Annotated in this window: 51 protein-coding genes and 1 tRNA gene (1 of these 52 running past the window's edge); 22 read left to right on the plus strand and 30 right to left on the minus strand. The window is 67.7% G+C overall.

What is annotated here, in order from left to right; translation table 11 throughout:
• On the plus strand, positions 1 to 52 hold the 3' portion of the coding sequence (locus ACO1BU_RS17170; RefSeq protein ID WP_424137188.1) for a MetQ/NlpA family ABC transporter substrate-binding protein. Its footprint begins 758 nt before the window's first position; 52 of the gene's 810 nt are visible here — the last part of the coding sequence; its start codon lies beyond the left edge, outside the window; it ends in the stop codon at positions 50 to 52.
• 20 nt (positions 53 to 72) lie between these two features.
• Complete coding sequence (locus tag ACO1BU_RS17175) at positions 73 to 891, plus strand: MetQ/NlpA family ABC transporter substrate-binding protein (RefSeq protein WP_424137189.1); 819 nt, start codon at positions 73 to 75, stop codon at positions 889 to 891.
• A gap of 121 nt (positions 892 to 1,012) precedes the next feature.
• Here ACO1BU_RS17175 and ACO1BU_RS17180 read toward each other — a convergent pair whose 3' ends face one another.
• Entirely contained in the window at positions 1,013 to 2,335 is a 1,323-nt protein-coding gene (locus tag ACO1BU_RS17180; RefSeq protein WP_424137190.1) for a transglycosylase SLT domain-containing protein, read from the minus strand.
• Between the two features lie 412 nt (positions 2,336 to 2,747).
• On the opposite strand from ACO1BU_RS17180, the gene ACO1BU_RS17185 reads away from it, so the two are divergent.
• The 3 genes from ACO1BU_RS17185 (at position 2,748) to ACO1BU_RS17195 (ending at position 4,955) form a co-directional block, all read left to right on the plus strand.
• Positions 2,748 to 3,227 carry a hypothetical protein gene (locus tag ACO1BU_RS17185; protein WP_424137191.1) on the plus strand — a complete coding sequence of 160 codons (480 nt, stop codon included), beginning with the start codon at positions 2,748 to 2,750 and terminating at the stop codon, positions 3,225 to 3,227.
• 119 nt (positions 3,228 to 3,346) lie between these two features.
• Positions 3,347 to 4,189 (plus strand): ABC transporter permease, encoded by an 843-nt coding sequence (locus tag ACO1BU_RS17190; protein ID WP_424137192.1) that lies wholly within the window; start codon positions 3,347 to 3,349, stop codon positions 4,187 to 4,189.
• 4 nt (positions 4,190 to 4,193) lie between these two features.
• Complete coding sequence (locus ACO1BU_RS17195) at positions 4,194 to 4,955, plus strand: ABC transporter ATP-binding protein (protein ID WP_424137193.1); 762 nt, start codon at positions 4,194 to 4,196, stop codon at positions 4,953 to 4,955.
• A gap of 30 nt (positions 4,956 to 4,985) precedes the next feature.
• Here ACO1BU_RS17195 and ACO1BU_RS17200 read toward each other — a convergent pair whose 3' ends face one another.
• Together ACO1BU_RS17200 and ACO1BU_RS17205 are read right to left on the minus strand one after the other, a co-directional pair.
• Positions 4,986 to 6,140, minus strand: a complete 1,155-nt coding sequence (locus tag ACO1BU_RS17200; protein WP_424137194.1) for a DegT/DnrJ/EryC1/StrS family aminotransferase — start codon at positions 6,138 to 6,140, stop codon at positions 4,986 to 4,988.
• Between the two features lie 98 nt (positions 6,141 to 6,238).
• Positions 6,239 to 6,880: an acetyltransferase gene (locus ACO1BU_RS17205; protein WP_424137195.1), complete on the minus strand. Its 642-nt coding sequence runs from the start codon at positions 6,878 to 6,880 to the stop codon at positions 6,239 to 6,241.
• Positions 6,881 to 7,022: 142 nt separating this feature from the next.
• Between ACO1BU_RS17205 and ACO1BU_RS17210 the strand changes: the two genes are divergently transcribed.
• Positions 7,023 to 8,459, plus strand: a complete 1,437-nt coding sequence (locus ACO1BU_RS17210) for a glycosyltransferase family 4 protein (protein ID WP_424137196.1) — start codon at positions 7,023 to 7,025, stop codon at positions 8,457 to 8,459.
• Between the two features lie 36 nt (positions 8,460 to 8,495).
• Here the strand turns inward: ACO1BU_RS17210 and ACO1BU_RS17215 are convergent, their stop codons facing one another.
• The 4 genes from ACO1BU_RS17215 to ACO1BU_RS17230 all read right to left on the minus strand — a co-directional run bounded on the left by ACO1BU_RS17215 (position 8,496) and on the right by ACO1BU_RS17230 (position 12,837).
• Complete coding sequence (locus ACO1BU_RS17215; RefSeq protein WP_424137197.1) at positions 8,496 to 9,467, minus strand: NAD-dependent epimerase/dehydratase family protein; 972 nt, start codon at positions 9,465 to 9,467, stop codon at positions 8,496 to 8,498.
• 9 nt (positions 9,468 to 9,476) lie between these two features.
• Positions 9,477 to 10,457 (minus strand): GDP-mannose 4,6-dehydratase, encoded by a 981-nt coding sequence (gene gmd, locus ACO1BU_RS17220; protein ID WP_424137198.1) that lies wholly within the window; start codon positions 10,455 to 10,457, stop codon positions 9,477 to 9,479.
• Between the two features lie 113 nt (positions 10,458 to 10,570).
• Complete coding sequence (locus tag ACO1BU_RS17225; RefSeq protein WP_424137199.1) at positions 10,571 to 11,731, minus strand: glycosyltransferase; 1,161 nt, start codon at positions 11,729 to 11,731, stop codon at positions 10,571 to 10,573.
• On the minus strand, positions 11,728 to 12,837 hold the full coding sequence (locus tag ACO1BU_RS17230; RefSeq protein ID WP_424137200.1) for a glycosyltransferase family 4 protein: 1,110 nt from the start codon (positions 12,835 to 12,837) through the stop codon (positions 11,728 to 11,730). The genes ACO1BU_RS17225 and ACO1BU_RS17230 overlap by 4 nt, the downstream gene beginning before the upstream one ends.
• 223 nt (positions 12,838 to 13,060) lie before the next feature.
• On the opposite strand from ACO1BU_RS17230, the gene ACO1BU_RS17235 reads away from it, so the two are divergent.
• Positions 13,061 to 14,452, plus strand: a complete 1,392-nt coding sequence (locus ACO1BU_RS17235) for a leucyl aminopeptidase family protein (RefSeq protein WP_424137201.1) — start codon at positions 13,061 to 13,063, stop codon at positions 14,450 to 14,452.
• A 113-nt stretch (positions 14,453 to 14,565) separates the two neighbouring features.
• Entirely contained in the window at positions 14,566 to 14,982 is a 417-nt protein-coding gene (locus ACO1BU_RS17240) for a MarR family transcriptional regulator (protein ID WP_424137202.1), read from the plus strand.
• Between the two features lie 39 nt (positions 14,983 to 15,021).
• On the opposite strand, the gene ACO1BU_RS17245 is transcribed toward ACO1BU_RS17240, so the two are convergent.
• The 7 genes from ACO1BU_RS17245 to ACO1BU_RS17275 are packed head-to-tail and all read right to left on the minus strand — an operon-like array spanning position 15,022 to position 22,400.
• Positions 15,022 to 15,438: a hypothetical protein gene (locus tag ACO1BU_RS17245; protein WP_424137203.1), complete on the minus strand. Its 417-nt coding sequence runs from the start codon at positions 15,436 to 15,438 to the stop codon at positions 15,022 to 15,024.
• Positions 15,435 to 17,054, minus strand: a complete 1,620-nt coding sequence (locus tag ACO1BU_RS17250; RefSeq protein WP_424137204.1) for an ABC transporter ATP-binding protein — start codon at positions 17,052 to 17,054, stop codon at positions 15,435 to 15,437. Before ACO1BU_RS17250 ends, ACO1BU_RS17245 begins: the two co-directional genes overlap by 4 nt.
• Entirely contained in the window at positions 17,051 to 18,088 is a 1,038-nt protein-coding gene (locus ACO1BU_RS17255) for an ABC transporter permease (protein WP_424137205.1), read from the minus strand. Before ACO1BU_RS17255 ends, ACO1BU_RS17250 begins: the two co-directional genes overlap by 4 nt.
• The gene (locus tag ACO1BU_RS17260; RefSeq protein WP_424137206.1) at positions 18,085 to 19,194 is read right to left on the minus strand and encodes a microcin C ABC transporter permease YejB; all 1,110 of its coding nucleotides are present in this window, start codon (positions 19,192 to 19,194) and stop codon (positions 18,085 to 18,087) included. The genes ACO1BU_RS17255 and ACO1BU_RS17260 overlap by 4 nt, the downstream gene beginning before the upstream one ends.
• A 3-nt stretch (positions 19,195 to 19,197) precedes the next feature.
• The gene (locus ACO1BU_RS17265) at positions 19,198 to 21,048 is read right to left on the minus strand and encodes an extracellular solute-binding protein (protein ID WP_424137207.1); all 1,851 of its coding nucleotides are present in this window, start codon (positions 21,046 to 21,048) and stop codon (positions 19,198 to 19,200) included.
• Positions 21,049 to 21,093: 45 nt separating this feature from the next.
• Positions 21,094 to 21,867 carry an inositol monophosphatase family protein gene (locus ACO1BU_RS17270; protein ID WP_424137208.1) on the minus strand — a complete coding sequence of 258 codons (774 nt, stop codon included), beginning with the start codon at positions 21,865 to 21,867 and terminating at the stop codon, positions 21,094 to 21,096.
• Entirely contained in the window at positions 21,867 to 22,400 is a 534-nt protein-coding gene (locus ACO1BU_RS17275; RefSeq protein ID WP_424137209.1) for a c-type cytochrome, read from the minus strand. The genes ACO1BU_RS17270 and ACO1BU_RS17275 overlap by 1 nt, the downstream gene beginning before the upstream one ends.
• A 168-nt stretch (positions 22,401 to 22,568) precedes the next feature.
• Here ACO1BU_RS17275 and ACO1BU_RS17280 point away from each other — a divergent pair, with 168 nt between their 5' ends.
• The 5 genes from ACO1BU_RS17280 (at position 22,569) to ACO1BU_RS17300 (ending at position 26,743) form a co-directional block, all read left to right on the plus strand.
• On the plus strand, positions 22,569 to 23,327 hold the full coding sequence (locus ACO1BU_RS17280) for a 3-deoxy-manno-octulosonate cytidylyltransferase (RefSeq protein ID WP_424137210.1): 759 nt from the start codon (positions 22,569 to 22,571) through the stop codon (positions 23,325 to 23,327).
• Entirely contained in the window at positions 23,324 to 24,178 is an 855-nt protein-coding gene (locus tag ACO1BU_RS17285) for a prephenate dehydratase (RefSeq protein WP_424137211.1), read from the plus strand. The genes ACO1BU_RS17280 and ACO1BU_RS17285 overlap by 4 nt, the downstream gene beginning before the upstream one ends.
• A gap of 74 nt (positions 24,179 to 24,252) precedes the next feature.
• On the plus strand, positions 24,253 to 25,356 hold the full coding sequence (locus ACO1BU_RS17290) for a TRAP transporter substrate-binding protein (RefSeq protein ID WP_424137212.1): 1,104 nt from the start codon (positions 24,253 to 24,255) through the stop codon (positions 25,354 to 25,356).
• 88 nt (positions 25,357 to 25,444) lie between these two features.
• Positions 25,445 to 26,251 (plus strand): undecaprenyl-diphosphate phosphatase, encoded by an 807-nt coding sequence (locus ACO1BU_RS17295; protein WP_424137213.1) that lies wholly within the window; start codon positions 25,445 to 25,447, stop codon positions 26,249 to 26,251.
• Between the two features lie 63 nt (positions 26,252 to 26,314).
• Positions 26,315 to 26,743, plus strand: a complete 429-nt coding sequence (locus ACO1BU_RS17300; protein WP_424137214.1) for a hypothetical protein — start codon at positions 26,315 to 26,317, stop codon at positions 26,741 to 26,743.
• 117 nt (positions 26,744 to 26,860) lie between these two features.
• Here the strand turns inward: ACO1BU_RS17300 and ACO1BU_RS17305 are convergent, their stop codons facing one another.
• Together ACO1BU_RS17305 and ACO1BU_RS17310 are read right to left on the minus strand one after the other, a co-directional pair.
• Positions 26,861 to 27,508, minus strand: coding sequence for a CoA transferase subunit B (locus ACO1BU_RS17305; RefSeq protein WP_424137215.1), 648 nt, complete (start codon positions 27,506 to 27,508; stop codon positions 26,861 to 26,863).
• Between the two features lie 19 nt (positions 27,509 to 27,527).
• Complete coding sequence (locus tag ACO1BU_RS17310) at positions 27,528 to 28,283, minus strand: CoA transferase subunit A (RefSeq protein WP_424137216.1); 756 nt, start codon at positions 28,281 to 28,283, stop codon at positions 27,528 to 27,530.
• 136 nt (positions 28,284 to 28,419) lie between these two features.
• Between ACO1BU_RS17310 and ACO1BU_RS17315 the strand changes: the two genes are divergently transcribed.
• A tRNA-Ala gene (locus tag ACO1BU_RS17315) sits at positions 28,420 to 28,495 on the plus strand.
• A 72-nt stretch (positions 28,496 to 28,567) separates the two neighbouring features.
• Here ACO1BU_RS17315 and ACO1BU_RS17320 read toward each other — a convergent pair.
• The 6 genes from ACO1BU_RS17320 to ACO1BU_RS17345 form a co-directional block, all read right to left on the minus strand.
• Complete coding sequence (locus tag ACO1BU_RS17320) at positions 28,568 to 28,933, minus strand: hypothetical protein (protein ID WP_424137217.1); 366 nt, start codon at positions 28,931 to 28,933, stop codon at positions 28,568 to 28,570.
• A 39-nt stretch (positions 28,934 to 28,972) separates the two neighbouring features.
• Positions 28,973 to 30,853, minus strand: coding sequence for a potassium transporter Kup (locus ACO1BU_RS17325; RefSeq protein WP_424137218.1), 1,881 nt, complete (start codon positions 30,851 to 30,853; stop codon positions 28,973 to 28,975).
• Between the two features lie 154 nt (positions 30,854 to 31,007).
• Positions 31,008 to 31,802 carry an amino acid ABC transporter ATP-binding protein gene (locus ACO1BU_RS17330; protein WP_424137219.1) on the minus strand — a complete coding sequence of 265 codons (795 nt, stop codon included), beginning with the start codon at positions 31,800 to 31,802 and terminating at the stop codon, positions 31,008 to 31,010.
• A 20-nt stretch (positions 31,803 to 31,822) separates the two neighbouring features.
• Positions 31,823 to 32,965 carry an amino acid ABC transporter permease gene (locus tag ACO1BU_RS17335; protein ID WP_424137220.1) on the minus strand — a complete coding sequence of 381 codons (1,143 nt, stop codon included), beginning with the start codon at positions 32,963 to 32,965 and terminating at the stop codon, positions 31,823 to 31,825.
• Positions 32,966 to 32,979: 14 nt separating this feature from the next.
• Positions 32,980 to 34,182, minus strand: coding sequence for an amino acid ABC transporter permease (locus ACO1BU_RS17340; RefSeq protein WP_424137221.1), 1,203 nt, complete (start codon positions 34,180 to 34,182; stop codon positions 32,980 to 32,982).
• Between the two features lie 73 nt (positions 34,183 to 34,255).
• On the minus strand, positions 34,256 to 35,326 hold the full coding sequence (locus ACO1BU_RS17345; protein WP_424137222.1) for an amino acid ABC transporter substrate-binding protein: 1,071 nt from the start codon (positions 35,324 to 35,326) through the stop codon (positions 34,256 to 34,258).
• 247 nt (positions 35,327 to 35,573) lie between these two features.
• Here ACO1BU_RS17345 and lhpI point away from each other — a divergent pair, with 247 nt between their 5' ends.
• Positions 35,574 to 36,515: a bifunctional Delta(1)-pyrroline-2-carboxylate/Delta(1)-piperideine-2-carboxylate reductase gene (lhpI, locus tag ACO1BU_RS17350; protein WP_424137241.1), complete on the plus strand. Its 942-nt coding sequence runs from the start codon at positions 35,574 to 35,576 to the stop codon at positions 36,513 to 36,515.
• 174 nt (positions 36,516 to 36,689) lie between these two features.
• Here lhpI and ACO1BU_RS17355 read toward each other — a convergent pair whose 3' ends face one another.
• A complete protein-coding gene (locus tag ACO1BU_RS17355; RefSeq protein ID WP_424137223.1) occupies positions 36,690 to 37,250 on the minus strand; it encodes a hypothetical protein in 561 nt (186 codons plus the stop codon).
• 37 nt (positions 37,251 to 37,287) lie between these two features.
• Complete coding sequence (locus ACO1BU_RS17360) at positions 37,288 to 39,180, minus strand: transglycosylase domain-containing protein (RefSeq protein ID WP_424137224.1); 1,893 nt, start codon at positions 39,178 to 39,180, stop codon at positions 37,288 to 37,290.
• 520 nt (positions 39,181 to 39,700) lie between these two features.
• Here ACO1BU_RS17360 and ACO1BU_RS17365 point away from each other — a divergent pair.
• On the plus strand, positions 39,701 to 41,299 hold the full coding sequence (locus ACO1BU_RS17365; RefSeq protein WP_424137225.1) for a M20/M25/M40 family metallo-hydrolase: 1,599 nt from the start codon (positions 39,701 to 39,703) through the stop codon (positions 41,297 to 41,299).
• Between the two features lie 100 nt (positions 41,300 to 41,399).
• Here ACO1BU_RS17365 and ACO1BU_RS17370 read toward each other — a convergent pair whose 3' ends face one another.
• The 5 genes from ACO1BU_RS17370 to ACO1BU_RS17390 form a co-directional block, all read right to left on the minus strand.
• Positions 41,400 to 43,010 carry an ABC transporter substrate-binding protein gene (locus ACO1BU_RS17370; RefSeq protein WP_424137226.1) on the minus strand — a complete coding sequence of 537 codons (1,611 nt, stop codon included), beginning with the start codon at positions 43,008 to 43,010 and terminating at the stop codon, positions 41,400 to 41,402.
• 85 nt (positions 43,011 to 43,095) lie between these two features.
• Positions 43,096 to 44,001: an ABC transporter permease gene (locus tag ACO1BU_RS17375; protein WP_424137227.1), complete on the minus strand. Its 906-nt coding sequence runs from the start codon at positions 43,999 to 44,001 to the stop codon at positions 43,096 to 43,098.
• Positions 43,998 to 44,951 carry an ABC transporter permease gene (locus tag ACO1BU_RS17380; RefSeq protein WP_424137228.1) on the minus strand — a complete coding sequence of 318 codons (954 nt, stop codon included), beginning with the start codon at positions 44,949 to 44,951 and terminating at the stop codon, positions 43,998 to 44,000. The genes ACO1BU_RS17375 and ACO1BU_RS17380 overlap by 4 nt, the downstream gene beginning before the upstream one ends.
• Before the next feature lie 13 nt (positions 44,952 to 44,964).
• Positions 44,965 to 45,951, minus strand: coding sequence for an ABC transporter ATP-binding protein (locus tag ACO1BU_RS17385; RefSeq protein ID WP_424137229.1), 987 nt, complete (start codon positions 45,949 to 45,951; stop codon positions 44,965 to 44,967).
• Positions 45,948 to 47,000 carry an ABC transporter ATP-binding protein gene (locus ACO1BU_RS17390; protein ID WP_424137242.1) on the minus strand — a complete coding sequence of 351 codons (1,053 nt, stop codon included), beginning with the start codon at positions 46,998 to 47,000 and terminating at the stop codon, positions 45,948 to 45,950. Before ACO1BU_RS17390 ends, ACO1BU_RS17385 begins: the two co-directional genes overlap by 4 nt.
• 133 nt (positions 47,001 to 47,133) lie before the next feature.
• Here ACO1BU_RS17390 and ACO1BU_RS17395 point away from each other — a divergent pair, with 133 nt between their 5' ends.
• From ACO1BU_RS17395 to ACO1BU_RS17420, 6 genes are all read left to right on the plus strand, one after another.
• Positions 47,134 to 48,795: an ABC transporter substrate-binding protein gene (locus ACO1BU_RS17395; RefSeq protein ID WP_424137230.1), complete on the plus strand. Its 1,662-nt coding sequence runs from the start codon at positions 47,134 to 47,136 to the stop codon at positions 48,793 to 48,795.
• Between the two features lie 179 nt (positions 48,796 to 48,974).
• Entirely contained in the window at positions 48,975 to 50,243 is a 1,269-nt protein-coding gene (glgC, locus tag ACO1BU_RS17400; protein WP_424137231.1) for a glucose-1-phosphate adenylyltransferase, read from the plus strand.
• 437 nt (positions 50,244 to 50,680) lie between these two features.
• Entirely contained in the window at positions 50,681 to 50,953 is a 273-nt protein-coding gene (locus ACO1BU_RS17405) for a hypothetical protein (RefSeq protein WP_424137232.1), read from the plus strand.
• Positions 50,954 to 51,236: 283 nt separating this feature from the next.
• Positions 51,237 to 51,404: a hypothetical protein gene (locus ACO1BU_RS17410; RefSeq protein WP_424137233.1), complete on the plus strand. Its 168-nt coding sequence runs from the start codon at positions 51,237 to 51,239 to the stop codon at positions 51,402 to 51,404.
• Positions 51,401 to 52,852, plus strand: a complete 1,452-nt coding sequence (gene glgA, locus ACO1BU_RS17415; RefSeq protein ID WP_424137234.1) for a glycogen synthase GlgA — start codon at positions 51,401 to 51,403, stop codon at positions 52,850 to 52,852. The genes ACO1BU_RS17410 and glgA overlap by 4 nt, the downstream gene beginning before the upstream one ends.
• Positions 52,853 to 52,947: 95 nt before the next feature.
• Positions 52,948 to 55,416, plus strand: a complete 2,469-nt coding sequence (locus tag ACO1BU_RS17420) for a glycogen/starch/alpha-glucan phosphorylase (RefSeq protein WP_424137235.1) — start codon at positions 52,948 to 52,950, stop codon at positions 55,414 to 55,416.
• Between the two features lie 90 nt (positions 55,417 to 55,506).
• Here ACO1BU_RS17420 and ACO1BU_RS17425 read toward each other — a convergent pair whose 3' ends face one another.
• A complete protein-coding gene (locus tag ACO1BU_RS17425) occupies positions 55,507 to 55,638 on the minus strand; it encodes a hypothetical protein (RefSeq protein ID WP_424137236.1) in 132 nt (43 codons plus the stop codon).
• Positions 55,639 to 55,767: the final 129 nt, after the last annotated feature.

Here is a 55,767-nt window from a genome sequence, read left to right on the forward strand (position 1 = left end):
GAAGAAGTTCGTCGAGACCACCTTCCAGGGCTCCGTCGTCCCCGCCTTCTGATCGCAGGAGATCACCCCGCCATGCTTCGCCGTTCCCTTCTCCTCGCCAGCCCCGCGCTGATCCTCGCGCGCGGTGCCTTTGCCCAGGGCGCGACTTTCGGCACCGCCGCCCGCCCGCTGCGCGTCGGCGTCACCTCCGGCGTTCATGCCCAGGTGCTTGAGCGCGTGCGCGACGCCCTGGCCCGCGACAACTTCGTGATCCGCATCACCGAGTTCAGCGATTTCATCCAGCCTAATGTCGCCCTGCAGGCCGGCGAAATTGACGCGAACGTCTACCAGCACACCCCGTTCCTGGAGGCACAGAAGCAGCAGCGCGGCTATGACTTCGTGGTCGTGGGCAAGACCGTGCTGACGGCCATGGCCGTGTTCAGCCGCAAGTACAAGAAGGTCGAAGAGCTGCCCAACGGCGCCCGCGTGGCCATTCCGAACGACCCGACCAATGGGGGCCGCGCCCTGGTGCTGCTGGCCCAGGCCGGGCTGTTCAAGCTCCGCTCAGGCGCCGATTTCCGCGCCACCGTCGCCGATATCACCGAGAATCCGAAGCGCATCCGCATCGTGGAGCTGGAAGCGGCGACGATCGCCCGCGCCCTGGAGGATGTGGACGCGGCCGCCATCACCGGCAACTACGCCGTGCCCGCCGGCCTCCAGCCGGGGCGCGACAGCCTGGTCGCGGAATCGGCCGAGGGCGCGAAGACCAACCCCTATACCTGCCTGGTGGTGGTGCGCCGCGCCGATGCGAACGCAGCCTGGGCCGCCAGGCTGGCCGCCGGCTACACGGATCCTTCGGTGCGGGAATTCGTGGAGAAGGAGTTCGGCGGCGCCGTCGTCCTGGGCGTCTGAAAAAAAAGCCGGGGAAAGTCCCCGGCTCTCTTTACCCAGCGCACCGGCAGAACCGGCGCACTCGAAACTCGAAGAAAAAGATGAGGGGTCCGGGGAGAATTCCTTCTCCCCGGGCCTTTTCTCAGCTCTGGGCGTCGGGCGAGATCACCATGCAGGCGCCGCGCGCCTTCAGGCGATCACAGGCGCTGTGCGCGGCATCGCGCGACAGGCCGGTGACGCGGGCGCGGTAGAGGGTGCTGCGGCCCTGGGACACGGCGGTCACCACCGGCCGTCCATTGCCGGCGCCGCTGCGCGCATGGCCGGCGGCGTCGCGCGCCAGGTTCTCGCTCGCGAAAGCACCGACCTGGATGGCCCAGCCCCCGGAGGCCGAGGCGGCGGCGGCCGAGGGAACGCCAGCCCGCAGCACGCCAGGCGGCAGGCCGTTCTGGCGCGTCATCGGCGCCGGCAGCGTCCCGGCCTGCGCCGGAGCAACCAGGAAGAAGCCACGACGCGGAGACGGCTCGGGCGCCGAGAGCGTCGGGCGGGCCTCGGCCGAGGCTACGGCGTAGGAGCGCGGCTGCGGCGGGGTCGAGGGCGGGTCGGGAATCGGATCCATCCGCGCGACCACGGTGGAGGCCGGCTCGCGTGAGTAGGTGGAACCGTCCGGAATCGGGTCCATCCGTGCAACCACGGTGGAGGCCGGCTCCTGCGAATAGGTGGAGCCGTCCGGGATCGGCTCCATGCTGATCACATTCGGGCCGAGCGAGGCGAGCTGGGTTTGCGCCGGGGCAGCCGCCGGCGGGCTGGACGCGTAGGTCGAGCCATCCGGAATCGGCTCCATCCGGATGACGGTGCCCGAGAGCCGTGCGACCTGCACGCCCGGATCGACCGCGCGCCGCTGCTCGCGCAGCGCCAGCATGGTGCCCGGGTCGCCGGTGCGGCGGGGCGGCGGGTTGAGGCCGATATCGGCCGCTGCATAAACCTCTTCCGGCGCACGCCGCCGCGGCTCCGCCCCGGTGATGCGCGGCCCGATGCGGGCGACGTAGTTCCGGGTCTCCTCCGGCATGCGGCCGCCTGCCCAGAGATAGTTTTCCAGTCGCTTCGGCCCGCCGTTATAGGCGGCCAGGAAGCCCGGCGAGCCATAGAGGTCGTACATCTCGCGGATATACGCCGTGCCGGCCATGATGTTGTCCCAGGGATGGTAAGGATCGTCCCCGAGCCCGTACTTGGCATTCATCTCGGCATAGGTGCCGGGCATGAGCTGCAGCAGCCCCATGGCGCCGACGCGGGAAGTCGCGGTAACGCGCCCGCCGCTCTCCTGGCGCATCACCTCGCGGATCCAGCGCTCCGGCACGTCAAAACGCGCAGAGGCCTCGCGGATATAGGGGCCCCAGGGGTCAGAGGATGGACCGGGCGGGTCATAGCTCGCAGGCCGGTTAGCTGGAGAGACTCGCGCGCTGGTCACCGGGCCACCCGTTTGGGGCTGGCTTCCGCAGGCGGCCAGCGCGGCCATCACAGACATAGCAGCCAAGGCCCGCGCACCACGTCGCAGGCCAGGTGCGCATGCGCCCCGAGCGATCAGGATCATCCCCCTTTAACCCCCTGTCCTGTGCCCGGCCGGTTGCCCGGCCGGTGCATCAAGCCCGCGATGTGCGTCCCCACGCAGCATCGCCGGCCCGTGCCGGCTGCGATCAATTGTCGCACCGCCAGGGCTAACGGAAGCTTGCGGCCGCGGCAAGGAGACTTTACGGCGCTGTGGCGGCAGGGCCGCAAGAAAGCGGCGCCGCTGCCCTATCTCAAATTGTTGAGTGGTCTGACTGGCGGCCGAACCTAGACCGGTCCGTCCGCCCCAGAATGCGCCGCCCGGAGTTCCAGCGATGCTTGCCCGCCACCCCGCCATCTCGATCCTGCGCGCCGGCCTGATCGCGGCCCTACTGGCGGTCGGCCCGGCAGGTTGTGGGCCGCAGAATAGCGACACGGCCCACAGCCCCGCTGATCCCGGCCGGACATCGGCAGCGACCTACGGCACCATCATCGGGACGCCGCGCCCGCTGGTCGTGCGTGGCCAGGGCGGCAAGCTGGGCGGAACAGCCTTGGCCGGGCTGGCGGGGAATGCGACCGGCCAGGCAGCCAGCACGGGCCAGGCCGTTGAGTTCACCGTCCGCGAGGACGCCGGTACCGAGGTTCAGGTGGTCCAGACCAATGAGGAGGGGCTGCGGGCCGGCGACCGCGTCGTCATATCCCGTGGGGACCGCACCCGGCTCAGCCGCGCGGCTGGCGGGCCGCCCCCAGCGGCCCCGCAGTCCGCCCTTTCCCGGCCAGGCGTTCCGGCACAGGCCAGCCCGCCCCCGGCCTAAGGTGGATCGCTGACGCGCTCCAATTTCCGGCCCGGCCACGACGCTCCACGCTTCGCTCCCGGGCGATTCCTCGCCCGCCGCTGGCAGGCGGGGCGTCGTCCGGTGTATAGGGCCGCCCGATGCTCGTTGGCCCGATCACTTTCTCCGACACCTACAGCTTCGACGCGGAGGCCCCGCGGCGCATGCAGCGAGCATGCGAGGATCTGCGGCAGGGCTTCGCCTCCTGGCGGCTGGCCTGGGCCCTGGCGCGGCTTGATCTGCGGAACCGCTATCGGGGCTCGGTGATCGGTCCCTTCTGGATGACGCTCTCCACCCTGCTCATGCTGATCGGGCTGGGCCTCCTCTATTCGCGGCTGCTCAACCTCAGCCTGGCCGATTACCTGCCGCACCTGACTGTGAGCCTGGTGATCTGGACGACCCTCGCCGGCATGATCACCGATGCCTGCAACACGATGACGAGTGCCGAGGGCGTGATCCGCCAGATCCGCCTGCCCTTCACCGTCTACGCGCTGCGCACCCTCTTCCGGAACGCTCTCACCGCCGCGCACAGCCTGCCGCTTATTCCACTGGTCTTCGTCATCTTCGGCCACGTCCCGGGGCCGGAGGGATTGCTTTCCCTGCTCGGCCTCGCCCTTCTCCTGACCAACGCCTTCTCCGCCGCCATGCTGCTGGGCATGATCTGCGCGCGGTTCCGGGATATCGCGCCCATCGTGGCCAATGTCATCCAGCTCGCCTTCTTCCTCACGCCGATCCTGTGGAAGCCGGAGCTGCTGAAGGGCCTCGCGGCGTGGCTGCCGCTGAATCCCTTCTACGCCGTGCTGGAGACGATCCGGGGTCCCCTGGTCGAGGGCGGTGGCGATCCGCTCGTCTGGCTGGCCGCGATCCTCTACACGCTCGCGCTCAGCACCGCCGCCTTCGCCTTCTTCGTCCGCTTCCGCGGGCGGCTGGCCTTCTGGGTCTGATCCGATGGCCTATATCGAAGCCAAGGGTATGCGGGTCGAGTTCCCGCTCTACCATCTCGCCGCCCGCAGCCTGAAAAAGCGGCTGCTGGCACGCGCCACCATGCGCGTGACGACCGATGCGGCGAACCGCGTTGTCGTCAGCGCCCTGCGGGACCTCAATTTCCGCATCGACTCCGGGGAGCGGGTGGCGCTGATCGGCCAGAACGGCGCCGGCAAGACGACGCTGCTCCGCTCCCTCGCCGGCATCTACGAGCCGGTGGGCGGGCGCCTGACCATCGACGGCTCCATCGGCTCTCTCATCGACCCAGCCGCCGGCATGGACCAGGACAGCACCGGGCGAGAGAATATCCGTCTGCGTGGGTTGTACCGGAACCTCGATGCCGCCGGGCAGGCAGCACTCGAGGAGGAGGTCGTCAGCTTCGCCGGTCTCGGCGAGTTCATCGATGTGCCGATTAAGGGCTACTCCGCCGGCATGTCCGTCCGCCTGGCCTTCGCCCTCGCCACCGCCATGCAGCCGCAGATCCTGCTGATGGACGAGTGGTTCCTGGCCGGCGACGCTGCCTTCATGCAGAAGGCCGAAGCCCGGCTGGCGAACCTCGTCTCCGGCGCGGACATCCTGGTGATCGCCACGCATGACATGGCGATCGTGCGGCGCTGGTGTAATCGCGCCATCCGCCTGGAGGCCGGCCGCATCATGGCGGACGGGCCAGTCGAGGAGGTGATCGGAACGATGCAGCCGCAGCCAGGACTGGCCCCGGCGGGCTAATTCCCCAGCCAGGGCAGCAGGAGCTTGCCCTCAGGCCTTGCCCTGGGCCCGCAGGGCCGCCTGCAGCGCTTCACACACCCGGCCGATCTCGTCCTCGGTCAGCGCCGGAAAGCTCGGCAAGGACACGCCGCGGGCGGCGATGTCCTCGGCAATCGGAACATGCAGGTCCTGGCGGTACATCGGCATGTGGTGGGCGGGGTAGAAAACCGGCCGCGTCTCGATGCCCGCGGCCTGCATTTCCGCCATGACCCGGTCGCGGTCGGTGCCCTGCGGCAGTAGCAGGCTGACCAGCCAGTCGGCGCTCTCCACGCCCTCAATGGGCTTCTGGAAGGTCACGGGCACCGAGGCCAGGAGGTCCTTGTACAGGCGGGCGACGCGGCGCTTGGCCGTCAGGATCTGCGGAAGCCGCTCCGTCTGCGCCAAGCCGATCGCCGCGCAAATGTTGGTCATACGGTAGTTGAAGCCCAGCACCTCGTGCCAGTAGCGCCGGGTCAGGGACTGGCCTTGTCCCTTCACCTGCCGGAGTTGGGCGGCGAAGTCGTCGTCATCGGTCACGACCATCCCGCCTTCGCCGGTCGTCACGGTCTTGTTGCCGAAGAAGGAAAAGCTGCCGGCATCACCGAAGGTGCCGACATGCTTGCCATGCAGCGTGGTGCCGAGCGCCTCGGCCGCATCCTCCAGCACGCGCAGGCCACGGCGCCGGGCAATCTCCATGATCGCCGGCATGTCGCAGGCGGCACCGTAGAGATGCACGGGCATGATGGCCCGGGTCTGCGGCGTGATCCGGCGCTCCACATCCTCGGGGTCCAGCAGCCAGTCGCTCGCACGGCTCTCCACGAAGACCGGCTTGGCCCCGGTCTGGGCGATGGTGTTGACCGAAGCAATGTAGGTGAAGGCCGGAACGATCACCTCGTCCCCGGGACCCAGCCCCATGCAGTGCAGCGGCAGATGCAGGGCGATGGTGCCGTTGGTCACCGCCGCCGCGTGCTTCGCCCCGGTGATGCCGGCGATCGCCGCCTCAAACTTGCCGATATAGGCGCCGATGGAGGAGATCCAGCTGCTGTCCAGGCAGTTCAGGACATAGGCACGCTCATTGCCGGAAAGGTCCGGGCGGTAGACCGGGATGAAGGGCTGCGCCGCGCGGGCCGGCCGCTCGGGCTGCGCCGGATTCATCGCACCGCTCATCCTGTCCACGCCTCCGCACCGGCTCCTCGCCGGCAAATCTGAAGACCTCATACACGGCATTCCCTGACAACGCGCCAGCCAATTCCGCGCGGAGAAGCTCAGGCCGCCCCTCGCAATAGCGCGGCCGGCGCGCCTCCCACACGGGCACCAGCCGGCACATCCCGTACCACCGCGGAACCCGCGCCGATCACCGCATCCGGCCCGATAACGACGCCGGGCCGCACCGCCGATCCCACGCCCACCAGAGCTCGGTCCCCCACGATCACATTGCCCGCCAGTGCACATCCCGGGGCGACATGGGCCGCCTGCCCCAACAGGTTGTCATGCTCGACCACCGCATTGGTGTTGACGATGGCCAGCCGGCCGATCCGGGCATCCGGGCCCAGGCAGGCACGCGCCATGATGACGGCCCCCTCCGCCACCTCGGCGCTTGGGGAGAGTTGCGCGGCCGGATGCAGCACCGCCGGAAGAGCAAAGCCCATGGCCGCCAGGCGGTCGCCGATCCGAAGCCGCAGCGCATTGCCCCCGAGCGCTACCACGGCGGCGGATGCACCCTCAGTCCGCAACCGGCCCAGCATCGCGTCCCCACCCAGAACGGGCACGCCGAGCACCGCCGGACCGGGCGGATCCGGATCAATGCAGCCCAAGGGAACAGGAAATCCGGCCGCCCGCAGGGCCTCGATCACCACCTTGGCATGGCCGCCTGCTCCGATGATCAGTACCTCAGGCAGGTCAGACAAAGGCTGGCTCCGTAACACCCCCGCATGTCCGGTGGTCTGATGCGGGTAAAACTTGCTTCAACCCTCTTCTCGCACGCGCCGTCGGTGCTTGTCGCCCTGCTCCAACTGGCCTACCGCTGAGCAGAATGGAACGACCGGTCCGATGACCCTCTGGCTCGATGTGGAGGATCTCTTCCACTACGCACTCCGCAACCCGCGCCCCAGCGGCATCCAGCGCCTATCCTTCGAGCTCTATGCTGCACTGCAAGATCTCCTTGGCGACGATGTGCGGTTCTGCCGCCATGATCCGGTCGGGGACCGGCTCCGCAGCGTGCCCTGGGAGGCTGTTCAGCAGCTCTTTGCCGGCATGCTGGAGCCAGTCCAGGAACCACCCCGGCCCAGCGGGGCAGGAGCAGCCGCGACGAATGGCGGCGGCCGGAGGGCCGGCCTTCTCAGATCCATGGTCGGCCGCCTGCCACTGGAAATGCGCGATTCGCTGATGCAGGCGGTCGCGGCCCAGCGCGCGGCGATTTCCGCCCAGCGCTCCGCGTTGCGCCATGGCAGCCAAGTTCTGCGCGCTACCCCGAGCCTTGTGCGCAGCCCGTCCTCGCACAAGGCGGAGCATCCCCTGGGCCCGGACATCCGGGATCTCGCCGGACCCGGCGACGTGCTCGGCGTACTCGGCTCGCCCTGGTTCCATACAGACTATTCCGGCTTCATTGGTCGGGCGATTGCAGGCCGCTCCATGCAAACGGCGCTGCTGGTCTACGACCTGATCCCGCTGCTGCGGCCAGAATGGTGCGATGCCGGTCTGGTTCGGGTGTTCACCCGCTGGTTCAGCGGCTTTGCCCCGCAGGCCGACCACCTTCTCGCCATCTCCGAGGCCACAGCTCGGGACGTGGAGCGCTGGGCCGGGCGGGAGGAAGTTCATCTCAACCTGCCCGTGCGCACGCTGCCCATCGGCACGGGCTTTTCCGGGCCTCCTGTCGATGCCGCGGCAGCCCTTCCGGCCGGGCTGCAGCCAGGCTCCTACGCGCTGATCGTCTCCACCATCGAGGCCCGGAAGAACCATCTTCTCGCCTTCCGTGCCTGGCGCCGGATGCTGGAGGAGATGCCGCCCGAAACCGTCCCGCCCCTCGTCTTCGCCGGGCGGGTCGGATGGCTCGTGCAGGATCTCATGCAGCAGCTCGAGAATTGCGCCTATCTCGGGGGCAAGGTGATGGTGGTTCCGGACCCCACGGATTCGGAGTTGGTCGCGCTCTACAGGTCGTGCCGTTTCACCTTGTTTCCCTCCCTTTATGAGGGCTGGGGCCTGCCGGTGACGGAGAGCCTTTCCTTCGGAAAGCTCTGCATCGCATCGAACCGCACCTCGGTTCCCGAGGCAGGCGGTCCCTTCTGCCTGTATATTGACCCCGAGGACATCACAGGGGCTACCGAGACAATCCGGCGCGCCTGTATCGACGACATGCTGATTGCGGAGCGCGAAGCGGCAATCCGGGACGGCTTCCAGCCGGTATCATGGAAACGCTCTGCGGAGGCGTTGGCTGATCACCTGGGAATCGCGCGGAGCACGAAAGGGCGGCACCGCCTGAACATGTAGATCGGCACCCCGGTCCGGCGGGAAACCGAGCCCGGCCTATGCCCCGGCCGCCACCCGCGCACGCCAGTCGGCCAGTACATCCGACAGCGTCTCCTCCCAGGGAACCACCGGCGCCCAACCGAGCAGTTCGCGGGCCCGGCTGGGATCGCCCTGGACGCGAACAACATCCGTCGGGCGCAGTCGCGCGGCTTCCTGCTCGACCTCCGCCGTGACGCCGGACAGGCGGAGCAAGGTGGCCAACATGTCGCCGATGCGGCGCGGAGTGCCCGAGCAAATGTTCAGGGCGATGCCAGCCGGCAGGGAGTCTGCTCGGGCCAGAGCAGCCACATAGGCCGCGCAGACATCCTTCACATCCAGAAAGTCGCGCCAGCGATCCAGCGCGCCAGTTCGCAACAGGGGAGGCTGTCGCCCCGCCTCGATCCGCGCGATCTGGTGCGCGAAGGCCGCGACGACATAAGCATCCGTTTGACCGGCGCCAGTATGAGTGAAGGGGCGCAGCCGCACGGCGCGCAGACCGCGCAACGCCATCTCGCCTAGGGCCAGGTCGGCCGCGGCCTTGCTGGCGGCATAGGGGTTGGCGGGAGCCGGGGCCGTATCCTCCGCCACCGGCGATCCAGCCTGGAAAGCCAGTCCGTAAATCTCGCCCGAGGAGGCCATGAGGAAAGCCGCCTGGGGTGCGGCGCGCAGCACTGCCTCTGCGAGCGCGACCGTTCCCAGCAGGTTTGTGCGCCAGGTGGCCAGCGGGTCGCGGAAGGAGGCGCCAACCTCAGCCCTGGCCGCTAGGTGCAGCACGGCATCGGGCCGGGCCGCGGAGACGACATCCGGCAAGGAAGCCGGGACGTCGAGGTCGAGTTCCAGCGTCTCATCCACGCCACGGGCCGAGCCTTCGGCCGCACGGCGCGTCGCGCCGATCAGCACGGATTGCGGGAAGGCGGCGCGCAGAGCCGGGATCAGGTGGCCACCAACAAAGCCACCAGCGCCCGTGAGAAGAATGCGGGCCGGCTGCACCGGAAGAGCCTAGCGCAGCCGCGCCCGGTGACGGGCGAGGTCGGCCTCGACCATCTCCGTGATCATCTCCTCGAGACTCGTCTCGGCCGACCAGCCAAGCTTCGCCTTCGCCTTAGACGGATCGCCCAGCAGGACATCCACCTCGGCCGGGCGCAGGAAGGCCGGGTCGACCTTCACGAAATCCTCGTAGTTCAGGCCGACATGGGAAAAGGCGATGCGGCACATGTCGCGCACGGTGACGGTGCGGCCGGTGGCCACGACGTAGTCGTCGGGCGCGTCCTGCTGCAGCATCATCCACATGGCCTTCACGTAGTCGCGGGCATGGCCCCAGTCGCGCTTGGCGTCGAGATTGCCCATGGGCAACTCCTTCGCCAAGCCGAGCTTGATGCGGGCCGCACCATCGGTGACCTTACGGGTGACGAACTCGATGCCGCGCAGCGGGCTCTCGTGGTTGAACAGGATGCCCGAGGAGGCGTGCAGGCCGAAGCTCTCGCGGTAGTTCACCGTCATCCAATGGGCGTAGAGCTTGGCCACGGCATAGGGAGAGCGCGGATAGAAGGGCGTCTTCTCGCTCTGCACGGGCTCCTGGATCAGGCCGTACATCTCGGAGGAGGAGGCCTGATAGAAGCGTGCGTTCGGGGCCGCCAGGCGCACCGCCTCCAGCATGTTGCCCGCGCCCAGCGCGGTCACCTGGCCCGTCAGCAGCGGCTGATTCCACGAAGTCTTCACAAAGGACTGAGCGCCGAGGTTGTACACCTCGTCCGGCTTCACCTCCTGCAGGATGCGCAAGAGCGAGGACAGGTCGATCAGGTTGCCGTCCATCATCCGCACCTGCCCGGCGATGCCGAGCCAGCGCAGACGCTCGTCGATCACGTCACCCGAGGAGGAGCGGCGCAGAAGCCCGAAGACCTCGTAGCCCTTGCCGAGCAGGAGTTGCGACAGGTAAGCCCCGTCCTGTCCGGTCACACCGGTGATGAGCGCGCGCGGCATCGGTTCCAGTTTCGTCTGGTGGTCAGGCCGGGTGCCTTTAGCGGCCTTGGCCCGGCCTTACTAGACCACATGGGCAGGACAGGCTCGAACGCTTTCGGCACTTCGCCCCGGCGCTAGGGTAATCCCAGCGCCCGGCGATAATCCGGAGGCGGCAGGCGCACCGGCGGCGGGCGGCGCAAGGCGGGATCACCGGCGATCCGGCGCAGCGCCGCGGCCGCTTGGGCCAGGTCCGGCTCCGCCCAGCATGCCGTCGGCATGTCATAGGTGTCCTGTGGGTCACGGGCGGGCACCAGGGCACAACCCACGGGGTAGCAGCCCGGCCCCCGCATAAAATCTGTGTTACCGGACCAGCCGGTCGCTACGACGGGACGGCCCAGTTCCATCATTTCCGCGATGGCGAAGCCGTAGCCCTCTGACCGGTGCAGGGAGAGGAGCGCGTCGCTGGCCGCCATCAAGGCCCAGAGGTCACCGCGCGGAAGCACTGCGTCCATAACCCGCACATTCGGCCGCGCCGCCGCGGCGGCGGCCACTTCGGCCCAGCCACGGCCTGCCCGGTCCGTGCCATGGGTCTTGAGCAGAAGAAGATGGCCTGGATCGTCACCAAAGGCCCTGCGATGCGCCTCAATCGCGCCCAGCGGGTTCTTCCGCGCCAGGGAGGAGGCGGCATCGAAGACGGAGAGGGTGACGAAAGCCTTCTCCGGCAAGCCGAAATCGGCGCGCCCCAGGGCGGATGGGGTGGGCCGCGGCAGGGGATAGGGCACGACATGCACAGGCGGGCCATCTGGGCGGCGGCAAGCCTGGGCCACGAATTCCGTTCCAACCCAGATGGCGTGACAGGCGGCGAAGCCGCGGTTCCAGTCTGGCGGCAGGGCGGGAAGTTCCCAGTTCCATACCCCGATCACCCGCTTGCCTCGGATCGCCCGGCGCCCGAGGGCGAGCAGGGCCCAGGGCAGCATCGGCCCATTCACATGGACCAATAGCGTTCCCGGCCCCGGCGGCACCACGGGGGGCGGCCCGGCCGGCCCCTGGCGCAACGGCCCGGTCAGGTCCGCCTCCCCAACGGCAAAGCCTTGGTCCCGCAGGCCCGCCGCGAGGCGCCGCGTGGCGGCGCCCAGGCCAGTGGTGGCTCCGAAATAGCCGGCGACCGTCAATGGCAGGGCCGACGGCGGTGCTGGCCGCGCGATGCGGGGTGCCAGTGCGGCGGTCAGGGAGAAGAGCGCCTCCCGCCGTGCCGAGCGCGGCAGGCGGGACCAAAGGCGGTGCAGCAAGCTCATCGTTCCACCTCCGGCAGCCCGCGCAGCCATTCCACAAGGCTGGCCGCCTGCGCATCCCAGTCCGTCAGCCGTGTCCCCGCGGCCCGGGCTCCGGCCGAGAGCGCGGCGCGGCGGTCCGGATCCAGCATCACCCCCATGGCCTCCGCCAGGGCCGGGGCAGAGGCATCCCGCGCCAACAGGCCCGTCACCCCATGCTCAAGCTGGCCGGACAACCCGCCGACTGGGGTTGCCACGACGGGCACGCCCAGGGCCAAGGCGATCGGCAGCACACCGGACTGGCTGGCCTCGCGATAGGGCAGCACCACGGCCCGCGCCGACGCGACGAGGGAAGGCATCTCGTCGTCCGGCACCCAGCGCGACTCCACCACCACGCCGGGCAGAGCGGTCAAGCCGGGAGCGCAGGCCTCGAGATCGCCTTCTCCCACGACACGCAGCGTGACGCTCGGGTGTCGCGCGCGAAGGGCGGCAAATGCATCACGCAGAAGGTCCAGCCCCTTATAGGCCCGTATCCGCCCAAAGAAGAGGAAGTCGGCCAAAGGTCCGGGCTGGGCGGTGCCCGAACTACGTCTCCCGGCAGGGATATGGGCACCGAGCGGCAGGCGGAGAAGCGGTAGGCCTGGCCGGCGCGCCGCCACCGCCCGGCCCACCTCGTCCGAGAAGGCGACGGCACCGCAGGCAGCATTCAGTTCGCGGCGCAGGCGCCAGTCCCAGGCAAGGGCCGGATCACCCGGATGAGGCAGGGCATCATGGATCATGCTGACGAAGGGGATTCCCGCCCGCGGCAGGGCGTCAGCCACGAGAGGCGTCCAGACATGGGTCATGGCCGAGACCACCGCATCGGCCTTCATGACTCTGGCCTGCTCCACCAGCCGCCGCCGCAGCGCCGGCAGGCGCGCGAGGCCGAGCAGCGCTCCGGCCGGCCCTCCGAAAGTTTCCACCTCGTCCAGGGGCGCGCCGATCGCGCGCATCTCCGGGAGCAGGTTATTCCGGCATGCCAGCGAGAGGCCCAGCATCACCCCGGGCCGTCCGGCCAGCCCACGTGCGAGGCAGAGGGCAAACTGGGCCCCACCGCCGCGCCGCCCCCAATACCAAAGCAGGATCCGCATGCGGCGGCGCGTAACACCCATGTGGAGGTGGGGAAAGCGGGCCGGGCTGCGGCAAGGCGGAGCATGGCTCCCCGAGTTGGGACGATTGACGGCCAGCAGCTTGGCTCATATCGCGAGCCTGTGAGCGATGAAGGCCATGCATCCGGCGTCATGGCCGGCCTTGGGCCTGCATTCCGAGCTTGGCGCGATCCTTTCGGATAACATACAATTCGTGGTTGTAGCGATGCTCGATCCTGACCTCTGCTGGGCGCTCGCAGAGCCTGGCTTCACGACACGCCCCGTCCACGCGACCACGCAGGACGGGCTGGACAGCCTTTGCGAGAGGCTGGAGCCGGCTGCCGCGGCGTTCCTGCGGGCGAGCGGCTTCAGGGCCGAGAGCGGCAAGATCATCCTGCTGCCCGGTGAGTCAGGAATCACCGCGGCGGTGCTCGGCCTGGGCCGCTCGGCCTCGTCGCCCTGGCCCTATGGCGCCCTTCCCTTCGGGCTGCCCGAGGGCACGGTCTGGCAATTGGGCGAGGGCTGCGATGCGGCATCGGCCATGCTGGGCTGGATGCTCGGAGCTTACCGCTTTACCCGCCACAAGGCACCGCCCCGTACCCCGGCCCGCCTCGTGCCCCCCACCGGAACAGAGACGGCGCGAGTGCAGGCGGAGGCAATTCTTCGAGCCCGCGAATTGATCAACCTTCCCGCCGCCGATCTCGGCCCAGCCGAGCTGTCGGATGCGACGCGCCAACTCGCCGAGCGCTGCGGAGCGGATTTTGAGGAGATTGCCGGGGAAGAATTGCAACAGGGCTTCCCCGCGGTCGCAGCAGTGGGTGGCGGCAGCCATCGCGCACCACGCGTGGCTGTGCTGCGCTGGGAAGGCGCGGCGGGCGGACCGCTGATCGCCCTCTGCGGAAAGGGCGTGTGCTTCGACACGGGCGGGCTGGACCTGAAGACGCCCGAAGGCATGAAGCGAATGAAGAAGGACATGGGTGGTGCCGCCATCATGCTCGGCCTCGCCGAGATCCTGATGCGGCTGCGCGCGCCGGTCCGATTGCTGGTCGCGATTGGCGCGGTGGAAAACGTGGTCTCCTCCACCGCCATGCGGCCGCTGGATGTGCTGCGTACCCGCGCGGGGCTGACCGTGGAAGTGGGCAACACCGATGCGGAAGGCCGGCTGGTGCTGGCAGATCTACTTGCCTTCGCCGCAGAGCAGCGTCCCGCCTTGATCATGGATGCAGCGACGCTGACCGGCGCCGCGCGTGTGGCATTGGGACCTGATCTACCAGCGCTGTTCACGAATGACGAAGCTGTTGCTGATGCCCTTTCAGCGGCGGCCGAAGCATGCCAGGACCCGGTCTGGCGACTGCCGTTGCATGAAGGTTACGCTTCGTGGCTCGACAGTTCGGCGGCCGACATCAACAACATCGGCAGCCGACCGATGGCTGGATCCATCGTGGCCGCGCTCTTTCTTAGCCGTTTCGTTCCGAGCGGCATACGATGGGCCCATCTCGACGTTTATGCGTGGAACGACACGGCAAGACCGGGTCGTCCCGAAGGCGGCGAGGCATCGGGCCTTCGTGCGCTCCACGCCGGCTTGATGGCGCTTTTGCCCGTATGGGCCGAGCCATGAGCGGGTGATCCGCAGGGCCGGCCTGGGCTGCTTTCCGCAAGATGCAGCCCGGCGGTTGATCTGATACGGCGCGTCCCGTTCCGGGGCCGCCCCATGAGAAGGAATAGTCTCCGATGCCCGTTCAAGGCACACCGGACCAGCTTGTCGGCGTCCTGCGGGACACGGTTGTAGCGCTCGTGCGGCGCGATGGTCCCGATCTCTCCGCCCGTCAGCTTGGCGTGTTCCTGACGGTCTATCTCGGCGAGGGTCCGCATACCGTGCGTGGCCTGGCCGCGTCGCTCAACGTCTCCAAGCCCGCCATCACCCGCGCGCTGGACCGTCTGGGCGAGCTGGACTTCGCACGCCGCAAGACCGATCCGCAGGACCGCCGCTCCGTGCTCGTGCAGCGCACCGTGAAGGGCGCCGCCCTGCTGCGTGAGATCCGCAGCATCATGGCCGAGGCCGCCGCTGGCGCCGAGGACATTGAGGAGGCCGCGCCGGCGGCTGCGCAGCCGGCCAACACCCAGGTACAGGCCAGGCGCGCGAGCTGATCGCCACCGCTAAGCCGGAGTGGGCGGGACGGTTCCGCCCTACCCCTCCGGCAGGGCGCGCACGAAGGCCCGCCAATCCTGCCGCTTCGCCGCGGCCCGCTCCGTCCCATCCGGCAGCTTCGCATAGAGGCTGAGCACGCCTCGCGCCCAGAGCGCGTCGAAGGCGGCTTCGCTGGAGAGCGCGAAGGCGGCGCTGCGGTCGAAGACTCCATCCCGGATCGTCGGCAGCACCTTCAGGATCCACCAAGCCGCCCCCACGACCAGGATGGCGAAGCCTACCCATGTGTGAATGAACATCGTGGCCAGCAGGCTGGCGCCCAGCAGGATTGCGGGAACCGTGATGTTCTCCCAGGTGCGATAAACCGGCGATCCCGGCGCGTTCATCTGCCGGATGTTGATCCCAAGCTTAACCTGCTCCCGGTCCATCAACACCTTCAGGCGTTCGAGTTCGTTCACGTCTCCACCTCTTGGTCCGCCCCTGGCTCGGCGCGTAGTTCAAACGCCGCCTTCATCAGGGCGCGGGTGTAGGCCGCCTTTGGCGCGGCGACCACTTGCTCCGTGTCGCCCGCCTCCACCAGCTTGCCATCCTTCATGACGACAATCCGGTGGGCGAGTGCCCGCACCACGCGCAGGTCGTGCGAGATGAAGATGTAGGACAGCCCGCGCCGCTGTTGCAGATCCCGCAACAGGTCCACCACCTGCGCCTGCACGGACACGTCGAGCGCGCTGGTTGGCTCGTCCAGCACCACCAACTCTGGCCCGAGTACCAGGGCCCGCGCGATGGCAATGCGCTGGCGCTGCCCGCCGGAGAATTCATGCGGGTAGCGATTGGCCGTGGCGGGATCGAGCCCGACCTCGCGCAGCGCATCGGCCACGCGCGCATCGCGCGCCGCGCGGGACAGGCTGGGCTCATGCACCTCCAGTCCCTCCCCCACGATCTCCCCCACGCTCATGCGCGGGGAAAGGCTGCCATAGGGATCCTGGAAGACGACCTGCATCTTCCGCCGCAGCGGGCGCAGTTCGGCGCGGGAATGAGCGTGGATCGGCTGGCCATCCAGCGCCACCTCGCCCTGGCAGGGCTCCAATTGCAGCAAGGCCAGGCCGAGTGTTGTCTTGCCGCTGCCGCTCTCTCCCACCACACCCAGCGTCTCGCCCCGCCGCAGCGTAAGATCCACGCCATCCACCGCCTTCACATGGCCGACCACCCGGCGCAGTAACCCGCGGCGGAGGGGGAAATGCACCTTCACCCCCTTGGCGCGCAGGATCTCGGGCGCATCGGATGGCAGCGGCACGGCGCGGCCATGCGGCTGCGTCTCGATCAGCATACGCGTGTAAGGATGGGCCGGGCAGGCAAACACCTGGGAAACCGGTCCCTGCTCGACGGCCGCGCCATCCTTCATCACCACCACGCGGTCCGCATGGCGCCGCACGATCGCGAGGTCATGGGTGATGAGGAGCATGGCCATGCCGAGCTCCCGCTTCAGCCGCGCCAGCAGATCCAGCACCTGGGCCTGGATTGTCACGTCCAGCGCCGTGGTCGGCTCGTCCGCGATCAGCAGGCGCGGGTCGTTGGCCAGCGCGATGGCAATCATCACCCGTTGCCGCTGCCCGCCGGAAAGCTGATGCGGATAGGCATGTAGCCGGTCCGCACCCGCGGCCAGTCCGGCCCGGTGCAGCAGGTCGACCACCCGCGCGCGCAGGGCGGCGCCGCGCAGGGGGCGATGCAGGGTGACGGCCTCCGCCACCTGCCGCCCAATCGTGTGCAGCGGGTTGAGAGAGGTCATGGGTTCCTGGAACACCATGCCCGCCACGCCGCCGCGCAGGCGCTGGAGTTCGTCGGGACCGGCCTTCAGCACATCCACGCCATCCAGGGTGATGCGTCCCACTGGATTGCTGCCGCCAGGGCCGAGCAGGCGAAGGCAGGACAGCGCGGTGACGCTCTTGCCGCTGCCGCTCTCCCCCACCAGGGCCAGGGTCTCACCCGGGTTCAGGGAGAAGGAAACGCCGTCCACCACCTGATGTCCGCGGAAGGCCACGGAGAGGTTCTGCACATCGAGCAGCGGCGTGCTCATCGGCCTCCTCCGGGCTGCTTGCGCGGGTCGAAGGCGTCGCGCACCGCCTCCCCGATGAAGGCGAGCAGGGTCAGCATCCCACCCAGTACGATAAAGGCGGTGATGCCAAGCCAGGGTGCCTGAAGATTGTTCTTGGCCTGGGAGACGAGTTCGCCCAGCGAAGGAGAGCCGGGCGGCAAGCCGAAGCCCAGGAAGTCGAGGCTGGCCAGCACGGTCACGGAGCCAGCCAGGATGAAGGGCAGCATGGTCAGGGTCGCCACCATGGCATTGGGCAGGATGTGGCGCATCATCAGCCGCGTGTCGGAGACGCCCAGGGCGCGCGCCGCCCGGACATAATCAAGGTTCCGGCCGCGCAGGAACTCCGCCCGCACCACCCCCGTCAGCGCCATCCAGGAGAAGAGCAGAAGGAAGCCGAGCAGGGAAAAGAAGCTCGGCTCGATCACGCTTGCCAGGATGATCAGCAGCAGAAGCTGCGGCATGCCCGACCAGATCTCGATCACCCGCTGGAAGATCAGGTCCACCCAGCCGCCATAATAGCCCTGCACCGCCCCGGCCGCGATGCCGATGAGAGAGGAGAGAATGGTCAGGGTGAAGCCAAACAGGACGGAGATGCGGAAGCCGTAGATCACCCGCGCCAGCACGTCCCGCGCCTGGTCATCCGTGCCCAGCAGGTTCCGGGCTGAGGGCGGCGAGGGCGCCGGGCGCCCCAGGTCCCGCACGATGGTGCGATGATCGAAGGGAATGGGCGGCCAGATGGCCCAGCCGCGCTTCTCCACTTCCTCCCGCAGCACCGGGTCCAACCAGTCGGCATCGGTGGGAAAGCCGTCGCTCAGGATGTCGCTCTCGGCATAGTCCACCACCACCGGGAAGAACCAGTGGCCCTCAACCCGCGCGACAATCGGCCGGTCATTCGCGATCACCTCGGCGAAGAGGGTGAGCACGAAGAGCACCGCAAAAATCCACAGCGACCACCATCCCCGCCGGTTGGCGCGGAAGTTGTGCAGGCGGCGACGGGTAAGGGGCGAGAGACTCAACGGCGGGCGCTAAAGTCGATTCGGGGATCCACCAGCGTGTAGCTGATATCGCCCACGATCTGCATGACGAGGCCGAGCAAGGTAAAGATGTAGAGGGTGGCGAACATCACCGGATAGTCCCGCCGGATCGCCGATTCGAAGCCGAGCAGCCCCAACCCGTCCAGGCTGAACACAATCTCCACCAGCAATGCGCCGGTGAAGAGGATGCCGATGAAGGCGGCCGGAAAGCCGGCGATGATCAGCAGCATCGCGTTGCGGAAGATATGGCCGTAGAGCACGCGGCTCTGCCCCGCCCCCTTGGCGCGCGCCGTCAGCACGTATTGCTTGTTGATCTCGTCCAGGAAGGCGTTCTTCGTCAGCATGGTCAGCCCGGCGAAACCGCCGACCACGAGGGCGATGGTGGGCAGCACCATATGCCAGGCGTAATCCCCCACGCGCTGCCAGAAGGGCCAATTCTCGCTGCCTGATGTGGTGAGCCCGCGCAGGGGGAACCACTGAACGAAGGACCCGCCGGCAAAGAGCACCACCAACAGGATAGCGAAGAGAAAGCCGGGAATGGCGTAGCCCAGCAGCACCACGCCGGAGGTCCAGGCGTCGAAGCGCGTGCCATCCTTCACGGCCTTGCGGATGCCAAGAGGGATGGAGACGAGATAGATGATCAGTGTGGACCAGAGGCCAAGGGAGATGGAGACGGGAAGCCGCTCCAGGATCAGGTCCAGCACCGGACGGTCGCGGAACAGCGACCGGCCGAAATCGAAGCGCAGATAGCTGGTGATCATCTCCCAGAATCGCGTGGTCGCCGGCTTGTCGAAGCCGAAGGCCTTCTCGATCTCCGCCACCACGGCCGGGTCCAGCCCGCGCGCGCCGCGATAAGCGGATCGCGGCCCCTCTCCGCTCGTCTGATCCTGCGGTCGGGGTGCGCGCGTCTCGCCGCCACCCTCGCCGGTCATGCGGCCGAGGGCCGTATCGCCCTGGCCGCGCATCTCCGCGATCATCTGCTCCACCGGGCCGCCCGGCGCAAATTGCGTGACAGCGAAGTTGATGAGGATGATGCCGAACAAAGTCGGCACCAGCAGCAGCAACCGGCGGAGGATATAGGCGCCCAAGGTCTAGCCGGCGCTCCGCGCTTCGGCCAGCGCCCGTTCCTTGGCGGGATCAACCCACCAGCTGTCCAGGCCGAGGGCGCGCTTCGGATTGCGCTCCGGCCGTCCGAACTTATCCCACCAGGCCAGGCGGAAGGTGCGGCTGTGCCATTGCGGGATGGTGTGGAAGCCCCAGAGCAGCACGCGATCCAGCGCGCGACAGGCCGCCGTCAGCTCCGTGATGTCCTGGGCATTGACGATCATCTCCACGATCTCGTCCACCACCGGATCCTTGATGCCGATGGTGTTGCGGCTGCCATTCTCGTCCGCCTTGGCGCTGGTCCAGTAGTCCCGCTGCTCATTGCCGGGGGAGGAGGACTGACCGAACACATCGACCGTCATGTCGTAGTCGAAGCTGTCCATCCGCACCTGATATTGCGGCGGGTCCACGGTGCGGACGCGGGCCTCGATGCCCAGGCGCTGAAGCGACTGGATATAGGGCAGGGCCACGCGCTCGAAGCTCGGGCCGTTCAGCAGGATCTCGAATTCAAAGCGCTGGCCTTGCGCGTTGGTCAGGCGGCGGTCCTTCACCGTCCAGCCGGCCTCCCGCAGCAATTCCAGCGCACGGCGGGCCTGTTCGCGATTGTTGCCGCTGCCATCGGTGACGGGGACCTTGAACTCGCGGGTGAGGACTTCTGGCGGCAGCTTGTCCTTGAAGCGCTCCAGGATCTCCTTTTCCCGTCCCTCCGGCAGGCCCTGCGACGCGAAATCGGAGTTGGAAAAATAGGAACTCGTGCGCGTGTAGGAATTGTAGAAGAGGTTGGCGTTCATCCATTCGAAGTCGAAGACCAGCCCCAGAGCTTCTCGCACGCGGCGGTCCTGAAAGAGCGGACGCCGCTCATTCATGGCGAAGCCCTGTAGGCCCGTCGGCAGCTCATGCCGGATCTCGTCGCGCTTCACCCAGCCGCGGCGCACGGCGGGGAAGTCATAGGCCGTCGCCCAGTCGCGGGCGACATTCTCCGTCCGGAACTCGATCTGTCCGGCCTTGAACGCCTCCAGCGATACCGTGGCGTCGCGGTAATACTCGTAGCGCATCAGGTCGAAATTGTTGGTGCCCTTCATCGTCGGCAGGTCGCGGCCCCAGTAATCGGCCACGCGGCGATAGGCGATGGAACGGCCTGCCTCGAAGCGCTCGATCTTGTAGGGGCCGGAGCCCAGCGGCGGCTCCAGCGCCGGCCGGGCGAAGTCGCGTCCCTCCCACCAGTGCTTCGGCAACACGGCGAGCTGGCCGAGGATCAGCGGCAGTTCCCGGTTCTGGTCCGTGGAGAAGCGGAAGGTGACGCGGCGCGGGCCTTCGACCACCACCTCGGACACATCCGCCCAGTAGGCGCGGTAGAAGGGGCGGCCGTGCTGGCGGAGCGTGTTGAAGGTCCAGACCACGTCTTCAGCCGTGATCGGCCGGCCGTCATGCCAACGCGCGTTCTCACGCAGTTCGAAGGTCACACCGCGCTTGTCCGCGGGAAGTTCGATCATGCCGGCGAGATGACCGTATTCGGCGCTCGCCTCGTCCGAACTCTCCTTCAGAAGCGTGTCGTAGAGCAGGCTACTGCCCACAGCCGGGGTGCCGCGCAGGATATAGGCGTTGAAGCTGTCAAAGCTGCCGAGCGCGTAAAGGGTGATCTCGCCCCCCTTCGGCGCATCCGGATTGACCCAGGGAAAATGCGTGAAGTCCGCCGGCAGGACCGGCTCCCCCAGCAGCGACAGGGCATGCACCCGCCTGGGCGCCGTCGGCGCCCCCTGGCCAAGTGCTGGAAGGGCCGGCAATCCGGCGGCGAGTCCGGTGGCAAGGCCATGGGACAGGAAGGTGCGGCGGCGCATGGGGGAAGATTGGGGGTTCAAACCCAATCCCTCAACCGCCCGCGATCAAACGGAAAGCAACGAGACACAGGCTGGCAGCAGCGCCGGGTCGCCCACGGCCAGCACGTCGCCGCCCGATTCGAGGGTCAGCGCCCGTCCCGCATGGTCGGTCACCCGGCCGCCAGCGCCCTCCACCACGGGCACCAGCGCACCCCAGTCCCAGGGCTTCATCTCGGCCTCGACCACGATATCGACCAGCCCCAGGGCCATGAGGCCGTAGGCGTAGCAGTCCCCGCCCCAGGTCACCCGGCGGGCAGCACGGCGCAGGGCCTGGAAGCCGGCATCTCGGCCCGGAGGGAACATATCCGGAGTGGTGCAGGAGAGCTCGGCCTGACCGATCTCCGGGCAGGCGCGGCACCCGGCCGTGCCGCCAAAGGAACCGCGGAACGTGGTACGGCGCCCTTCCACTCCGATCCACCGCTCCCCGGTCGCGGGCTGATCGATGATCCCCAGCACGGGCCGGCCACGATGCAGCAGCCCGATCAGCGTGCCGAAGATCGGCCGCCCCGTGACGAAGGCGCGGGTTCCGTCGATCGGGTCCAATACCCAGACCCATTCGGCATCCGGGCGGTCCGGCCCGTATTCCTCCCCGATGACGCCATAATCGGGATGGTGGCGGGTGATATGGTCGCGGATAGCACGCTCGGCGCCGCGATCGGCCTCGGTCACTGGGCTCGCATCGCCCTTTGCCTCAACCAGCAGGGCTGAACGGAAAAGGGGGCGGATGACCGCCCCCGCCAGATCCGCCGCAGCCTCGGCCGAAGCGATCAGCTTGTCCATTACTGCGGAAGCGGCACCGGGTTGGCCGAGAGCGTCCGCAGATAAGCGATCACATCCGCCCGCTGCTGCGCCTGGTTCAGGCCGGCGAAGGCCATGCGCGTGCCCGGCACTGCAGCGGCAGGCCTGTGGAGGAAGGCGTTCAGCGCCTCGTAGTCCCAGGTCTTGTCGTGGAGCGCCTTCATTGCCGGGGAGTAGTTGAAGTCGTCACGATGCGCATGCGGCCCGCCGACCACGCCGTAGAGATTCGGCCCGACCGCATTCCGGCCACCCTCGGTCCAGGTGTGGCAGGCGGCGCAGGCGCGACCCATGATGGTCTGACCGTTCTCGGCGTTTGCGCTCGCCAGCAGCGGGCCGATTGGCTCCAGCGCCGCGGGCGCGGCCGGGGCAGCAGCGGCCACGACTTCGCCGGTCTCGATGGCCGGCTTTTCCAGCCGATGGGGATGGACCACCAGCCCGCCGATCAGCCCGGCCACCATGAAGCTGATACCGGCGGTCAGTACCGCCGCGAACGCCTTGTTAGCTTCCAGGCTCATCCGACTTGCCCGAATCCCGTGTTGTGCGGCATCCAAACGCCCCGCGAGACGCGCGTTTGCGCGGCCCCGCCGACGCGGCTAGAAGCGCGCGGACCATAATGTTCCCGGGCTTCCACGACAACCCGTGGCCGCCCGCCCCCGCCGGGGCGCTCGCGCGAAGGGCCTGCCTTGAACCCCATCGTCCTCATCCCCGCCCGCATGGCCTCCACCCGGCTGCCGGGCAAGCCCATGGCCGATATCCACGGTCGACCCATGATCGTGCATGTGCTGGAGGCCGCCCGCGCCGCCGGGATCGGCCCCGTGGCGGTCGCCTGTGATACGCCGGCGATCGAAGCAGCCGTGACCGGCGCCGGCGGCACGGCTGTGATGGTAACGGAGGACCTGCCTTCCGGCACCGATCGGATTGAGCGGGCCCTGGCCATCCTGGACCCGGGCGGCGCGCATGACGTGGTCGTGAATCTGCAGGGCGACCTGCCGGCCATCCCCCCCGATCTGCTGCGCGCCGTGCTCACCCCGCTCGCGGATCCCTCGGTCGATATCGCCACCCTCGTCGCCCCGGTCGTAAGCGCCGAGGAAGCCGCCGCACCGAGCGTGGTGAAATGCGCCTGCGCCTTTCGGCCCGGGGTGGATGTGGCCCCGGCCCTCTATTTCTCCCGCCATCCTATCCCCTCAGGCGAGGGGCCGCTCTGGCACCATATCGGCCTCTACGCCTATCGCCGCGCGGCGCTGGCCCGCTTTGTCGCCCTGCCCGCCAGCCCCTTGGAGGCCCGCGAAAAGCTGGAGCAGCTCCGCGCGCTGGAGGCGGGCATGCGGATCGCCGTGGCCCGGGTGGACCACGCCCCCTTCGGTGTGGACACCCCCGCCGACCTCGCCCGCGCCCGCGCCGTGCTGCATCCCGGCCTCGCCGCCCAAAGAGAAACTCCGTGACCCAGATCATCGCCTTCCAGGGCGTCCCCGGCGCCTATTCCGACCTCGCCTGCCGCGCCGCCTATCCCGGCTGGACCACCCTGCCCTGCCCCTCCTTCGAGGCGGCGATGGCGGCAGTGCGGGAAGGCCGGGCCGATCTGGCGATGTTGCCTTGCGAGAACTCCCTGGCCGGCCGCGTGCCCGACATTCACCGGATGCTGCCCGATTCGGGCCTGCATGTCGTCGGCGAGCATTTCGAACGCGTGGAACACTGTGTCCTCGCTCCCCCAGGTGCGACGATGGAGACGATCCGCCGCGCCCATTCCCATCCCGTCGCCCTCGGCCAGGTGCTGAACCTGCTGCGGGACATGCGCTGGCAGGCAGTCATCGAGGCCGATACGGCCGGTGCCGCCCAGCTCATCGCCCAGCGCGGCGGGGTGGAGGATGCGGCCATCGCCTCCTCGCTCGCTGGCGAGATCTACGGCCTCCAGGTCCTGAAGCGGAACGTGGAGGACGAGGCGCATAATACCACCCGCTTCTATGTCATGGCGCGTGAGCCTGTTCTGCCGCCGGTCACGGCGCCGGACAGCATCACCACCTTCGTCTTCCGCGTCCGCTCCGTCCCGGCCGCGCTTTACAAGGCGCTCGGCGGCTTCGCGACCAATGGCGTGAACATGACGAAGCTCGAGTCCTACATGCTGGATGGGCGCTTCAACTCCGTGCAGTTCCTCTGCGACGTGGACGGCCACCCGGACCAGCCCCCGCTTCGCCGGGCGCTGGAGGAGCTGCGCTTCTTCTCGCGGGAGGTGCATGTGCTGGGCTGCTACCCCGCTCACCCCTATCGGCGTGAACAAGCCCAGGCCGCGGAATAGCCGCTTTCGTCACAACCGGCCCTGGCGTAAGGAAGCATCAATCAAGTCCGCTTGAGCGAAAGGAAACGCCCCGGATGACTTCCCGCGTGAACCGCCGTGCCCTGCTCACGGCGGCTCCGGCCGCTGCCGTGCCGGTTGCGCTCGCCGCCCCGGCCATCGCCCAGACCAATCCCGAGGTGCGCTGGCGGCTCACCTCCTCCTTCCCGCGCAACACCGACATCCTCTGGGGCACCGCCGAGGCCCTTGCGAAGCGGGTTGGGGAGCTGACGGACGGCAAGTTCCGCATCCAGCCTTTTCCGGGTGGTGAGATTGCGCCGGCCCTCGCCGCGCTGGACGCCGTGCAGTCCGGCAGCGTCGAGTGCGCCCACACCGCCTCCTATTACTACATCGGCAAGGACCCGACGCTGGCCTTCTTCACGGCCGTGCCCTTCGGCCTGAATGCCCGTCAGAACACCGCCTGGCTCCGCTTCGGCGGCGGGCAGGAGCTGATGAACGAGATGATGCGCGAGTATAACGCGATCGCCTTCCCTTGCGGCGACACAGGCGCGCAGATGGGCGGCTGGTTCCGGCGCGAGATCCGCACGGTGGATGACGTGAAGGGGCTGAAGTTCCGCATTACCGGCCTGGCTGGCCAGGTCTTCGCCAAGATGGGCGCCACCCCCTCCGTGACACCGGCCGCGGACATCTACTCCTCGCTGGAGCGTGGCACGATCGACGCCGCGGAATTCGTCGGCCCGCATGACGACGAGAAGCTCGGCTTCGCCCGCGTGGCGCCGAACTACTATGCCCCGGGCTTCTGGGAGCCGGGCGCGCGTCTTCACCTCATCTCCAACCAGCGCGCCTATGACGCCCTGCCTGCCTCGTACAAGGCGGCGATCCAGGTGGCCTGCGCCGAGGCCGATGCCGAGATGGTCGCGAAATATGACATCGCGAACCCGCAGGCGCTGCGCCGCCTGGTCGCGGCCGGTGCGCAGCTCCGCTTCTGGTCTCGCCCGATCCTCGAGGCCGCCTGGCGCGCGACCAACGAGGTCATGGATGAGCTGGCCAGCAAGAACGAGCGCTTCAAGAAGGTGATGGAAAGCCAGCGCCGCTACCGCGACGAGGTTTATACTTGGCACCGCGTGAGCGAGAATTCATTCGACAACTTCGCCTTCACGGCCTCGCAGACGGTGCGCTGAACCGCCGCCGCGCGTAAAGAAGGAAGGAGGCAGGGCCGGGAGCCCTGCCCCCCTTCCCGTTCCGCCCCTTCGTGAGCGACAGATCCCCATGGACCTTGCCGGCCTATTGTCCGCCCTGCTGATGGGCGTGGTGGAGGGGCTGACCGAGTTCCTGCCCATCTCCTCCACCGGCCACCTGATTCTGCTGGGGGATCTGATCGGCTTCGAGGGACCACCCGGCAAGGTTTTCGAGATCGCCATCCAGCTTGGCGCCATCCTGGCCGTGGTCATGACCTACTGGCGGGATCTGTTGGCCATCGCCCAGGGCATGTGGCGCCCCCGGACGGTGGAGCGCTACACGGCCGTCAACCTGCTCCTCGCTTTTCTGCCGGCACTCGTCATCGGCGCCGTGCTGCACGGGCCAATCACGCGGCTCCTGTTCAATCCCTGGGTGGTGGCCGTGGCCCTCGTGCTCGGTGGCGCAGCCATCATCCTGATCGAACGGATCCGGCCGACCCCCAGCATCCTCTCAGTGCCTGAAATCGGGCCCGTCGCTGCGGTCCTGATCGGATTCGGGCAGGTGTTGGCCATGATTCCCGGCACCAGCCGTTCCGGCGCCACCATCATCACCGCATTGCTGCTGGGGGTGGAGCGGCGGACGGCAGCCGAGTTCTCCTTCCTGCTGGCCATTCCGACCATGCTGGCGGCAACCGTCTACAGCCTCTGGAAGGCCCGGCAGGAACTGGACCTGTCCGGCCTCGGGCTGATCATGGTCGGCTTTGCCGCAGCCTGCGCCGTGGCACTGGTGGTGATCCGCGTCGTTCTGGCCTTCATCGCGAGAATCGGCTTCACGCCTTTCGGCTGGTACCGGATCGTCCTTGGCGGGGTCATGCTGATCTGGTTGACCCTTCGGTAGAACCAAGAAGACTGGGGCCCACGCGGCGCGGCGGAAACGGCACCGCAGGGAAGGAGAGGGCGTATGCTGGTATCGCCGATGCGCATCGGCCTGTTGGGGCTGATGGCACTGATGGTGCCCCCGGCACAGGCCCAGAGCTGGCCGGGCGACAGCGGTCCATCGGGCGACCTCCTTCGGGGCGCCCTTCAGCAGTTCGAGCGGCTGGATCGCCCGCCGGTCGAGATGACCGGGCGCCTCAGGCCGGACCTGCTGTCGGACCTCCCCGAGGGTTCGGTGGATGTGGGCCAGCCTTCGATCACCCCGCCCGCAGCCTCCGCCCGGCCGGCCCGGCGCAGCTCCACCCCGCGCGAGACGCGCCGCCGTAGCAGCCCCGCAGTGGTGCCCGTCGCCCGCCGGTCCGAGGAAAGCCGGATCGACCGGCTGGAGCGTGAATTGGCGGAGCGCGGCCGGGAGATTGAACGGCTTCAGCGGCAGATCGAGCTACAGCGGTAGCAGCGCTACCAGTGAGCTGGCGTCAGCCCATTCGGCTCCGATCAGGCCGCCGCGGCGCCTGCTACACCGCGCCGATTCCGTAGGAGGCCGAGGGCTCTCCCCCGGCCTCCCTATTCGTCAGGCGGCCTGCAGGGCCACCTCGTAATCGGCCTCGGTCTTGGCCCGAACCTCCTCCTCGGTAACCCCCGGCGCCAGCTCGATGAGCCGCATCCGGCCGGCCGCCTTGTCGATCGACATGACTCCGAGCTCTGTTACCACCAGATCCACGACGCCCTGGCCAGTAAGAGGCAGCGTGCACTGCTTCAGCAGCTTGGGCTTGCCGCCGGCGGTGTGCTCCATCAGCACGACCACCCGCTTCACCCCGGCCACCAGGTCCATGGCGCCGCCCATGCCCTTCACCATCTTCCCGGGAATCATCCAGTTGGCGAGGTCACCATTCTGGGCGACCTGCAGGGCACCGAGAATGGACAGGTCGATATGCCCGCCCCGGATCATGGCGAAGCTGTCGGCGGAGGAGAAATAGCTCGTCGTCGGCAGCTCGGAGACGGTCTGCTTCCCGGCATTGATCAGGTCCGGATCCTCCTCCCCCTCATAGGGGAAGGGGCCGATGCCGAGCATTCCGTTCTCGCTTTGCAGCTGGACGGAGACGCCCGGCGGGATGTGGTTGGCGACCAGGGTCGGGATACCGATCCCCAGGTTCACATAGAAGCCGTCCTGCAGCTCGCGGGCAGCGCGGGCGGCCATTTCGTCGCGGGTCCAGGCCATGGGGCGCGTTCCTCTCGGCTCAGCGGGCAGGAAGGGGGTCGGTGCCGGCCGCCGCCGGGGCGGCGGGCTCGGCGCGCTTACGAATCGTGCGCTGCTCGATCCGCTTTTCCGTGCCTGGCGGCACCACGATCATCCGCTTCGTGAAGATGCCGGGGGTGTGGATCTGGTCCGGGTCCAGCTCGCCCTGGCCGACCAGCTGCTCCACCTCCACCACGGTCACCCGGGCGGCGGTGGCCATGACCGGGTTGAAGTTCCGCGCCGTCTTGCGGAACACCAGATTGCCCTCCGGATCGGCCTTCCAGGCATGGATGATCGCGAGATCCGCCATGATCCCGCGTTCCATGACATAGGTGACGCCGTCGAATTCCTGGGTGGGCTTGCCCTCGGCCACTGCGGTGCCCACGCCAGTGCGGGTGAAGAAGGCCGGAATGCCGGCGCCCCCGGCCCGGATGCGCTCGGCCAACGTGCCCTGGGGGTTGAACTCGATCTCCAGCTCCCCGGCCAGGTACTGGCGGGCAAATTCCGCGTTCTCACCGACATAGGAAGCGATCATCTTCCGGATCTGGCGGGTTTTCAGCAGCAGCCCCAGCCCGGCATCGTCCACCCCGGCATTGTTCGAAACGAAGGTGAGATCCTTCACACCGCTGTCGCGGATTGCCTCGATCAGCAGACTCGGAATGCCGCAGAGGCCGAAGCCGCCGGAATGGATGAGCATCCCGTCACGCAGCAGCCCGTCCAGCGCCGCCTTCGCATCCGGGTAGAGTTTTCTGCTCATTCGGCGACGCCCTCCAGTGTCTCTTCACCACGAAGGCTAGCCGTCCGGCCCAGCGTGAGAAAGGGGGTGAGAAAGCGTCGAAAGGGGGATTGCCTGGCCTGTGGCCGGCGGCTATATCGCGGCACCCGCACGGTGGGGGGCCATAGCTCAGTTGGGAGAGCGCTTGAATGGCATTCAAGAGGTCGTCGGTTCGATTCCGATTGGCTCCACCAGTTTAGCGGGATGATGCGGGGCGCCTGGAAACGGGCGCCCCGCTCTCTTTTGGGCCGCCCCCTTCCTACGCGTCAGCCAACGCCGACAATGCGCCAGGCGTATTCCTGGCCGTCCGGTTCGACGATCGTCACATTCTCGCCTGGGCGGCACGGCCCGGCGCCGCGGATAAAGGCATGGAGCGGCGCGTCTACGGGGCTGTCGTCACGGCGGAAGAAGCGTAGCGCCCAGCCGGTATCGGGATCGTAGAGCACGTCCCCCTCCATCAGCCCCTGCCCCGGCCAGAAGCGGCGCGCGGACCAGGTGGCCGGGTCCGATTGCCAGGCCCGCGAATCCGGAAAACCCTGGGAATCGAGCGTTAGCTGGAACTCGTAGCGATGCTCCGGGCTGCCCTCGGGAAGACCTGTTCCGCCGCTCGGCGAAAGGACGACGAGCGGCATGGAACACCTCCAGGCGGTTGGGGCGGAACTGGTTTCGCCCTAGATCGCGACGCGCACCCCCAGTTCGACCACCCGGTCGCTGGGGATACGGAAAAACTCGGTGGCCGGAACCGAGTTGCGGGACATGATGCCGAAGAGCCACTGTTGCCACCGGGCCATCTTCGGCACGCTGGATGCGACCACAGTTTCCCGTCCGAGGAAATAAGAGGCCTGCATCGGCTCGTAATCCACGCCGAACTCGCGCAGCCCCTCCAGGTCCTTCGGGATGTTTGGGCTTTCCTGGAAACCGTAGCAGAGGGTGATCCGGTGGATGCCGGGCGCCAACTCCTCCACGCTCCGGCGGTTGGTCACCTGCGGGACGTCCTCGTTGTTCACGGTCACGAACAGCACGCGTTCATGCAGCACCTTGTTGTGCTTCAGATTGTGCAGCAGCGCGTTCGGCACGTAATCGGCCTGGCTGGTCATGAAAACGGCAATTCCCGGCACACGCGTGGTGCGGGATTGCGGCAGGCGGGCCAGGAAGGACTTCAGGGGCAGGCTGTCCTGCCGGAAGCGGCTGAACAGCAGGTCACGGCCGCGGCGCCAGGTCACCATCATGGTGAAGAGCGCACCACCCAGCAGCAGTGGCACCCAGCCGCCATCCGGGATCTTCAGCACATTGGAGAAGAAGAAGGCGAGGTCGAGCACGAAAAGCGGGGCAAAGGTGGCGATCACCAGCGGCAGGGACCAGCCGAAGGTCCGGCGAAAGACCAGCCCGGCCAGGGTGGAGGTTGCGACGAAGGTGCCCGTGACGGCCAGCCCATAGGCGGCCGCCAGGCTGTCCGAGTTGCGGAAAGCAACGACCAGAACCACGACTCCGGCCAGAAGGGCGAAGTTCACCTGGGGCAGATAGATCTGCCCCTCCTCGGTTTCGCTGGTGTGCCGCACGGACAGGCGGGGCAGGAAGCCGAGCTGCACGCATTGCCGCGCGATGGAATAGGCACCGGAAATCATGGCTTGGCTGGCGATGATGGTGGCCGCGGTGGCCAGGATGACCAGCGGCAGGCGCAGCCAATCGGGCGCCAGCAGATAGAAGGGATTCTCCAGCGCTGCCCGGTCCGCCAGCATGAGCGCACCCTGGCCGAGATAGTTCAGTGCCAGGGCGGGGAGGACGAAGGCGATCCAGGCGAGCTGGATCGGGCGCCGCCCGAAATGCCCCATATCGGCATAGAGCGCTTCCGCCCCGGTCACAGCCAGCACGACGGAGCCGAGTGCGATGAAGGCCGCGAGGTGATAGGCCAGAACGAATCGCACGGCGTAATGAGGCGACAAGGCAACAAGCACCCCCGGTTCCCGCACCACCTCAATCAGGCCGAGCAGCCCGATGACGCCGAACCAGACGACGGTGATGGGCCCGAAGATCGCGCCCATGCTGCCTGTGCCGCGATACTGGAAGAGGAAGAGCGCCAGCAGCACCGCGAGCGAGATGGGCACGACCGCGCCGTCGAAGGCGGGCGAGATGATTCTCAGGCCCTCAATGGCCGAGAGCACGGAGATGGCGGGCGTAATAACGCCGTCGCCAAAGAACAGGGCAGCCCCGGCGATGCCCACCAGGGCAATGGCCCACCGGCCCCGTTCCGTCCGGGCGACACGCTGGGCCAGCGCCATCAGAGCAAGGATGCCACCCTCGCCCTTGTTGTCCGCCCGCATGACCAGCCAGACATATTTCACGGTCACGACGATGATCAGCGACCAGATGATCAGGCTGAGGATCCCCAGGATCTCCCAGCGCTCCAGCCCGTCTGACGAAAAATGCAGCAGCGCCGCTCGCATGGCGTAGAGCGGGCTGGTCCCGATATCGCCATAAACAATGCCGAGCACACCCAGCAGAACGGCGGCATTCAGAGGCTGCCGGTCACCGTGGTTGACCTGGGATGTCACGTCCGTTGCCCGCACTGGTTGGTGGGCGGCGGCATATGACCGCAGCCCCGGACGCTGCAACCCCCGTCCCGGCCTCCCGGTTGCAGAGCCGTCATGCGTTTGGGCTCAGAACGATGCCTGGGACGGGGCACGCCGAAATCGGCGCGAGGATGCTTCAGTGCCCCCGCAGGATCTGCGAGAGGAAGGTCCGCAGGCGATCCGTGGAGGGATTGCTGAAGAGCTGCTCCGGCGCCCCCTGCTCCACCACCTCGCCTTGGTCCATGAACACCACCCGGTCCGCCACCTGGCGCGCGAAGCCCATTTCGTGGGTGACGCAGATCATGGTCATGCCATCCTCGGCCAGCCCGACCATGGTATCGAGCACCTCTTTGATCATCTCGGGGTCGAGAGCGGAGGTCGGCTCGTCAAAGAGCATGATCTTCGGCTTCATGCAGAGCGCCCGGGCAATGGCCACGCGCTGCTGCTGACCGCCCGAGAGCTGGCCGGGATACTTGCGCGCCTGATCCGGAATCTTCACCCGGGTCAGGTAATGCATGGCCAGTTCCTCCGCCTCCTTCTTCGGCATGTGGCGGACCCAGATCGGGGCCAGGGTGCAGTTCTCGAGAATGGTCAGGTGCGGGAAGAGGTTGAAGGACTGGAACACCATCCCGACCTCGCGCCGGATCGTGTCCAGGGCCCGCACGTCGTCGGTCAGCTCATGGCCGTCCACGACAATGCGGCCTTCCTGGTGCTGTTCCAGGCGGTTGATGCAGCGAATCATAGTGGACTTGCCGGAACCAGAAGGCCCGCAGACCACCACCCGCTCCCCGGTCGCGACCTGGAGCGAGATGTCCCGCAGCACATGCATCGAGCCGTACCACTTGTTGACCTTGTCCAGCAGGATGGCCGGCGGCGCGTCCGTCCGGATGGACGAGGCAATGTGTGTCCCGGTGTCGAGGGCAGCGCTCATTACAGGGTCCTTTCCGGGGTCTAGCGGTGCCGGTGGCGGTTCAGTTCCGCCTCCAGCTTCTGACTGTAGCGGGACATGGCGAAGCAGTAGATGAAGTAGATCAAGGAAATCGCGACATAGACCTCGACGCCGAAGCCCTGCCAGGCCGGCTCCACGATGGCGGTCTTGCCGGCCGTCAGCAGGTCGAAGATGCCAATGATCAGCACCAGCGACGTGTCCTTGAAGAAGCCGATGAAGGTGTTGACCAGCGGCGGGATCACCAGCCGCAGCGCCTGCGGCAGGATGATGAACCCGGTCTTCTGCCAGTAGGAAAGGCCGAGCGCGTCGGCTGCCTCGTACTGCCCCTTCGGCAGGGCCTGCAGGCCACCGCGCACCACCTCCGCCAGATAGGCGCCGGCGAAGAGGATCACGGCCACCTGGGCGCGCAGCAGTTTGTCGATGTTGATTCCCTCTGGAAGGAAGAGGGGGAACATGACGCTGGCCATGAAGAGCAGGCTGATCAGCGGCACGCCGCGGATCAACTCCACATAAGCGATGCAGAGGACCCGGATTGCCGGCATGGAGGAACGCCGCCCGAGGGCCACCAGGATGGCCAGCGGGAACGCGAAAGCCAGCCCGAAGGTCGCGAGGATCAGGGTGATCGGCAACCCGCCCCAGCGCTCCTGCGGGACATAGGACAGACCGAGCACGCCACCCCACATCAGCACGCCGATCACCACCAGCGTCACGGCCCAGATGGCGGCCAGCGCCGGCCGCCAGAAGCGGCGCATGGCGGAGACGACATAAAGTCCGGTGAAGAGCAGGCAGACCAGGGCCGGCCGCCAATGCTCCTCATAGGGATAGGTGCCGAAGAGGATGAAGCGGTGCTTCTCCGTGATCACCGCCCAGCAGGCACCGGGATGGTCGGAGGTCTTCAGCGCACGGCAGGCCTGGGTCTGGCTGTTCGGCACAGACCAGATGGCGTTAATGAAGGCCCAGTCGATGAAGCCGATCGCCCAGCGCACGATGAAATAGGCCAGCACCAGGGTCAGCGCGGTGTTGAGCCAGGAGGAGAAAAGATTCGCCCGCAGCCAGGCAATCGGCCCCGTGGTCAGGGCCGGCGGCTGGCGCGGCGCCGCCTCCGGCACGCCGGCGACGGAGGTGGTGAGGGGGATGTCGCTCATATCTGGTTCCCCTCTCAGCGCTCAACCAGCGCGATTCGGTTGTTGTACCAGTTCATGAAAAAGCTGATGGTCAGCGAGATGGTCAGGTAGACCAGCATGATGATGGCAATGCCCTCGATCGCCTGTCCCGTCTGGTTCAAGGTCGTGTTGGCGATGCTGACGATATCCTGGTAGCCAATGGCCACCGCGAGTGACGAGTTCTTGGTCAGGTTCAGAAACTGGCTGGTCATCGGCGGCACGATCACGCGCAGCGCCTGGGGCAGCACGATCTGGCGCAGCACCGTGCCGGGCCGCAGGCCCAGCGCCTGCGCCGCTTCCCACTGGCCCTGCGGCACGGCCAGGATGCCCGCGCGCACGATCTCGGCGATGAAGCCGGCGGTGTAGGTGGTCAGGCCGATCAGCAGGGCGAAATATTCCGGGCTGATCGTGAAGCCGCCCTGGAAGTTGAAGCCGCGCAGCGCCGGCCAATCCACGGCGGTGGGCGCACCGCCCGCCGCCCAGACCACCAGCGGCAGGCCGATGAGGAAGCCGAGCGCGGCCGGCCAGACCCGGCGCGGCTGGCCGTCCTGCATCTGCTTCCGGCGCATAACCTTAGCGTAGAGCCAGGTCGCGAAACATCCGGCCACGAAGGCCAGCAGCGCCCAGCTATGCGCCGGCTGCCAATCCAGGAAAGGCAGTCTCAGTCCGCGGTTGGAGAGATAGACGCCGGCCACGGGATGCAGGGCTTGCCGCGGTGCCGGAAGGCTCTGCAGCAAAGTGTACCAGAACAGCAACTGCAGCAGCAGAGGGATGTCGCGGATCACCTCGACATAGACAGCCGCGAGCTTGGCCAGCAGCCAGTTCTTCGAGAGCCGTGCAATGCCGATCAGGGTGCCGAGAATGGTGGCCAGCACAATGCCGATCACCGCCACCTTGAGCGTGTTCAGGACGCCCACCGTCAGGGCGCGAAGATAGGTGCTGGCCGGTGTGTACTCGATCAGGTGCTCGCCGATCGGCAGTCCCGCCTCGCGGCTTAGAAAGCCGAAGCCGGTCGCGATCCGCCGGACCTCAAGGTTGTGCTGCGTGTTGCGCACCAACCACCAGACGATGCCGATCACGATTCCGACGATCAGCACCTGCCAGACCATGGCGCGCACGCGCTCATCCGCCCAGGACAGGCGGAACCGCTTCTTCGGGGGAGCGCGGAGGTGCCGCGTGTCAATGGTGGTCTGCGACATCCGGTGAAGGCCTCACTCTTGTTCTTCACTTAGGTCCGCGGGGGCCTGCGAACAGGCCCCCGCGAGGGTTGGTTCAACGGAAGGGCATTGCGTATTGCAGGCCGCCCGGCGTGGTCCAGAGCGCGTTCGGGCCCCGCTGGATACCGATCGGCTGCAGATGCCGGGCGAAGATCTCACCGTAATTGCCGGTGGCCTTGATGACGTTTACGGCCCAGTCATTAGGGAGGCCCAGCATCTGCCCGAGGCCGCCATTCTTGCCGAGCATGCGTTGCACGTCCGGCCGCGTGTCATTGGCAGCCATCTGTGTAACATTCGCCTGGGTGATGCCCATCTCCTCGGCACCCACAAGGGCGTAGTGCACCCAGCGGACGAGGTCAGCGAAGCGCTGGTCGCCATGGCGTACCAGCGGGCCAAGCGGCTCCTTGGAGATCACGTCCGGCAGGATCGTGTGCTCGGAAGGGTTGGGCTGGCTGGCGCGGGTGGCGGCGAGGCCCGACACGTCCGTGGTGAAGGCATCGCAGCGGCCGGAGGCGTAGGCGCCAACAACCTCTTCCAGGCGCTCAATCACAACAGGGGTGAAACGGATATTGTTGGCGCGCGCCCAGTCGGTCAGGTTCTGCTCCGTGGTGGTGCCGGGCTGAACGCAGATCGTGGCGCCCTCCAACTCCTTGGCGGTCCTCACGCCGGTCGAGGTCTTCACCATGAAGCCCTGGCCGTCATAGAAATTCACGCCAATGAAGTCGAGGCCGAGACTCGTATCGCGGGACAGCGTCCAGGTCGTGTTACGGGCCAGCATGTCCACTTCGCCCGACTGCAGCGCCGTAAAGCGGCTCTGGGCCGTGGTCGGCACGAAGCGAACCTTGTTCGGATCGCCGAGGATGGCAGCAGCGACCGCGCGGCAGTAATCCACGTCGAAGCCACGCCACACACCCTGGCTGTCCGGCTGCGCGAAGCCCGCCAGGCCGGTGTTCGTGCCACAAACAAGAGTGCCGCGCGCCTTGATCGCGTCCAGCATGGACGCGCCGCCATTGGCCGGAGCCGCTGGAGCCGGGGCCTGGGCGGCCACAGAAAGCGCACCGAACGCGGTCATGGCGACCGCACCGAGGACACCAAAGGTTGCGCGCCGCAAGGGCTGCAGAGTCATCAAGCTCTCCCTGAAACTTACGGGGACGTCCCCGGCAGCATGCTGCGCCAGGGTTGTGCCTGGATCAACGCGGTATTGCGCAGACCGCAGAGCAGGCCCTTAGCCCTCCTGCGGGTCCGCGGCAATTCGGCCCTGGCGGGGTTTGCGCCAGCGGCTGCGGGGGGCACGATGAGGCATGCGGGGCTCACCTCGGCCCCGCAGGCAAACGCTGTGCCGCTATGAAGGCGCGATCCCCGGGAGGCCCGCCCTGTTACATCTCGACCATGCCCGAGTGGAGTCGCTCCTGCCCTGGGAGCCCCTTTTCGACGCCCTGGCCGGCATGTTCCGCACAGGCTGCGAGGCGCCGCTGCGTCACGCCCATGCCTGGGAGGAAGGTGCGGAGCGCAACAGCCTCCTGCTGATGCCCGCCTGGCAGGCAGGCCGCTACACCGGCGTGAAGATCGTCCATGTCGCGCCGGGCAATACAGACGCTGCCGTGCACGCCGTCTTCCTGCTCTCCGACGCCGCGACGGGTGCTCCGCTGGCCTTGCTGGATGGCGGCGCCCTGACGGACCGGCGCACGGCGGCGGCCAGCGTCCTCGCCGCACGATATTTGGCGCGGCCGGACAGCCGGCGCCTCTTGCTGCTTGGCAGCGGCAAGGTGGCACATGCCCTCGCCCAGGCTTACCGCGCCGCCTTCCCGATCGAGGACATCGCGATCTGGTCCCGCGACCCGGCCCGGGCAGAACGGCTGGCCGCCCGGCTGCACGCCGAAGGCCACCCTGCCCGCGCCGAAGCCAATCCCGATCCGGCCGGCGCCGACATCGTCTCGGCCGCCACGCTCTCCCGCACGCCGCTGGTGCGGGGCGACCAGATACGCCCCGGCACGCATGTGGACCTGGTCGGTGCATTCCGGCGGGACATGCGTGAATCGGACGCCGCCCTCCTCGCCCGAGCCACCCTCGTGCTGGACACGCGCGCGGGCGGGCTGGCAGAGGCCGGGGACGTGGTCCAGGCCATTGCCGAAGGCGCGATCGGCCCCGGGCACGTCGCGGCCGAATTGGCGGAACTCTGTCGGGGCACCCATCCGGGCCGGCGCGACGCGGAGGAGGTGACCGTGTTCAAATCCGTGGGCTGGGCAGGCGAGGATCTGGCGGCCGCCATCCTCGCCTATGAGGGAGCGATGGCCGAGGCTCCGAATCGGAAGTGATGGAAATGCGCCGGGTTGAATGCCGGCCCTGAATTGCTGGGGTCACCACCCCTTGGGGTGCCATGCCTCCCAGGCTCCCCGCCGGGAACCCTTGGGGAACCCGGCCCAGCCGCCAGCATAAAGGAGTCGGGGCAAAAGCCTCCCGGCGCCGCCCCGGTATCCCCAAGCCGGCCGTCAGCCCGGCGGCAAGGTGATCGCCACACCCTCCCCATCATCTTCGAGCTTCGCGCCCAAGGCCTCCAGCGCAGTGCGCGCCTCGGGTGGCAGGCGCCAGGCCATCGAGAGCCGTGCTCCCTCCAGCCGCAGGGGCGGACGCGGCCCCGCGGGTATCCCGGCAGCGCCAGAGGCAGCCAGGATCAGCGCCCCCTCGAGCGTCGGTGAGCGTCGTTCGATAACGGCGCTGCCGACAGTCCGGATCTCGACGGCCCCGCCCGCCGCAAGGGACAGCAGCGGCAGCAGCTCCCGCAGCACGCGCTCGGCCGGAGCGGGGCGAACCCCTTCCTCCCGCCCCAGGGCGAGGAAGCCGCGGGCCAGATGGTCGTAGTCCATCGCCGCCTCCCGCGCCCGGGTGATCTGGCGCGTGTAGCGCTCCCCTTCCGGCAGCTTCGGTACGGCGGCGTCCAGATTGGCGGTCAGGACCATGGACAGATTGTTCACGGCGTGGCGCACGGGGCGCAGCAGCAGGGCCATGGCCTGCTCGCCGACGGGATTACGAGGCGCCTTCTCCTCGGCCATCAGCCAGCTTCCGCTTCGTGCTGCGGGACGGTGATCCTCATCGAGGCAGGCCCTCCAGGATATCGTGGAACAACCGGGCGGGCAGCGTGCCGCCGCTCACGGCCTCCATCGGCGTCGCGTCGTCATTGCCCAGCCAGATACCGATCACGGTTCCGCTGGAGAAGCCGACAAACCAGGCATCACGAAAATCTTGGGTCGTCCCGGTCTTGCCGGCGGAGGGACGGCCCGGCACGGCGGCAGCGCGGCCGGAGCCGCGCGATACCACCGCCTCCAGCATGCGGCGGATCGCCGCGGCATCGTCGGGCTGCACCGCCCGCACTGGGGCGGTGTTGCCGATGGACAGCGCATGCCCCTCTGCCCGGGCCGAGGCGATGCCATAGGGCACCACCCGCATTCCGCCATTGGCGAAGCTGGCATAGGCAGCGGTCAGTTCCAGCAAGCTCGCCTCCCCGGTGCCCAGGGCGATGGTGGCATCCTTGGGGAAGGGCCCCGCCAGCCCCAGCCGGCGCGCCACGGCGGCAGCCTCCTTCGCGCCGCCCGCCCGCACCAACACGCGCACCGCGGCAGTGTTCACGCTATGGGCCATCGCTTCGTCCAGCGGCAGATCCCCGCGCGAGCGCCAGCCGCCATTGCCGGGGGACCAGCGCCCGAGAGTGATCGGCGCGTCCGAGACGGTCGATTCCGGGTGGAGCCCATGCTCCAGCGCCGCGAGATAGACGAAGGGCTTGAACACCGAGCCTGGCTGGCGCCGTGCGGCCACGGCCCGGTTGAAAGGGCTGCGCCGGTAGTCCCGCCCGCCCGCCATGGCCCGCACGGCACCGGTTGCGGCATCCATCACCACCACGGCGCCCTGCCCCACATCGGCGGCAGCGCCCGGCCCGGCCAGCAGCGCCTCCAGCTTTGCCTCGATCAGTGCTTGCACTCGCAGGTCCAGCGTCGTCCGCAGCACCAGGTCGGCGGAGCCGGGGAAGCGCGTGGCGAGGTCATCCCCCACCCAATCAGCGAACCAGCCGGAATCGCGGGAGGGGCGCGGCGGGAAGGCGATCTTCTCCGCCTCGGCATTGGCCTGCGCCTCGGTCAGTGCGCCGGTCGCGGCCATGGCGCGCAGCACCTCCGCCCCGCGCTCCGCCGCCGCCATCGGGTTGGCGCGCGGGTTGTAGCGGGAGGGGGCGCGCGGCAGACCGGCCAGCACAGCGGACTGCCAGATCGCCAGCCGCCGCGCAGGCACGCCGAAATAGAGGCGGGCCGCCGCATCCACCCCGTAGGCGCCAGCGCCAAGATAGACCCGGTTGAGATAGATTTCGAGCAATTGGTCCTTGGTGAAGCGGCTCTCCAGCCAGAGCGCCAGCATCGCCTCCTGCACCTTGCGGCGGAAGGAGCGCTCGGGCGTCAGGAACAGGTTCTTGGCCAACTGTTGCGTCAGGGTCGATCCGCCCTGGGCCACCCGGCCGGTGGTCAGGTTGACCCAGGCGGCGCGCAACAGCCCGATAGGGTCCAGGCCGAAATGGTCACGGAAGCGGCGGTCCTCGATGGCCAGCAGGGCGGTTGGCAAATGGATGGGAACGTCGCGCAGCCGCACTGTCTCCCCATACAGGTCGCCGCTGGTGGAGAGGAGGCGGCCATCGGAGGCCTCCAGCGTGACCGAAGGCCGCCGCGTTGTCTCCAGCGCCGCCTCCGGCCGCGGCAGGTCCCAGGCGAAGATCAGCAAAAGGACGCCCAGGGCCAGCCCACCCCAGATCACCCCCATCAAGCCCCAGGCGGCGATACGGCGCGCCAGCCGCCGACGTGCTTTCACGGCAGGAGGCGCCTTGGCAGGCGCCTGCTCACGCCGCGCGGCACCTGGCTGCGGCTTGGACTTGCCGGTGCGCGACGTTCCCGCATTGCGCGTCGTGATTGCAATCGGGGCCCGAGGCATGGTGTTCACACTCATCACGGCTTAGTGAGCCCAACATCCGCGATGGGCGTGGGGCCGTCATACGACACTTCGCACAAGGGCGCAGTCTTTGAGGACCAGGATCGGGTATGCTGCGGGGCTCGCCTTGGTGGTCCTCCTGGGCTTTGACCACGCCGCATCGGCCTCTGACAGTGCCCAATGCCGCGGCGAATGCGGCGCCGTATATCCTGAGCGCTCGCAGAACCCCACCAGTGTCCAGAGTTGTCTGGGCCGCTGCGCGGCTCGTAGGACCGCGCTCGGCAAGGCGAATGTCTCGGCCATGACCGTGATGCCCCAGCCGCGGTCGCGCTGGACGCAGGGCCCCACGCGTCCCCCCGGCCGGTCCACCCGGCAATCCTTCGCTCCCGGTGCCCCGCAACGCCCGGCCCGCCCCGCGACGCGAGCCCGAGGCAGACTGTCGCGGCGGGATTCCCGGGGGTTGCGATCCCTCTTAGGCTTTCTCCGCCGAGGGACGCATGCGTTCCTCCCGTAGTGCCGACAGGAGCGAGACGCGCCGATGACCGATCCGAACACCATCCGCCAATCCGCGCTGGACTGGATCGGCCGGAACGAATCCCGCCTTTCCGCCTTCAACGAGCGCATCTGGGGCTTCGCCGAACCCGCCTGGCGCGAGTACCGGTCTGTGCAGGCTTATGCCGAGATCCTGCAAGAAGAGGGCTTCACGGTGGAGGTGGGGTCGGGCGACATGCCCACGGCCTTCGCCGCGCGCTGGGGAAATGGCGGGCCTGTGCTGGCTGGCTTCTCGGAATATGACGCAGTCCCCGGTAACTCGCAGCAGGTGGTGCCCTACAAGGCGCCGCGGAAGGGGCTTCACCCCTATGCGGCGGGCCACACCGATCCGCATTCCGTTCTCGGCACCGCCTCCCTCACGGCTTTCCTCGCCACCAAGGCAGCCTTCGAGCAGCATGGCGTCAACGCCACGCTGAAGCTCTTCGGTGAGCCGGCGGAAAAGGTCTGCGGATCCAAGCCCATCCACGCGGCCAAAGGCTATTTCGACGGGCTGGACGCGGCGGTGGTCTGGCATCCCTGGCCCAGCAACACCGTCACGGGCGAAATCCATTTCGGCGCCTATTGGAGCGCGGTGATCACCTTCGAGGCGGAGGACCCGGAGAACTGGGTCGATCCCTCCCTCATGCCGACCCAGGCCGCGCATGCAGTGGCCCGCGCCCCGGCCGCGCTGGATGCGATGTGCCTGATGTACACCACAACGAAGTACACGAAGGAGGCGATGTTCCCGCATAGCGGATCCTGGACGCTGAACGAGTTCATCCTGGGCGATGCCGGCGCGACCTCGGACAACCTCCCGCCCCGCTTCAGCCAGATCCAGTATTCCTGGCGCTCCTCCTCGCTCGAGATCCAGGAGCAGATCTGGCGCGTGCTGGCGAACAACGCGAAATCCGCGGCGCTGGCCACGGGCTGCCGCGCCTTCGTGCGCTGGGTGACGAAGACGCGCGTGGGCCTGCCCAACAGCGCGCTGACGGAGTTGACCTGGCAAAATCTCCAGGCTGTCGGCGCCCCGGCCTATAGCGAGGAAGCGCTGCAGTTCGGCCGTGAGATCCAGAAGAATCTGGGCCTGGAACCGATGGAGAATCCCTTCATCCCCAGCATCACCACGCTCACCACGCCGGCCGAGAACGACGCGAGTCTCCGCCGCTCCCTGGCCGGCTGGCAGACGCATCTCAGCGCCGACGATTATGTGGAGTATTCCTGGCACTGCCCGACGGTGCGGCTGCTGGCCGCACGCCCGCGGCTGCGTCCTCCCTCCCCCGGCTATGCCTATCCCAACTGGTCCTATCTCGCGCTTGGCGGCCTGCCCGCGGCGGTCGATCCCGGGATGTTCGTGGCGGGGAAGACGATGGCGCTGACGCTGGTGGATCTGGCCACCAAGCCAGGCGCACTGGAGGCGGCCCAGGCCGAGTTCCGCGAGCGTACGGGCGGTGGCGTGGGCGGCACGAAATGGGTTGGTCCGCTGCTTCCGCCCGATTTCGACCCGCCGGTCGATCTGCGCTGGCCTGAATACGTCACGACCGTGCGTGGCGAGGAATGGACCTTCCCGACGCCGCATCATGGCACGGGCGCTGGCGAGCCGATCTGATAAGGAAGGCCGGGAGAGGTATCCCCCTGGCGCCCCCTCAAACTCGAAGAAAAAGATGATGGGGGTCTGGGGGAAGAATTCCTTCTTCCCCCAGCCTTCGTCAGGCCAGCGTCGTCAAATCCTGGAACCAGTGCTGCGCCTGGACATAGTTCCGCACGTTCTTCCCGAGGACGTGCGGGTTGGTGTCGTGCACCACGAAAACCAGCAGGGCTTGGTCCACCACCCGCTCATGCACGCGGGCCATCAGCCGGTCCTGCTCCGCCACGTCGAAGGACTGCACGGCTTGGTCGATCAGCTTGTCCGTCTCCTCGTCCTTGTAGTGGGACCAGTTCACGCCGGTGGGCGCCACCTGCCTGGAGTGGAAGAAGCGCACAAGGGCATAGAGCGGATCGGAGGTGACATAGGCCACGTTGTTGGCGGTGATGCCACGCATGGACTCATGCGCCGCGCCATTGCGCCATGCGGTGTAGAGCACCTCCAGCTCCACGGGCTGGAAGTCCACCTGGATGCCGATCTCCTTCCAGGCCTGCTGGATGTATTCGTTCATCGGCATGGACAGCATCTGGCCCGAGCCGCCGGTCGCGATGATGAACTTCGTCTTCAGCGGGTTGCTCGGGGAGAAGCCCGCAGCCTGCACCAGCTTGCGCGCCTCGTCCGGGTCGTAGCGAACCTTGAAGGAGGGATTACCGAACCAGGGGGAAGCCGGGTCCACCACGCCCGTGGCCGGCTTCGCCAGCCCACCGAGGAGCTGCACGATCTCGTCGCGGTTGATGGCAAGATTTGCTGCCTGACGCAGCCTCAGATCGCGCCAGGGCGAGCCCTCCAGCATGGAGAGGTGATAGTTCCAGACATGCGGGGTGACGTTCTCCACCACCCGGTTCCCGGCGGCCTTGAGCTGCGGCACCATGTCGAGCGCCGGCGTCTCGATCAGGTCCACCTGGCCCGAGAGCAGCGCGTTGCTGCGCGTGACGGCATCCGGTGCGCAGACGAGAACCAGACGATCCACCTTCGGCACCCGCTTCGGATCCCAGTAACCCGTGTTCTTCACCAGCTCCGCCCGTTCCCGCGGGACCAGCCTTGCTAGCTTGAACGGCCCGGTGCCCGAGGGCTCGACGGCGAAGCGGTCCCAGGAGCGGCCAAGCTTCTCGTACTGCGCGGGAGAGGAGACGAGGAACCAGAGGAGCTGATAGGGGAAGAGACTGTCCACCGCCTTGGTGGTCAGCTCCACCGTCGTGGGGTCTAGCTTCTTCCAAGAGGCCAAAGAGGGCAGGCGCGGGCGGACCTGCGCCGCCTGGCGCTGGTCGAAATGCGGCGCCTGGGCGTTCATCACCTTCTCGAAGTTCCAGATCACCGCATCGGCGTCGAAGGCCGAGCCGTCATGGAACTTCACGCCCTCGCGCAGCTTCAGCACCCAGCGTTTACGGTCGGCCGGATCGGCTTCCCAGGAGGTGGCGAGGCCCGGGATCAGCTTGCCCGGCCGGTCCGCCACATCCATCTCCCAGGCCACCAGGGAGTCGTAGATGGTGTTGCCGGTGAACTGGTAGGCGCCCGCGCCGCGGTCCGGCTGGCCGGTGGTGAGCGGAATATCCGCCATGGAGATGCCGTAGCGCAGCACGCGCTCCGACTGGGCGCGGGCCTGCGGAATCATCAGGCCGGAAGGCAGGGTGGCAAGGCCGGTGGCGCCCAGCAGGGCGCGACGCGACAGGGTCATGGGGGACTCCGGGTTGGTCCGGACGACCGAAGCAACCCGCGTGCCGAGGAAGGAAGACTGGGGGAAGCGAACTTCCCCCGGCCCCTCACCCCCGCACATCCATGGCTGTGCGCAGCCCGTCGCTGACCATGTTGAAGCACATGCTCGTCAAGAAGATACACACGCCCGGCAGCATGGCGACGATGGGCTGGGTGTAGATCGCCGTCCGCAGCGTGTTCAGCATCAGCCCCCATTCCGGCTCGGGCGGCTTGGTGCCGAGGCCGAGAAAGGACAGGCCGGAAGCCAGGATCATCGAGACGCTGATTAGGCTGGTGGCATAGACGAAGATCGGGCCAAGCACGTTGGGCAGCACATGGGCGCGCACGATGGTCATGGCCCCCGCGCCGCTGGCCCGCGCGGATTCGACATAATCGAGGTTGCGGACGGAGGTGGTGGTGCTCTCCGCCACCCGGATGATCTGCGGAATGAAGACCAGCGTCAGCGACAGCATGGCGTTGGAAATGCCGGGCCCCAGCGCGCCGGAGATGGCCACGGCCAGCAGCACGGATGGAAAGGCGTAGAAGACGTCCGTGGTCCGCATGATCAGCATGTTGACCCAGCCACCCGCGAAGCCCGCGATCACCCCGAGCGTGCCGCCGATCGCGAAGGCGATCAGCACGGGCGTGATGCCAAGGAACCAGGAGAGCCGGCCGCCATGGAGAAGCCGCGTCAGCAGATCGCGCCCCAGCTCATCCGTGCCCAGCGGGTAGCGCCAGTCCTGGAAGCCCACGGGCTTCAGGCGCCGGATCATGCTGGTCTGATAGGGATCATGCGGCGCGATCAGCGGCGCGAAGAGGATGGCGAGGGCCATCAGCAGCAGCACGAAGCCGAAGAACAGCGTAACCGGATCGCGCGAGAGGCGCCGTGCCACACCCTGCCAGTAGCCCCGGCTGCGGGATGGCGTCGGCTGCGGAACGGCAATGGCGGGTGGTGTTGCGATGGTGCTGCTCATGCGCGGCGGATCCGGGGGTCGAGCGCGGTCTGGATCAGGTCCACCGCGAGGTTGAGCGCCACAAAGAAGATCGCCAGCACCAGGATCGTGCCCTGGAGCACCGGCAAGTCGCGCTGGAAGATCGCGCTGTTCAGCAGGAAGCCCGTGCCCGGCCAGGAGAACACCGTTTCCACCAGGATCGAGCCGCCCATCAGGTAACCGAGCTGGAGGCCCATCACCGCCAGCACGGAGGGTGCAGCATTCTTCACGACATGCAGCGCGATCCCGCCGCGGCGCAGCCCCTTGCCACGCAGCGTGGTCACGAAGTCCTGGCTCAGCAGCTCCATGACCACACCGCGCACGGTGCGGGTGACAATGCCCATGGGAATGACAGAGAGGGTGACGGCTGGCAGCACCAGGAACTGCACATGCGCCCAATCCCAGGCCCAGGAACCGGAGCCGCCCGGCCCCGCGCCCATGGCGGGCAGCCAGTTGAGCATCACGCTGAAGAACACCACCAGCACCATGCCCAGCCAGTAATGCGGGATGGAGACGCCGGCCGCTGCCAGGCCCACCGCCGCCTTGTCCAGCAGGCTGCCCCGGAACACCGCGGCAATGGTCCCGAGGATCGAGCCCATCACGAAGCCGATCGCCGCCGCCACCAGGGCCAGCATGAGGGTGTTGCCCACCGCCGAATAGAGATCGGCCGTGACGGGCCGCCCGGTGGCCAGCGACCGGCCGAGATCGCCTTGCACGACGCGGGACAGCCAGATCACGAATTGCACGGGCAGCGGCTTGTCCAACCCGTAGTCGCGACGGACCTGGTCCACCACCTCCTGCGGCGCATCGGCGGGCACGATAGCGTTGATTGGATCGCCCGGTGCGATCTGCACGAGCATGAAGCAGACCAGGCCAACGGCCAGGGCGATGGGGATGGCGTAGAGAATGCGCCGGATCAGGTAGAAGAGCATCGGTCGCTCCGGCTCAGGCAGCTTGGGTCATGGCATCGGGCACGCGCACGCAGCGCGCGGCATGGCCGGGGACGGGGCCGCGGAACGCCGGCACCTCGGGCAAGCACTCCTCCCCCACATAGGGGCATCGGGGAGCGAAGGCGCAGCCCTGCGGCACGCGTTCCAGGTTCGGCGGCGCGCCGGGGATGGTGGTCAGGCGCTCGCCCCGCATCCCGGCATGGACCGTGGCGCCGAGCAGGCCCTGGGCATAGGGATGCAGCGGGTTGCGCATCAGGTCGCGCACCGGCCCCTCCTCGATGAACTTGCCGGCATACATCACGGCCACCCGGTCCGCGATCTCGCCCGCCACGCCCAGGTCGTGGGTCACGAAGATCACGCCCATGCCCATTTCCTGCTGCAAGCGGCGCAGCAGCAGCAGGATCTGGATCTGCACCGTGGCATCCAGCGCCGTGGTCGGCTCATCCGCCAGCAGCAGCTTCGGGCGGCAGGACAGGGCGATGGCGATCATCGCGCGCTGCCGCAACCCGCCGGACAGCTCATGCGGATAGGCCGCGAGGCGCCGCTTGGCGGAGGGGATCTGCACGAGTTCCAGCAGTTCCAGCGCCCGCTTGTCGGCCTCGGCGCGGCTCACCCGCTCATGCCGCATCACCGTCTCGGCGATCTGCCGGCCGATGGTGAAGACCGGGTCCAGCGCCGTCATCGGCTCCTGGAAGATCATGGACACCGTGCTGCCGCGGATATCCGCCATCTTCCGCTCGGAAGCCGCGATGATGTCGTGTCCGCCCACCCGCACCGTGCCGGACAGCTTCGTGCGGCGCGGCGGGTTCAGCGCCATCAGGGCACGGAGCGTGACCGACTTGCCCGATCCGCTCTCTCCGAGGATGCAGAGGGATTCCCGCTCCGCCAGATCAAAGGACACGCCGTTGACGGCGTGCACCGTGGCATCGCGCGAGACGAAGCGGACATTCAGGTCCCGCACATGGACAAGAGGTTCGCTCATGCGGCCACCTTCGGGGCTCGGCTGTGCCCGCTGTTCGGCACCACCATCAGGCAGGACGCCCGCTGCCCGGCCGGTGCCGGATGCAGCGGTGGTTCCACTGTGGAGCAGACCGGCTCCACAAAGGCGCAGCGCGTGTGGAAGCGGCAGCCGGAGGGCGGGTTGATGGGATTGGGCGGATCGCCGGTCAGGGGCGGCTCCGTCCGGCGCAGGTCCGGGTCCATGGAGGGCCGGCTGGCCAGCAGCGCGGCCGTGTAGGGATGCGCGGCGGCCGCATAGATCGCCTCCACCGGCCCGATCTCGGCCACCTTGCCGAGATACATGACCAGCACGCGGTCCGACATGTACTGAACCACGTTCAGGTCGTGGCTGATGAACATATAGGTCAGCCCGAACTGGCCCTTCAGATCCTGGAGCAGATTCAGCACCTGCGCCTCCACGGACTTGTCGAGGGCCGAAACCGGCTCGTCCAGGATCACCAGACGCGGCCGCAAGGCCAGGGCGCGGGCGATGTTGATGCGCTGCCGCTGCCCGCCCGAGAGCTCATGCGGGTAGCGCCGGGCAAACTGGTCGGGGTTCAGCCCCACCGCCGCCAGCAGGTCCCGTGCCCGGGCCCGCGCATCGCCCCGCGCCAGCCCGTGCACCTGCGGGGCGAAGGCGATGGATTCCTCGATTGTCAGGCGAGGGTTCAGGGAGGCGTAGCTGTCCTGGAACACCATCTGCACCTGGCGGCGGTATTCCTTCAGGGGCAGCTCGCGCCCCCCCACTGCCTGCCCGTCGAACACCACCTCCCCGGAGGTCGGCGTCATCAGCGCCATCACAAGCCGCGAGGTGGTGGATTTGCCGCAGCCGGACTCGCCGACGATGCCGAGCGTCTCGCCCTTGCGGACGTCGAAATCGAGGCCGTCCACTGCCTGCACCACGCCGGAGGCACGGCCGAGGAAGCCGCTTTTCAGGGGAAAGTGCTTCGTCAGTCCGCGCACCGTCAGCAATGGCTGGGCGGGGCCACCGATATCCGGCAGGGGCGGCAAAATTTCGTTCTGGACCGTCATGAACACCCATAAGGCCGGGCGAAATGGCGCCGGCCGTTCCAGACGATGCAACTCCCGGGCCACCGCACTCCGCCCTGCTTGGCACCGAACTTGCCTCGATCGGGCTGCACCGTCATTCACGGAGGGGATGCGCATGAAGAACATCACGCGGCGGGCCTGGCTCATGGCCGGTGCCCTGCTCGCCGGCCTGGGCCTGTTCGATGCCGGGCCGGCCAGCGCCCAGGAAAAGGTGCTGCGGATCGGCATGACGGCCGCCGATATCCCCCGCACTTCCGGCCAGCCCGACCAGGGCTTCGAAGGCAACCGGTTCACCGGTATCCCCATGTACGACGCGCTGGTGAACTGGGATCTTTCCAGCGCCGACAAGCCCTCCGTTACTATTCCCGGTCTGGCCACCGATTGGCGCGTGGATGAGAGCGACAAGACCAAGTGGCGCTTCACCCTGCGGCAGGGCGTGAAGTTCCATGACGGCAGCCCCTTCAATGCCGCCGCCGTGGTCTGGAACGTCCAGAAGGTGCTGGACCAGTCCGCGCCGCATTACGACGCCGCCCAGGTCGGCCTGACCGTCAGCCGCATGCCGACACTGAAATCGGCCCGCGCCATCTCCGAATATGAGGTGGAGCTGACGACAAGCGAGCCGGACAGCTTCCTGCCGATCAACCTCACCAACCTTTTCATCGTCTCGCCCACGCATTGGGCGGCGAAGCTGGCGGCGGTACCGGCCAGCGTCACCGATCCCCGTCAGCGCGCGAACCAGGCCTGGGCTGCCTTCGCGGCCGATCCCTCAGGCACCGGCCCGTTCCGCGGCGTGCGCCTCGTCCCGCGTGAGCGCTTCGAGATGGTGGCCAACCGTGACTACTGGGATCCGGCGCGCCGCCCGAAGATCGACCGTGTGGTGCTGCTGCCCATCCCGGAGGCGAACACCCGCACCGCCGCGCTGCTGGGCAGCCAGGTGGACTGGATCGAGGCACCGGCGCCGGATGCCCTGCAGCAGATCACCTCGCGCGGCTTCAAGATCTACCAGAACGCCCAGCCCCATGTCTGGCCCTGGCAATTCTCCTTCGCCGAGGGCTCGCCCTGGCTGGATCGCCGAGTCCGCCACGCCGCCAATCTCTGCGTCAACCGCGAGGAGCTGAAGACCCTTCTCTCCGGCCAGATGGAGATCCCGAAGGGCACGGTGGGCCCGGGCCATCCCTGGTGGGGCAATCCCTCCTTCGACATCCGCTATGACTTGCGGGAGGCGCAGCGCCTGATGCGGGAGGCCGGCTACTCCCCGCAGCGCCGCCTGGCGGTGAAGGTGCTCACCTCGGCCTCTGGCTCCGGCCAGATGCAGCCGCTGACGATGAACGAGTTCCTCCAGCAGGCCCTGGGCGAGTGCTATTTCGACGTACAGATCGAGGTCGGCGAGTGGAACGCCATCTTCAACAATTGGCGGGAAGGCGCGCGTAGCCCGGGCGCCCGCGGGGCCAACGCCACCAATATCAGCTTCGCCGCCATGGACCCCTTCTTCGCGATGGTGCGCTTCGTCGCGACCAGCGCGCAGCCGCCGGTCTCGAACAACTGGGGGTACTTCTCGAACCCGGAATTCGACCAGCTCATCGCGACGGCCCGCACCACCTTCGATGCGGCGGGACGCGACGCGGCGCTGGCCCAGTTGCACAAGCGGATCGTGGAAGAGGCACCCTTCCTCTGGGTGGCGCATGACGTGGGCCCCCGCGCCATCTCCCCACGCGTGAGCGGCGTGGTGCAGCCGCATAGTTGGTTCATCGACATCGCCACCATGTCGATGAACTGATCCCGGCCCAGCCCCGATCCTCGGGCCGGTGATCGGCGGGCCGCCCTTTGCAGGGCGGCCCGTCTGCGCTTACGGGCCGGACTCGCGCGTCCGTGTCCTCGATCCGCCTCCGCCCCCCATTCCCGGCCGCCGGAAAGCTGCCATGATTGGGCGATTCCCGCGGGAGGTTCGAAAAGAGTATGTCTTCGAGGCCGGTACTTTCCGGGCCCCTGGCACGTCACGCCATGGCCTATGTCCTGGCCGGCGGCCGCGGATCGCGGCTGATGGAGCTGACCGACCGCCGCGCCAAGCCCGCGGTCTTCTTTGGTGCCAAGTCCCGCATCATCGACTTCGCCCTGTCCAACGCCCTCAATTCCGGCATCCGCCGCATCGGGGTCGCAACGCAGTACAAGGCGCACAGCCTGATCCGTCACATGCAGCGCGGCTGGAACTTCCTGCGACCGGAGCGGAACGAGACCTTCGACATCCTCCCCGCCAGCCAACGCGTGTCGGAGACCGAGTGGTATGCCGGCACGGCCGATGCCGTGTACCAGAACCTCGACATCATCGAGAGCTACGGTCCTCGGTACATGGTCATCCTGGCCGGGGACCATGTCTACAAGATGGACTATGAGGTGATGCTGCACCGGCACTGCGAATCGGGTGCCGACGTGACCGTGGCCTGCATCGAGGTGCCGCGGCAGGAGGCCAGCGCCTTCGGCGTGATGCATGTGGACGAATCCGACCGCGTCATCTCCTTCCTCGAAAAGCCGAAGGACCCGCCCTCAATTCCCGGCAAGCCGGACCACGCCCTCGCCTCCATGGGCATCTATGTCTTCGAGACGCGCCTTCTGGCGGAGGAACTGCGCCGCGATGCCGCCAACCCGGGATCGAGCCGCGATTTCGGCAAGGACATCATCCCCGCCCTGGTCGCGCGCGGCACCGCGGTGGCGCATCGCTTCGAGGATTCCTGCGTCCGCTCTGGCGATGAGGCGGAGGCCTATTGGCGCGATGTCGGAACATTGGATGCTTATTGGCAGGCCAATATCGACCTGACCGACGTCGTTCCCTCGCTCGATCTCTACGACCGGGACTGGCCGATCTGGACCTATGCGGAGGTGACGCCCCCGGCCAAGTTCGTGATGGATGATGACGATCGCCGCGGCATGGCGGTGGACTCCCTGGTATCCGGGGGCTGCATCATCTCAGGCTCTCATCTCCGGCGTTCGCTACTTTTCTCCAATGTGCACATCCACTCCTACGGTCAGATCGAGGGAGCTGTGCTCCTGCCTGGCGTGGAGGTTCACCGCCATGCACGGCTGAAGAAGGTCGTGGTGGATAGTGGGGTCGTCCTGCCTCCGGGCCTGGTGGTCGGGGAGGATCCTGAAGAAGATGCTCGCCGCTTCCGCCGCTCCCCAGGCGGGGTCTGCCTTATCACGCAGCCCATGATTGACGCGCTGGCGAATTAGTTCCGCCGGAGCGCACGACCCCGGAACTGTCTCCCTCGTATCCTGTTGTCGGGGGCCAATTCCGGGGCTTGGAAGCCAGCTCCTTGCGTTGTGTTTCGGCCGCTTCAGAGGCTGTCCTGGAAAACACCTTGTTGAGTGCGCGCCTAGCGACCCCTTGCAGGAGGGGCCTTCGCTCGGCCCGTCCTCCACGATCCATTCCCGCCTTTCGAGCTTCTAGTGGTCAGAGCCCCTATCTGGCCACAAAAGCGGAAAGGCGCGAGAGATTCTCAATAGCGTCTATCTTGCGCAATTTGCTGCATGTCGATGACAGAAGGTTTAAAATTTACTGAAAGCCTCCCGTTGACTTTACCAAGTCCTATCGGATGATCGTTTGGTGGACCGTGCCTGTACGAACGCCTGAAAAGGCTTGCTCAACCCACTTCCCGGTAGAGGAAACCATGAGCTTCGCCACCCCGCCTTCGGCCTCCGCCATCGTCGCCGCGGTCGAATTGTTGGCGCGATACGCTTCGGCCCACGGCATCAGCGATGCTGAAGAGGTTCTCATGGAGGTCCTCGCCACGGTTCACGGATGGCCGGCGAATCTTGTCGGCGGCGCGGAGCTGACAGAGCCGGCCGAGTCTGGTTTCGAGCGGCAACAGCGATCCGAATCGTCCATCGCTGATTTGGCGCTGGATATGCGCGCGCAGCTTATTCCACTCGCTTCGCCCTGACAGGACTTGCGCGATCGATTCGCCATCGCCGGCTGCCTTGTGGGCATAGCCGGTTACGAAGCGGCTCGTCGTTTGGCTTGGGCCTGCGGTCCAGGACATGCCCATCGCCAAGGAGTGATGGGCACGCATTATCCAATCCCGGAAGCGGTCGCCTTTCCTGGGGCAGGCTTAACCGGCTCTTCCGGCGGCAATGCTGCCGAAGGGCCGGAAGTACGATAGCCGTTTTCCAACACCAGCCCCGGATTAGCCCGCCGCACGAACTTCGCGCGAGGGATGCACCAGCTTGACCGAAGACCGCCACATCGTCATTTCCGACCTGTGCGGCGCCGCCGCTGCTGATGCCCGGCACGGCCGATTGTGGCTTGTCCCGGCTCAGCCATTGATCACTGCGGTCCGTGGGGTCAAACGCGTGTCGGATTCCAAAGCCCAGGCGCACCGGACCAGCGAATGATCCCGCTCCGTGTCCTCTCCGTCGCGTCCGAATGCTACCCGCTGGTCAAGACAGGCGGGCTGGCTGATGTGGTCGGCGCCCTACCGGCGGCGCTGGCGGTGGAATCCGTGGCGGTGCGGACGCTCCTGCCCGGCTACCCCGCCGTGCTGGCCAAGGCCGGCCCCACATCGCCCCTGCACCACTTCGCGGACTTGTTCGGCGGCCCGGCGAACCTGCTGACGGCGCATGCGGCGGGGCTGGACCTCCTGATCCTCGATGCGCCACATCTCTATGCCCGGCCCGGCGGCCCCTATGCCGACCCGCAGGGCCGGGACTGGCCCGACAATCCGCAGCGCTTCGCCGCCCTGTCCTGGGCGGCCGCCGAAATCGGGCGCGGCGTCCTGCCAGGCTGGCGGCCGCATGTGCTGCACGCCCATGACTGGCAGGCCGGCCTCGCCCCCGCCTATCTGCATTACGGGGCCGGCCAACGGCCGGGCACGATTCTCACCGTGCACAACCTCGCCTTCCCGGGCTGGGCACCCGCCAGCCTTTTGGCCGAGCTCCGCCTGCCCCCTGAGGCCTTCGACATCGAAGGGGTGGAGTTTTTCGGCGGCATCAGCGCGCTGAAAGCCGGGCTGCGCCTTTCGGACCGCATCACCACTGTCTCCCCCACCTATGCACGGGAGATCACGACTCCGGCGGAGGGCATGGGGCTGGATGGCCTGCTGCGCAGCCGGGCCGGGGCGCTGCATGGGATCCTGAATGGCATCGACGAGACCACCTGGAACCCCGCCAGGGATCCGCATCTTGCCGCGCCCTTCAACGCGGACCGCCCCGCCGCGCGCGAGCCGAACCGCGCGGCCCTGCGCGCCCGCATGGCGCTGGCGGAGGAACCGGAGGCGCTGGTCCTGGGCGTGGTCAGCCGCCTGACCGACCAGAAGGGCATGGACCTATTGCTGGAGGCTCTGCCCACCCTGCTCGGCCATGGCATGCGCCTTGCCATCCTGGGCGCGGGCGATCCCGGGCTGGAAGCAGGCTTCCGCGCCGCCGCCGAGGCCTATCCCGGCCGTGTCGGCGTGCGGATCGGCTATGACGAGGGGCTTGCCCATCTCATCCAGGGCGGCTGCGACGCCCTTCTCGTTCCCTCCCGCTTCGAGCCCTGCGGGCTGACGCAACTCTGCGCTCTGCGCTACGGCGCCCTGCCGGTGGTGGCACGTGTGGGCGGGCTGGCCGATACGGTGATCGACGCGAATGAGGCCGCGCTCGCCATGGGCGTCGCCACGGGTCTGCAGTTCGCACCCACCACCACGCCAGCCCTGGAAGCCGCGCTCGCCCGGCTCGCCGGAATGTGGCAGGATCGCGAGATCTGGGCCACAACGCAGGCGAACGCTCTGCGTGCGCCGGTCGGCTGGGCTCGCTCCGCTAACCGTTATGCGACCCTGTACCGAGAACTCGCCAGCGCGGCTTGACGCTTCCCGCAGGGCGAGAAACCTTCCAAGCCTATTCGCGTGCCGCGTTCAGCCTCCTCTACCATAGGCGGCGCCCCCCCTGCACAGGACGGCCAATGAACGACAGCCCCGCCCCCATTCTCCCGGATATCGACACGCCCGACGCGGCGGCGGTGAGAGCCTTGCGGGAGGCGATCCTCGCCAAGCTCGTCTACCAGGTCGGAGGGCGAATGGAGCGCGCCAGCCCACGCGACTGGTACCTCGCCACCGCGCTTGCCGCGCGTGACCGCGTGGTGGACGAGTGGCGCCGCTCCAATGACGAGACGCGGGCGGAAGACCGCAAGGTTGTCTGCTATCTCTCCATGGAGTTCCTGATCGGCCGCCTGCTCTCCGACGCGCTGGGCAATCTCGGCATGCTGGAGATGGCGCGTCAGGCGCTGGAGAGCCTCGGCATCGATTTCGACACGATGGCCGCCCAGGAACCCGATGCGGCCCTCGGCAATGGCGGCCTCGGCCGGCTGGCCGCCTGCTTCATGGAGAGCATGGCGAGCATCGGCGTGCCGGCCTATGGCTACGGCATCCGCTATGAGCACGGGCTGTTCCGCCAGATCATCGCCGGCGGCATCCAGCACGAGGTGCCGGAAGACTGGCTGGCCCTGGGCAATCCCTGGGAATTCGAGCGCTCCAGCCTCGTTTACGAAGTGCGCTTCGGCGGCCATGTGCGGCCGGAGGTCTCGGCGGACGGCTCGACCCGCATGGTCTGGCACGCCGGAGAGATCGTGAAGGCGCTGGCCTATGACACACCGGTGGTGGGCTGGCGCGGCAAGCGGGTCAACACGCTCCGCCTCTGGTCCGCCCGCGCGACCGACCCGCTGCAGCTCAACGAGTTCAACCGCGGCGACCATGTCGGCGCCCAGGCCGCACGGATGCGGGCCGAGGCGATCTCCCGCGTCCTGTATCCTGGCGATGAGACCGAGGCGGGCCAGGAATTGCGGCTCCGGCAGGAATATTTCTTCGCCTCCGCCTCCCTGCAGGACATCATCCGCCGGCATCTCTCCTATCATCCGGACCTGTCGAACCTGGCGGAGCGCACCGCTGCCCAGCTCAACGACACCCACCCGGCGATCGGCGTGGCCGAGTTGATGCGCCTGCTGGTCGACGTGCATGGCATGGCTTGGGACAAGGCCTGGGAGATCACCCAGGCCACCTTCTCCTACACCAACCACACGCTGATGCCCGAGGCGCTGGAAACCTGGGCCGTGCCGATGATGGAGCGCGTGCTGCCGCGGCACATGCAGATCATCTATCTCGTCAACGCCAACCACCTGGACCGCGCGCGTAACAAGGGCGCGGGGGACTCCCTCCTCTCCTCCGTCTCCCTCATCGACGAGCGGAACGGCCGGCGCGTGCGGATGGGCCATCTCGCCTTCGTCGGTTCGCACCGCATCAACGGCGTCTCGGCGCTGCATTCTCATCTCATGCGCGACACCGTCTTCGCCGATCTCAACCATGTCTGTGGTGACCGCATCACGAACAAGACGAACGGCATCACCTTTCGCCGCTGGCTGCACCGCGCCAATCCCGGCCTGACCAGGCTGCTGACCGAGGCCGTCGGCCCGGCCGTACTGGATGACCCGGACCGGCTGGGGGATCTTGTTCCCTTCGCTGCGGACACTGGTTTCCGGCAGAAATTCGCAGCCCAGCGCCGGACCTCGAAGGAACGCCTGGCCGCCCTCATCGCCGGGCGCATCGGCGTCCGCATCGATCCGGATGCGCTGTTCGACGTGCAGATCAAGCGCATCCACGAGTACAAGCGGCAGCTGCTGAACATCCTGCAGACCGTTGCGCTCTACAACGAGATGCGCGCGCGTCCCACGGGAAGCTGGGTGCCACAAGTGAAGATCCTCGCCGGCAAGGCCGCGCCCAGCTATCATCAGGCGAAGCTCATCATCCGCCTGGCGAACGACGTGGCCTCCGCCATCAATGACGACCCGACATTGCACGGGCTGCTGAAGGTCGCCTTTCTGCCGAACTACAATGTCAGCCTTGCCGAGGCGATCATTCCGGCATCCGATCTGTCCGAGCAGATTTCAACAGCGGGGCTTGAGGCCTCCGGCACGGGCAATATGAAGCTCGCGCTGAACGGCGCGCTCACCATCGGCACGCTGGATGGCGCGAATGTCGAGATCAATGAGCGTGTGGGCAAGGACAACATCTTCATCTTCGGCCTGACCGCCCATGAGGTGGCCGAACGCAAGCGCGCTGGCTACGACGCGCGCAAGGCGGTGGCGGCTTCACCCGAGTTGCGTGGTGCGCTTGACGCCATTGCCTCCGGCGTCTTCTCGCCCGGTGAGCCAGACCGCTATCGCGGGCTGGTGGAGGACCTGCTGAACAATGACCGCTATCTGGTCACCGCCGATTTCGACGCCTATCACGCGCGGCAGCGCGACGTGGCGGCCCGCTGGGGGCAGCCGGATTCCTGGTGGCGCTCCGCGGTGTTGAACACCGCCCATGTCGGGTGGTTCTCCTCGGATCGTACCATCCGCGAATACGCCGAGGATATCTGGAAGGTCGTGCCGGGCTGAGCGGACCGGTCCCGGGAAAGATCCCGATGGCCGCTTATGGGCGGACAGGGCCGCCTGGATGTGCATCCCCGGTCGGCAATGCTGTGAGCCTCAGTGATGCAGGCGCCGGATCAGCTCCTGTGCCGTGGTCTCCACCTCATCCGCCAGGATGGCCCGGATAGAAGCCCCATTCATCCCGCCCGACGTACCGCGTCGCTCAAACAAGTCGACGAGTTGCCGCACCTCTCAATGATCCCCTCATTGCGCATGAGCAAGTAGGTTGCTGAAGGTGCTGGTCTGCGCGACGGCTTTGGCGAAGGCTGTCATGAGCGGGACGAGCCTGTGCTCAGGCATGCTGGGGATTAATTCGTA

The organism is Roseomonas chloroacetimidivorans (genome assembly GCF_049629625.1).
In the GTDB taxonomy this organism is placed as follows: domain Bacteria; phylum Pseudomonadota; class Alphaproteobacteria; order Acetobacterales; family Acetobacteraceae; genus Roseomonas; species Roseomonas chloroacetimidivorans.

Excerpts from the sequence above, each read along its gene's own strand:
- ACO1BU_RS17175 (WP_424137189.1), top strand. The coding sequence starts at position 73 with ATGCTTCGCCGTTCCCTTCTCCTCGCCAGCCCCGCGCTGATCCTCGCG.
- ACO1BU_RS17185 (WP_424137191.1), top strand. The coding sequence starts at position 2,748 with ATGCTTGCCCGCCACCCCGCCATCTCGATCCTGCGCGCCGGCCTGATC.
- ACO1BU_RS17190 (WP_424137192.1), top strand. The coding sequence starts at position 3,347 with ATGCTCGTTGGCCCGATCACTTTCTCCGACACCTACAGCTTCGACGCG.
- ACO1BU_RS17195 (WP_424137193.1), top strand. The coding sequence starts at position 4,194 with ATGGCCTATATCGAAGCCAAGGGTATGCGGGTCGAGTTCCCGCTCTAC.
- ACO1BU_RS17200 (WP_424137194.1), bottom strand. The coding sequence starts at position 6,140 with ATGAGCGGTGCGATGAATCCGGCGCAGCCCGAGCGGCCGGCCCGCGCG.
- ACO1BU_RS17210 (WP_424137196.1), top strand. The coding sequence starts at position 7,023 with ATGACCCTCTGGCTCGATGTGGAGGATCTCTTCCACTACGCACTCCGC.
- gmd (WP_424137198.1), bottom strand. The coding sequence starts at position 10,457 with ATGCCGCGCGCGCTCATCACCGGTGTGACCGGACAGGACGGGGCTTAC.
- ACO1BU_RS17225 (WP_424137199.1), bottom strand. The coding sequence starts at position 11,731 with ATGAGCTTGCTGCACCGCCTTTGGTCCCGCCTGCCGCGCTCGGCACGG.
- ACO1BU_RS17230 (WP_424137200.1), bottom strand. The coding sequence starts at position 12,837 with ATGCGGATCCTGCTTTGGTATTGGGGGCGGCGCGGCGGTGGGGCCCAG.
- ACO1BU_RS17235 (WP_424137201.1), top strand. The coding sequence starts at position 13,061 with ATGCTCGATCCTGACCTCTGCTGGGCGCTCGCAGAGCCTGGCTTCACG.
- ACO1BU_RS17240 (WP_424137202.1), top strand. The coding sequence starts at position 14,566 with ATGCCCGTTCAAGGCACACCGGACCAGCTTGTCGGCGTCCTGCGGGAC.
- ACO1BU_RS17250 (WP_424137204.1), bottom strand. The coding sequence starts at position 17,054 with ATGAGCACGCCGCTGCTCGATGTGCAGAACCTCTCCGTGGCCTTCCGC.
- ACO1BU_RS17265 (WP_424137207.1), bottom strand. The coding sequence starts at position 21,048 with ATGCGCCGCCGCACCTTCCTGTCCCATGGCCTTGCCACCGGACTCGCC.
- ACO1BU_RS17270 (WP_424137208.1), bottom strand. The coding sequence starts at position 21,867 with ATGGACAAGCTGATCGCTTCGGCCGAGGCTGCGGCGGATCTGGCGGGG.
- ACO1BU_RS17275 (WP_424137209.1), bottom strand. The coding sequence starts at position 22,400 with ATGAGCCTGGAAGCTAACAAGGCGTTCGCGGCGGTACTGACCGCCGGT.
- ACO1BU_RS17290 (WP_424137212.1), top strand. The coding sequence starts at position 24,253 with ATGACTTCCCGCGTGAACCGCCGTGCCCTGCTCACGGCGGCTCCGGCC.
- ACO1BU_RS17295 (WP_424137213.1), top strand. The coding sequence starts at position 25,445 with ATGGACCTTGCCGGCCTATTGTCCGCCCTGCTGATGGGCGTGGTGGAG.
- ACO1BU_RS17300 (WP_424137214.1), top strand. The coding sequence starts at position 26,315 with ATGCTGGTATCGCCGATGCGCATCGGCCTGTTGGGGCTGATGGCACTG.
- ACO1BU_RS17305 (WP_424137215.1), bottom strand. The coding sequence starts at position 27,508 with ATGGCCTGGACCCGCGACGAAATGGCCGCCCGCGCTGCCCGCGAGCTG.
- ACO1BU_RS17310 (WP_424137216.1), bottom strand. The coding sequence starts at position 28,283 with ATGAGCAGAAAACTCTACCCGGATGCGAAGGCGGCGCTGGACGGGCTG.
- ACO1BU_RS17320 (WP_424137217.1), bottom strand. The coding sequence starts at position 28,933 with ATGCCGCTCGTCGTCCTTTCGCCGAGCGGCGGAACAGGTCTTCCCGAG.
- ACO1BU_RS17330 (WP_424137219.1), bottom strand. The coding sequence starts at position 31,802 with ATGAGCGCTGCCCTCGACACCGGGACACACATTGCCTCGTCCATCCGG.
- ACO1BU_RS17335 (WP_424137220.1), bottom strand. The coding sequence starts at position 32,965 with ATGAGCGACATCCCCCTCACCACCTCCGTCGCCGGCGTGCCGGAGGCG.
- ACO1BU_RS17340 (WP_424137221.1), bottom strand. The coding sequence starts at position 34,182 with ATGTCGCAGACCACCATTGACACGCGGCACCTCCGCGCTCCCCCGAAG.
- ACO1BU_RS17345 (WP_424137222.1), bottom strand. The coding sequence starts at position 35,326 with ATGACTCTGCAGCCCTTGCGGCGCGCAACCTTTGGTGTCCTCGGTGCG.
- ACO1BU_RS17355 (WP_424137223.1), bottom strand. The coding sequence starts at position 37,250 with ATGGCCGAGGAGAAGGCGCCTCGTAATCCCGTCGGCGAGCAGGCCATG.
- ACO1BU_RS17360 (WP_424137224.1), bottom strand. The coding sequence starts at position 39,180 with ATGAGTGTGAACACCATGCCTCGGGCCCCGATTGCAATCACGACGCGC.
- ACO1BU_RS17365 (WP_424137225.1), top strand. The coding sequence starts at position 39,701 with ATGACCGATCCGAACACCATCCGCCAATCCGCGCTGGACTGGATCGGC.
- ACO1BU_RS17370 (WP_424137226.1), bottom strand. The coding sequence starts at position 43,010 with ATGACCCTGTCGCGTCGCGCCCTGCTGGGCGCCACCGGCCTTGCCACC.
- ACO1BU_RS17375 (WP_424137227.1), bottom strand. The coding sequence starts at position 44,001 with ATGAGCAGCACCATCGCAACACCACCCGCCATTGCCGTTCCGCAGCCG.
- ACO1BU_RS17380 (WP_424137228.1), bottom strand. The coding sequence starts at position 44,951 with ATGCTCTTCTACCTGATCCGGCGCATTCTCTACGCCATCCCCATCGCC.
- ACO1BU_RS17385 (WP_424137229.1), bottom strand. The coding sequence starts at position 45,951 with ATGAGCGAACCTCTTGTCCATGTGCGGGACCTGAATGTCCGCTTCGTC.
- ACO1BU_RS17390 (WP_424137242.1), bottom strand. The coding sequence starts at position 47,000 with ATGACGGTCCAGAACGAAATTTTGCCGCCCCTGCCGGATATCGGTGGC.
- ACO1BU_RS17395 (WP_424137230.1), top strand. The coding sequence starts at position 47,134 with ATGAAGAACATCACGCGGCGGGCCTGGCTCATGGCCGGTGCCCTGCTC.
- glgC (WP_424137231.1), top strand. The coding sequence starts at position 48,975 with ATGTCTTCGAGGCCGGTACTTTCCGGGCCCCTGGCACGTCACGCCATG.
- ACO1BU_RS17405 (WP_424137232.1), top strand. The coding sequence starts at position 50,681 with ATGAGCTTCGCCACCCCGCCTTCGGCCTCCGCCATCGTCGCCGCGGTC.
- glgA (WP_424137234.1), top strand. The coding sequence starts at position 51,401 with ATGATCCCGCTCCGTGTCCTCTCCGTCGCGTCCGAATGCTACCCGCTG.
- ACO1BU_RS17420 (WP_424137235.1), top strand. The coding sequence starts at position 52,948 with ATGAACGACAGCCCCGCCCCCATTCTCCCGGATATCGACACGCCCGAC.